Annotated in this window: 51 protein-coding genes, 1 tRNA gene and 1 pseudogene (1 of these 53 only partly in view); 28 read left to right on the plus strand and 25 right to left on the minus strand. The window is 64.8% G+C overall.

Going from position 1 to position 56,138, the window contains the following annotated elements:
- On the plus strand, positions 1–354 hold the 3' portion of the coding sequence (locus FHW92_RS22890; RefSeq protein WP_168605613.1) for a S8 family peptidase. It extends 2,010 nt beyond the left edge of the window; the window shows 354 of its 2,364 coding nt (coding positions 2,011–2,364); its start codon lies off the left edge, out of view; its stop codon occupies positions 352–354.
- Between the two features lie 238 nt (positions 355–592).
- On the opposite strand, the gene FHW92_RS22895 is transcribed toward FHW92_RS22890, so the two are convergent.
- The 6 genes from FHW92_RS22895 to FHW92_RS22920 form a co-directional block, all read right to left on the minus strand.
- Positions 593–1,879 (minus strand): dipeptidase, encoded by a 1,287-nt coding sequence (locus tag FHW92_RS22895; RefSeq protein WP_168605614.1) that lies wholly within the window; start codon positions 1,877–1,879, stop codon positions 593–595.
- A gap of 100 nt (positions 1,880–1,979) precedes the next feature.
- A complete protein-coding gene (locus tag FHW92_RS22900; RefSeq protein ID WP_168605615.1) occupies positions 1,980–3,173 on the minus strand; it encodes a glycosyltransferase in 1,194 nt (397 codons plus the stop codon).
- 143 nt (positions 3,174–3,316) lie between these two features.
- The gene (locus FHW92_RS22905; protein ID WP_168605616.1) at positions 3,317–3,841 is read right to left on the minus strand and encodes a DUF2141 domain-containing protein; all 525 of its coding nucleotides are present in this window, start codon (positions 3,839–3,841) and stop codon (positions 3,317–3,319) included.
- 3 nt (positions 3,842–3,844) lie between these two features.
- Entirely contained in the window at positions 3,845–4,867 is a 1,023-nt protein-coding gene (locus tag FHW92_RS22910) for a hypothetical protein (protein ID WP_168605617.1), read from the minus strand.
- Between the two features lie 109 nt (positions 4,868–4,976).
- A complete protein-coding gene (locus FHW92_RS22915) occupies positions 4,977–5,720 on the minus strand; it encodes a polysaccharide deacetylase family protein (RefSeq protein WP_168605618.1) in 744 nt (247 codons plus the stop codon).
- Positions 5,717–8,329, minus strand: coding sequence for an MMPL family transporter (locus FHW92_RS22920; RefSeq protein ID WP_168605619.1), 2,613 nt, complete (start codon positions 8,327–8,329; stop codon positions 5,717–5,719). Before FHW92_RS22920 ends, FHW92_RS22915 begins: the two co-directional genes overlap by 4 nt.
- An 83-nt stretch (positions 8,330–8,412) precedes the next feature.
- Between FHW92_RS22920 and FHW92_RS22925 the strand changes: the two genes are divergently transcribed.
- Positions 8,413–9,405, plus strand: a complete 993-nt coding sequence (locus FHW92_RS22925) for a lysylphosphatidylglycerol synthase domain-containing protein (protein WP_168605620.1) — start codon at positions 8,413–8,415, stop codon at positions 9,403–9,405.
- Positions 9,406–9,671: 266 nt separating this feature from the next.
- Here FHW92_RS22925 and FHW92_RS22930 read toward each other — a convergent pair whose 3' ends face one another.
- The 4 genes from FHW92_RS22930 to hpnI are packed head-to-tail and all read right to left on the minus strand — an operon-like array spanning position 9,672 to position 14,107.
- A complete protein-coding gene (locus FHW92_RS22930) occupies positions 9,672–10,685 on the minus strand; it encodes a VacJ family lipoprotein (RefSeq protein WP_168605621.1) in 1,014 nt (337 codons plus the stop codon).
- Positions 10,685–11,500, minus strand: a complete 816-nt coding sequence (gene hpnK / locus FHW92_RS22935) for a hopanoid biosynthesis-associated protein HpnK (protein WP_168605622.1) — start codon at positions 11,498–11,500, stop codon at positions 10,685–10,687. The genes FHW92_RS22930 and hpnK overlap by 1 nt, the downstream gene beginning before the upstream one ends.
- A 4-nt stretch (positions 11,501–11,504) precedes the next feature.
- The gene (gene hpnJ, locus FHW92_RS22940; protein ID WP_168605623.1) at positions 11,505–12,950 is read right to left on the minus strand and encodes a hopanoid biosynthesis associated radical SAM protein HpnJ; all 1,446 of its coding nucleotides are present in this window, start codon (positions 12,948–12,950) and stop codon (positions 11,505–11,507) included.
- Positions 12,947–14,107, minus strand: a complete 1,161-nt coding sequence (gene hpnI, locus FHW92_RS22945) for a bacteriohopanetetrol glucosamine biosynthesis glycosyltransferase HpnI (RefSeq protein ID WP_168605624.1) — start codon at positions 14,105–14,107, stop codon at positions 12,947–12,949. The genes hpnJ and hpnI overlap by 4 nt, the downstream gene beginning before the upstream one ends.
- A gap of 56 nt (positions 14,108–14,163) precedes the next feature.
- On the opposite strand from hpnI, the gene hpnA reads away from it, so the two are divergent.
- From hpnA to FHW92_RS22980, 7 genes are read left to right on the plus strand one after another with little or no spacing between them, the layout of a single operon-like run.
- Positions 14,164–15,159, plus strand: coding sequence for a hopanoid-associated sugar epimerase (gene hpnA, locus FHW92_RS22950; protein ID WP_168605625.1), 996 nt, complete (start codon positions 14,164–14,166; stop codon positions 15,157–15,159).
- Positions 15,156–16,292, plus strand: coding sequence for a glycosyltransferase (locus FHW92_RS22955; RefSeq protein WP_168605626.1), 1,137 nt, complete (start codon positions 15,156–15,158; stop codon positions 16,290–16,292). The genes hpnA and FHW92_RS22955 overlap by 4 nt, the downstream gene beginning before the upstream one ends.
- A complete protein-coding gene (hpnC, locus tag FHW92_RS22960; RefSeq protein WP_168605627.1) occupies positions 16,289–17,164 on the plus strand; it encodes a squalene synthase HpnC in 876 nt (291 codons plus the stop codon). The genes FHW92_RS22955 and hpnC overlap by 4 nt, the downstream gene beginning before the upstream one ends.
- Positions 17,161–18,021: a presqualene diphosphate synthase HpnD gene (hpnD, locus tag FHW92_RS22965; RefSeq protein WP_168605628.1), complete on the plus strand. Its 861-nt coding sequence runs from the start codon at positions 17,161–17,163 to the stop codon at positions 18,019–18,021. Before hpnC ends, hpnD begins: the two co-directional genes overlap by 4 nt.
- Positions 18,022–19,293: a hydroxysqualene dehydroxylase HpnE gene (gene hpnE, locus FHW92_RS22970; protein WP_168605629.1), complete on the plus strand. Its 1,272-nt coding sequence runs from the start codon at positions 18,022–18,024 to the stop codon at positions 19,291–19,293.
- Entirely contained in the window at positions 19,290–21,227 is a 1,938-nt protein-coding gene (gene shc, locus FHW92_RS22975) for a squalene--hopene cyclase (RefSeq protein WP_168605630.1), read from the plus strand. The genes hpnE and shc overlap by 4 nt, the downstream gene beginning before the upstream one ends.
- A complete protein-coding gene (locus FHW92_RS22980) occupies positions 21,215–21,892 on the plus strand; it encodes a phosphorylase (protein ID WP_168605631.1) in 678 nt (225 codons plus the stop codon). The genes shc and FHW92_RS22980 overlap by 13 nt, the downstream gene beginning before the upstream one ends.
- Positions 21,893–21,944: 52 nt before the next feature.
- On the opposite strand, the gene hpnH is transcribed toward FHW92_RS22980, so the two are convergent.
- Positions 21,945–23,117: an adenosyl-hopene transferase HpnH gene (gene hpnH / locus FHW92_RS22985; RefSeq protein WP_168605632.1), complete on the minus strand. Its 1,173-nt coding sequence runs from the start codon at positions 23,115–23,117 to the stop codon at positions 21,945–21,947.
- Positions 23,118–23,140: 23 nt separating this feature from the next.
- The gene (ispH, locus tag FHW92_RS22990; RefSeq protein ID WP_210428666.1) at positions 23,141–24,103 is read right to left on the minus strand and encodes a 4-hydroxy-3-methylbut-2-enyl diphosphate reductase; all 963 of its coding nucleotides are present in this window, start codon (positions 24,101–24,103) and stop codon (positions 23,141–23,143) included.
- A gap of 282 nt (positions 24,104–24,385) precedes the next feature.
- Here ispH and FHW92_RS22995 point away from each other — a divergent pair, with 282 nt between their 5' ends.
- Positions 24,386–25,012, plus strand: a complete 627-nt coding sequence (locus tag FHW92_RS22995) for an ABC transporter substrate-binding protein (RefSeq protein ID WP_168605633.1) — start codon at positions 24,386–24,388, stop codon at positions 25,010–25,012.
- Between the two features lie 89 nt (positions 25,013–25,101).
- Here the strand turns inward: FHW92_RS22995 and FHW92_RS23000 are convergent, their stop codons facing one another.
- Both FHW92_RS23000 and dxs read right to left on the minus strand, forming a co-directional pair.
- A complete protein-coding gene (locus tag FHW92_RS23000; RefSeq protein WP_168605634.1) occupies positions 25,102–25,539 on the minus strand; it encodes a DUF2141 domain-containing protein in 438 nt (145 codons plus the stop codon).
- Positions 25,536–27,479, minus strand: coding sequence for a 1-deoxy-D-xylulose-5-phosphate synthase (gene dxs, locus FHW92_RS23005; RefSeq protein WP_168605635.1), 1,944 nt, complete (start codon positions 27,477–27,479; stop codon positions 25,536–25,538). Before dxs ends, FHW92_RS23000 begins: the two co-directional genes overlap by 4 nt.
- A 271-nt stretch (positions 27,480–27,750) precedes the next feature.
- On the opposite strand from dxs, the gene FHW92_RS23010 reads away from it, so the two are divergent.
- The 4 genes from FHW92_RS23010 (at position 27,751) to FHW92_RS23025 (ending at position 31,498) form a co-directional block, all read left to right on the plus strand.
- Positions 27,751–29,799, plus strand: coding sequence for a TonB-dependent receptor (locus FHW92_RS23010; RefSeq protein ID WP_168605636.1), 2,049 nt, complete (start codon positions 27,751–27,753; stop codon positions 29,797–29,799).
- A 27-nt stretch (positions 29,800–29,826) separates the two neighbouring features.
- Complete coding sequence (locus FHW92_RS23015; RefSeq protein WP_168605637.1) at positions 29,827–30,384, plus strand: (2Fe-2S)-binding protein; 558 nt, start codon at positions 29,827–29,829, stop codon at positions 30,382–30,384.
- Positions 30,381–30,725, plus strand: a complete 345-nt coding sequence (locus tag FHW92_RS23020) for an arsenate reductase family protein (RefSeq protein ID WP_168605638.1) — start codon at positions 30,381–30,383, stop codon at positions 30,723–30,725. Before FHW92_RS23015 ends, FHW92_RS23020 begins: the two co-directional genes overlap by 4 nt.
- 143 nt (positions 30,726–30,868) lie before the next feature.
- Entirely contained in the window at positions 30,869–31,498 is a 630-nt protein-coding gene (locus FHW92_RS23025) for a methyltransferase domain-containing protein (protein WP_168605639.1), read from the plus strand.
- A gap of 263 nt (positions 31,499–31,761) precedes the next feature.
- Here the strand turns inward: FHW92_RS23025 and FHW92_RS23030 are convergent, their stop codons facing one another.
- Positions 31,762–32,577, minus strand: coding sequence for a hypothetical protein (locus tag FHW92_RS23030; protein ID WP_168605640.1), 816 nt, complete (start codon positions 32,575–32,577; stop codon positions 31,762–31,764).
- 91 nt (positions 32,578–32,668) lie between these two features.
- On the opposite strand from FHW92_RS23030, the gene lipB reads away from it, so the two are divergent.
- Positions 32,669–33,385, plus strand: coding sequence for a lipoyl(octanoyl) transferase LipB (gene lipB, locus FHW92_RS23035; RefSeq protein ID WP_246870374.1), 717 nt, complete (start codon positions 32,669–32,671; stop codon positions 33,383–33,385).
- A complete protein-coding gene (locus FHW92_RS23040; protein WP_168605641.1) occupies positions 33,382–33,633 on the plus strand; it encodes a hypothetical protein in 252 nt (83 codons plus the stop codon). The genes lipB and FHW92_RS23040 overlap by 4 nt, the downstream gene beginning before the upstream one ends.
- Before the next feature lie 140 nt (positions 33,634–33,773).
- On the opposite strand, the gene FHW92_RS23045 is transcribed toward FHW92_RS23040, so the two are convergent.
- Together FHW92_RS23045 and FHW92_RS23050 are read right to left on the minus strand one after the other, a co-directional pair.
- Positions 33,774–34,856, minus strand: a complete 1,083-nt coding sequence (locus FHW92_RS23045) for an alkene reductase (RefSeq protein ID WP_168605642.1) — start codon at positions 34,854–34,856, stop codon at positions 33,774–33,776.
- A gap of 142 nt (positions 34,857–34,998) precedes the next feature.
- Positions 34,999–36,774 carry a fatty acyl-AMP ligase gene (locus tag FHW92_RS23050; RefSeq protein ID WP_168605643.1) on the minus strand — a complete coding sequence of 592 codons (1,776 nt, stop codon included), beginning with the start codon at positions 36,772–36,774 and terminating at the stop codon, positions 34,999–35,001.
- Between the two features lie 167 nt (positions 36,775–36,941).
- Here FHW92_RS23050 and FHW92_RS23055 point away from each other — a divergent pair, with 167 nt between their 5' ends.
- The 3 genes and pseudogenes from FHW92_RS23055 to FHW92_RS23065 all read left to right on the plus strand — a co-directional run.
- Entirely contained in the window at positions 36,942–37,493 is a 552-nt protein-coding gene (locus tag FHW92_RS23055; RefSeq protein WP_246870375.1) for a RecX family transcriptional regulator, read from the plus strand.
- A 123-nt stretch (positions 37,494–37,616) separates the two neighbouring features.
- On the plus strand, positions 37,617–38,015 hold the full coding sequence (locus FHW92_RS23060) for an NADH:ubiquinone oxidoreductase subunit NDUFA12 (RefSeq protein WP_168605644.1): 399 nt from the start codon (positions 37,617–37,619) through the stop codon (positions 38,013–38,015).
- A gap of 8 nt (positions 38,016–38,023) precedes the next feature.
- Positions 38,024–38,422, plus strand: a pseudogene (locus tag FHW92_RS23065) (DUF2155 domain-containing protein); the annotation flags it as partial.
- 35 nt (positions 38,423–38,457) lie between these two features.
- Here the strand turns inward: FHW92_RS23065 and aat are convergent.
- Positions 38,458–39,252, minus strand: coding sequence for a leucyl/phenylalanyl-tRNA--protein transferase (aat, locus tag FHW92_RS23070; RefSeq protein WP_172249382.1), 795 nt, complete (start codon positions 39,250–39,252; stop codon positions 38,458–38,460).
- A 154-nt stretch (positions 39,253–39,406) separates the two neighbouring features.
- Here aat and FHW92_RS23075 point away from each other — a divergent pair.
- From FHW92_RS23075 to nusG, 4 genes are all read left to right on the plus strand, one after another.
- A tRNA-Trp gene (locus FHW92_RS23075) sits at positions 39,407–39,482 on the plus strand.
- A gap of 148 nt (positions 39,483–39,630) precedes the next feature.
- Entirely contained in the window at positions 39,631–41,109 is a 1,479-nt protein-coding gene (locus FHW92_RS23080; RefSeq protein WP_168605645.1) for a hypothetical protein, read from the plus strand.
- 145 nt (positions 41,110–41,254) lie between these two features.
- Positions 41,255–41,461 (plus strand): preprotein translocase subunit SecE, encoded by a 207-nt coding sequence (secE, locus tag FHW92_RS23085; protein WP_168605646.1) that lies wholly within the window; start codon positions 41,255–41,257, stop codon positions 41,459–41,461.
- 23 nt (positions 41,462–41,484) lie between these two features.
- Positions 41,485–42,021, plus strand: a complete 537-nt coding sequence (gene nusG / locus FHW92_RS23090) for a transcription termination/antitermination protein NusG (protein WP_168605647.1) — start codon at positions 41,485–41,487, stop codon at positions 42,019–42,021.
- A gap of 323 nt (positions 42,022–42,344) precedes the next feature.
- On the opposite strand, the gene nadA is transcribed toward nusG, so the two are convergent.
- From nadA to FHW92_RS23115, 5 genes are all read right to left on the minus strand, one after another.
- Positions 42,345–43,331, minus strand: coding sequence for a quinolinate synthase NadA (nadA, locus tag FHW92_RS23095; protein WP_168605648.1), 987 nt, complete (start codon positions 43,329–43,331; stop codon positions 42,345–42,347).
- 78 nt (positions 43,332–43,409) lie between these two features.
- Entirely contained in the window at positions 43,410–44,141 is a 732-nt protein-coding gene (locus FHW92_RS23100) for a hypothetical protein (RefSeq protein WP_168605649.1), read from the minus strand.
- A gap of 68 nt (positions 44,142–44,209) precedes the next feature.
- Positions 44,210–45,085 carry an MBL fold metallo-hydrolase gene (locus FHW92_RS23105; RefSeq protein ID WP_168605650.1) on the minus strand — a complete coding sequence of 292 codons (876 nt, stop codon included), beginning with the start codon at positions 45,083–45,085 and terminating at the stop codon, positions 44,210–44,212.
- A 49-nt stretch (positions 45,086–45,134) separates the two neighbouring features.
- Positions 45,135–45,596, minus strand: a complete 462-nt coding sequence (locus FHW92_RS23110; RefSeq protein ID WP_168605651.1) for a DUF1465 family protein — start codon at positions 45,594–45,596, stop codon at positions 45,135–45,137.
- Between the two features lie 190 nt (positions 45,597–45,786).
- Positions 45,787–45,984 (minus strand): DUF465 domain-containing protein, encoded by a 198-nt coding sequence (locus FHW92_RS23115; RefSeq protein WP_168605652.1) that lies wholly within the window; start codon positions 45,982–45,984, stop codon positions 45,787–45,789.
- A gap of 438 nt (positions 45,985–46,422) precedes the next feature.
- Between FHW92_RS23115 and FHW92_RS23120 the strand changes: the two genes are divergently transcribed.
- The 5 genes from FHW92_RS23120 to tilS all read left to right on the plus strand — a co-directional run bounded on the left by FHW92_RS23120 (position 46,423) and on the right by tilS (position 52,283).
- Positions 46,423–46,578, plus strand: a complete 156-nt coding sequence (locus FHW92_RS23120; RefSeq protein WP_168605653.1) for a DUF465 domain-containing protein — start codon at positions 46,423–46,425, stop codon at positions 46,576–46,578.
- A gap of 245 nt (positions 46,579–46,823) precedes the next feature.
- On the plus strand, positions 46,824–49,127 hold the full coding sequence (ptsP, locus tag FHW92_RS23125) for a phosphoenolpyruvate--protein phosphotransferase (protein ID WP_168605654.1): 2,304 nt from the start codon (positions 46,824–46,826) through the stop codon (positions 49,125–49,127).
- Positions 49,128–49,287: 160 nt separating this feature from the next.
- Positions 49,288–50,262, plus strand: coding sequence for a helix-turn-helix domain-containing protein (locus FHW92_RS23130; protein WP_168605655.1), 975 nt, complete (start codon positions 49,288–49,290; stop codon positions 50,260–50,262).
- Positions 50,263–50,370: 108 nt separating this feature from the next.
- The gene (locus tag FHW92_RS23135; protein WP_246870376.1) at positions 50,371–51,339 is read left to right on the plus strand and encodes a hypothetical protein; all 969 of its coding nucleotides are present in this window, start codon (positions 50,371–50,373) and stop codon (positions 51,337–51,339) included.
- Complete coding sequence (tilS, locus tag FHW92_RS23140; protein ID WP_349237743.1) at positions 51,330–52,283, plus strand: tRNA lysidine(34) synthetase TilS; 954 nt, start codon at positions 51,330–51,332, stop codon at positions 52,281–52,283. Before FHW92_RS23135 ends, tilS begins: the two co-directional genes overlap by 10 nt.
- Here the strand turns inward: tilS and FHW92_RS23145 are convergent.
- Complete coding sequence (locus FHW92_RS23145) at positions 52,280–53,065, minus strand: L,D-transpeptidase family protein (protein ID WP_246870377.1); 786 nt, start codon at positions 53,063–53,065, stop codon at positions 52,280–52,282. The two genes, tilS and FHW92_RS23145, sit on opposite strands and share 4 nt — an antisense overlap.
- A gap of 130 nt (positions 53,066–53,195) precedes the next feature.
- Positions 53,196–55,964, minus strand: coding sequence for a phosphoenolpyruvate carboxylase (locus FHW92_RS23150; RefSeq protein ID WP_168605656.1), 2,769 nt, complete (start codon positions 55,962–55,964; stop codon positions 53,196–53,198).
- Between the last annotated feature and the right edge of the window lie 174 nt (positions 55,965–56,138).

Raw genomic sequence — 56,138 nt, forward strand, 5'->3', positions numbered from 1 at the left:
GGCGCGGGGTCAGGGCTGGTGTCCAACGGCTGGGTGGTTGACGGCTCGATCGCCAATTTCTTCAAATTCGGCGATGTGCTGGCGCTGCGCCTCTCGCAACCCCTGCGCGTCGAGCGTGGGGGTATGAATTTCCACCTGCCCGTGGCCTATGACTATGACACGGGCGCGGTCTGGGGGCTGCGGCGGCTCTCACTGGCCCCGATCGGGCGCGAGGTGGATGCCGAGCTGGCGTGGCAGTTTCCGTTAAAGGGTGGCTCGGCGGGGCTGAACCTGTTTTGGCGGGGGAATCCGGGGCATTATGCGGCGCTGCCCGATGATCGGGGGGTGAGTTTGGGGTGGAAGAAGGGGTTTTAGGGTTTGGGGTTTTAAGTGCCTCCGGCGGGTTAAGGGCGGGGGCCCTTAACAACCCCGATTGGTTGGCAAGGTTGTGCGCGTGTCATGGTTTTGAAAGCCCGCGGCGCTTTTAGCGATGAGCTTCCCGCGCCGCAGGCTTTCCCATCATCCGCCAAACCTGACTCTGCCAACCTTACACCACCCCATTAACGGGATTGCAAAGGGACCGAGTCCCTTTGCCCGCCGGAGGCAAAAAACCTCAAAACACCGTCGGATTCTCAATCGCCGGATCCCCCTTATGCGCCGCCGCATAGGCTTCCGCCGCCTTCAACACGCGCAGGAAATTCCCGCTGGCGATCTTTTTCAGATCCTCCTTGGTGTAGCCCTTGCGCGCCAGTTCGACGAAGAGCGCAGGGTAGGCCGAGGTGTCGGGCAGGCCTTGCAGCCCCACCGATCCGCCATCGAAGTCCGAGCCGAGCGCGATATGGTCGATGCCGATGCGCTGCTTGATATGGTCGATATGGGCGACGACATCGGCCAGCGTGGCGACGGGCTTGGGATTGGCCTTTTCCCAATCGGCCAGAGCGGCTGCCGCGATGTCGGGCCGGTCGGGGTGCAGCGCCTTTTGCTGCGCCATCACGCCTGCACGCTGGGCGTTCCATGTGTACTGGCCGGGGCTGATATAGCCGGGGAAGAAATTGACCGCGACCACGCCGCCATTGGCCTTCACCTTGTCCAGCACCTCATCCGACACATTGCGCGGATGGCCGGAAATCGCCTGCGCGTTGGAGTGCGAGAAGATCACCGGCGCGCCCGAAACCTCCAGCGCGTCCAGCATGGTCTTCTGGCTGACATGCGAGAGGTCGACCAGAATCCCCAGCCGGTTCATCTCGCGCACCACATCCTTGCCAAAGGTCGTCAGGCCATTGTGTTGGGGCGCATCGGTGCCGCTGTCGGCCCATGGGGTCGTTTTGAAATGCGTCAGCGTCATATAGCGCACGCCGATTTCATGCAGGGTCCGCAGCACGGCCAGCGAGCCGCCGATGGAATGCCCACCTTCGGCGCCCAGCAGGCTGGCGACCTTGCCTGCCTTCCATGCCTTTTCGACGCAGGCAGCATCGGCGCAGAACTGCATTTCATTCGGATTGGCCGCGATGATGCGCTTCATCACATCGACCTGTTCAAGGGTCGCCTGCACGGCCTGCTGATCGTTGAGCGCCGCCGAGACATAGACCGACCAGAACACGGCCTGAAGATGGCCCTGCTTCATGCGGGTCAGATCGGTCTGCATCGGCACGATGGCGGGCTTGGCATTGGTGTTCCACTTGTCATCGCCCGGTTCGCGGGTGGTGTCGTGGAAATCAAAGCCTTTGAGCACGTCGTGGCGCCGGTCGCGCAATTGTTCGGGCACGTCGATATGGCCGTCCCACACCGGGGCCTCCTTCAGCGCGGCGGCCGCGATCTGTTCGGGCGTTTGTGCAGGCGCAGCCAGCAAGCTGGAGGTGGAAAGCAGGAAGGCAAGGGCGCCGGTAATCGCGTGTCGCATGAAAGCTCCGCAGCAGGAAGGATTTGGCGCGCACAAGAGGCCATCGCCTGCCCCTGCGCAAGAGGGGCAAAGCGCGTATCAACATCCGTGTCAGGTAAGCTCAGGCGACTTCGGCTTTTTCGGACAGATATTCCTCGGCGCCCTCGGGCCCTTGCCCGCGCCGGGCCTTGGCGTAATCGGCAAACAGAGCCTCGAAATGGCCTTGGGTCGAAACGACCTTCACCTCGGGCGGAGCCTTGGGCAGGTTGCGCAGCAGGCGCAATGTGGCGCGGGCGGCGGCCATGGCGCTGCCCGCGCTATAGGTGACGCCCGCGCCGCCGCGCGCATGGTCGGCCGCGCCGCCGCGATCAGGCACGATCACCGGCACCCCGCTGGCCCGCGCCTCTGCGGCGGCCATGCAGAAGGTTTCGGCCTCGCACCCATGGATCAGCGCATCGGCGCTGGCCAGAATGGTGGCGAATTTGGCGCGATCCTTCTCAGGTTTCAGCAGCTTGATATGCGGATTGCCCGCCACCTGCTTCAAAATCCGCGTCTTCTGATTGCCGGCGCCCAGCAGCACCAGCCCGATTGGCATCGACTGGCTGGCCGCGGCCACCGCGTCCACGATCATCGGCCAGCGCTTTTCCGGGCTGAGCCGTCCCACGCCGATCAGCAATTTGGCGCTTTCAGGCAGACCGCACATTTCCAGCAGCCGCCGCCGCAGCGCCGGGCTGCGCCGTTTCGGGCTGAACAATCCCGCCTCGATCCCCATCGGATGCAGCACCGTATGCGCTACGCCGCCTGCCGCCAGACGGTCGCGCAATTCCGCGCTGGCGCAGACCACGCGCTCAAACTGATGGCCCAGCTCGCGCAGGTGCTTCCAGAAAGGCTCGAAGCTGCGGTCGATGGCCTCGCGGCTCATGATCGGTTCGAACCAGCGATAGGCATAGGCCGAGAGCGGATCGGCATGCATCACCAGCGCGCGCGGCGCATCGCCGGGCCAGCGGGCCACCATGCTGGCGCTGCGCCATGGCGAAGAAACCTCAAGGAAATCGGGCTTGAGCGCGGTGATCGCCGCGTGCAGCGCGTCCTCATCCTTGAAATACCAATATTTGCGATCCAGCGGAAAGCGCGGCGCCGGGATCGTTACGATCCGCGCCATCGGCCCGCGTTCGATCACCTCATGCCGGTCGCCGGGGGCAAGGATGATGATCTCATGGCCCAGTTCCGGGCCAATCCGCATCTTTTGCTCGACATAGGTTTTTACGCCGCCGCCATGGGGCGTGTAAAAGGCGCAAACATCAACGATCCGCAACTGGCCCCTCCTGTCGCCGGACAGGTTTGCATTTCCGATGCCCGATGACATCCGGGGCGCATGTGGCCTCTGGCGGGGCAAAGCGCAAGAGGGAGGGCGCCGGGTGTGACACGGTGTGTCACGCCTGCATCAGTTAACCGGCATCAGTTGATGGGCGACATGCCCAGACCGTTGCGATAATTGAGCGTGATCGAAACGCGCGTGGGGCCGTTGCCCGCCACCGCCTTGGTCGCGGCGGCCTTGGGCTTGTGCCAGCCAAGGCGCGGGTTCGAGGCAAAGCCGATGCCATCGACCCACCAGCCGAACTTGCGGTTGTTGTCCCGGTCGTGCAGCAGCATGATCGAATAGGCCCCCGCCGCCGGAACGCGCACGCAGATCTGGACATTGCCGCTGGCGGGCGTTTCTTCCTCAACCCGGCGAAACGCCTTGCCCTGATAGACGAGCACATTGTCATCCATCAGGAAATCGGCGTCATTGTTGGGATAGACCTCAAGCTTGAGCTTGCCGGTGCGATCCTTGAGCCCCACCACATCGACCAGAAAGGCCGGGCCGCTTTCATTGGCGCGACATTTGCCTTCCGCCTTGCCCAATTCGGGCGTGGAGGCCAGCGGTACCGCCGGCTTGGCCGGCGCTTCGGCGGCAAGGATCAGGGGCAACAACAGAGCCATGCTTTATCCTTCTTTGCGCGAGGTGATAAGATCGACAGTGGCAAACACCGTGCCCACGATAATATGGGCAATCGGGTAAAGGACAGCCATCATCGCCAGCAGGTATGAAATCTGATCATCATGCCCCATCAGGAAGATGGCAAGACCCGAAAAAGCGGCGTCTTTATAAGGCACAAGCGGCAGGCGCGAAATCAGCATCCGCAGCGTGGCCAGCACCAGCCAGATGCCATAGGCCACATCGGGCAGCACCAGATGCCAGAGCAGCGCGGTCAGCCCCACATAGGCGATGATGCGCAGGAAATGGACGCCGGTGATGATCCACAATTCGCGCCGGGGCAGCGAGAACAGCTTTTGCCGGAACAGCAGGATGACAAAGGAGGTAACCAGCACCACGCCCAGCGAGGTGAACACGGTGGTCGTGTCCTTGCCCATCACGCCCGACTGGATGATCTTCCACGCCGCGCCCAGCATCACCAGCGTGGCGATATTGCCCGTCAGCGCCGAGAGGATGGCCATGTCCTTGATCGCGCCGAAGGGGGCCGTCACCATGCCCAGCCGCGCCCGCGCCCAGGCATAGAACTGCACTTCGCCCAGATAGGACATCAGCAGTTCATTCGACACCTGCTTGCGCAGCAGAGCCGGGATGCCCGAGGCCGGGATGCGCCACAACCGGCGATAGATCACCCATTCGGACAGCGGCGGCATCATGTAATTGATGGCAAACACGATCCAGAACGGCGCCGAACGCGGCACCATCTCGATCAGCCCCTTGGGGTTGAGATCGAGCAACCGCACCGCCACCACCACTAGAATCGCCAGCGAGATCAACGAGCTGGCAAAACCGGCGATGCGCGAACGGCGCTGATTGGCCTCTTCCAGGGCGATGTCGCGGACGGGGGCCGGTTCGGCCGCCGGTTCGCCTGCCGGTTTTGAGGCCTCGCCATGGGCGGGGCTTTGGGTCAACATCTGTTGTGCTTCCTGATCCGCCACGGTTGGTGCCGCGCCCGATGGTGTCTTGTCGCTCATAGTGGCGCCGCCTTGGCAGGCTTTGCCCGTGATTGCCAGTAGGCAACTTGCGCCATGCTGATGGGCCTTTTGGGGCTAACGGGGGCTGAACGGGCCATGGGGCTGATGTTCAGCCTGCCGGCAATTCGCCGTAGCGCGCCGGGCGGCGGCGGGCGGCAAAGCTGGTGTAGGTGGCGCGGATCGAGGAAATCAGCGCGGGAACAGTGGTATCGCCCGGATGCACCGCGATGCGCGCCACATCCAGCCCATGGAGCCCCACCCGCGCGAGCCCGGCAAAGAAGCGCGAGGAAAGCTGGCGCCCCTTGGTCCGGCTGGCCCATGTCACCACCGGGCCGCGCGCCAATGTCTCACCCGTTTCGGGCCGCCACACGCGCATATGATCCTCGGCCAGAGGAAAGCCCGATTCGGCCAGCGCCGCCATCGCCCCCGGCCCATAGAGCCACGCGGGCGCGATAAAGCCCGCCGTCTCGCGCCCGATGATATCCTCGATCAGCTTGCGCCCGTCGGCCATCCGCCGCGCCGCCTCGGCCTGCGAAAGGCCGAGGAACTCGCCTTCGCTGGCGGTCATATGCTTGGCCTTGAAGGCCGCCACGCCGCTGTGCTGGGCCAGATCCTTGTGAAACCAGCCGTGGACGAACATTTCCACGCCGATATCCGACCACCGCCGCAACTTGGCCTGATAGGCGGCATTGCCCGCCAGCGGCGCCTCGCTCCAGTGATCGGGCACGACCAGCATCGCGAAATTCATGCCGCCCAGCAGTTCGGACAGCAGATCGGCCAGCTGATCGACCTGCGCCTCGGCGCGCGGGCCGACATCGTGGATCGAGGCCAAAAGGATCTTTTCGCGGCTCATGGCTTATCCTTCTTATGCACCGGACCCAGCAGCGCAGGCTCAAAGATCAGCGCACAGATCAGCGTCCAGACCAGCGAGAGCATCAGGATCAGCCCCATGCTGGCCGTGCCGGGATGGGCGCTGAACCACAGCGCGCCAAAGGCTGAACCTGTGGCCAGCGCGCTGCACAAAACCGCGCGGGCCAGCGAGGTCTGCAACAGATCGCCCACCCCCGAACGCCACGCCATGACGAAATAGATGTGAAACGCCACGCCCACCCCGAACAACAACGGAAAGGCGATGATATTGGCAAAGTTCAGCGGTTGCCCGATCGCCACGCATGTTCCCAGCGTCAGGAAGCCCGACAGCACCACCGGGGCCAGCGTAAAGGCCACCTCTCGCACCGAACGCAGCACCAGCCAGAGCAGGAGCGACACCAGCGCCAGCGCCAGAATGCCCGCTGTGATAAAGGCATGGGCCACGGTCTTGGCGGCCTCCTGTGTCGCCACGGGCAGGCCGGTGGCGCGCGGCGCCTCGGCGCGCACGGCGGCGGTAAAGCGCGCGATGGTGGCATTGTCGGTGCCATTACCCGCAGGCGTCACCTGAACCAGCGCGCGGCCATCCTTGGCCAGCCAGTCGCGGCGGATCTCCTCGGGCAGGTTCTCGCGCGTCACCTCGCTGGCGGTCAGCGAGGCGCGGATCTTGTCCAGCGTCAGATGGAGCGGCGGCACCAGCATGGCGCTCACCGCTTCGCGCTGCGCCGGGCCGGCGGCGGCCAGAGCGGCAAAGCTGGCGGCCAGATGCGCGGCGGGCGCCGCCGTTGCGCCGGGCCGCGCGGCCAGAGCCTTGAGCGATCCGGCGGCCTTGTTCAGCGCGGCCACGGTGGCGGCATCATCGCTGGCGGGCGGAAAGTCGAAAGGATTGATCGTGGCGTCCAGCAGCAGCGAGGCGTCCGAAATCAGCGCCAGCTTCACCCCCTGCGCCTCGGGCACGAAACTGTCGATGGTGACCGCGCGGGCCACTTCCTTGCGCCGGGCCAGACGGGCTTCCAGATCGTCGGCGGCGGCCACATTGGGGGCCAGAATCGTGATCGTGTTGGGCGTGCGGTCGGCATCCTTCATCAGGATCGACAATTCGCGCATCGCCGGGCTATGCGGATCGCGCAGGTGCAGCGGGTTGAAGTCGAATTTCACCCAGACCAGCGTGACCACGGAAAGCAGCATCGCGCCGACAAAGGCGATCAGCACATCGCGCCGATGCCGATGCAAAAAGGCATCGAGCGGCGCGGCTCCGGCCCAGCCCACATCGGCGGCAGGAACCGCAGGGCGCAGCACCATCAACAGCGCGGGGAGCAGCGTGATGTTGAGCAAAAAGGCGACGATCATGCCCATGCCCGCAATCACGCCCAATTCGGCGATGCCGACATAATCGGTGGGCAGGAACGCCCCCAGCGCAAGGAAAATTGCCGCCGCCGCAAGGCTCAGCGGTTCACCGATGGCGGCGGCCATGCGCTCCAGCGCCTCCATCGGCGCAGCCCCGGCGCGGCGCTCATGGTTGAAACGCACCGCCACCTGAATGCCGAAATCGACGCCCAGCCCGACGAACAGCGGAATAAACGCCACCGAAATCAGATTGAGCCGCCCGACCGCCAGCAGCCCCAGCGCCAGCGTGATCGCCAACCCTGCGATGATCGTCACCATGATCGCGCCCACGATCTTGGCCGAGCGCGTGGCCAGCCACAGGCAGGCCAGCATCGCGGCCAGCATGCCCAGCCCGATCATCCCCATGCCCTCGCGGATCGAGGCGAATTCCTCGTCGGCCAGCGGCACTTCGCCGGTGATGCCCACGCGCATCCCATGCGCCGCGTCCAGCCCCAGCGCGGCGGCCTGCGCGCGGATGGCCTCAACAGCGGCCGCGCCCGGCTCCAGATCGCCATAATCCATGCGCGGCATCACGATCAGCAAACGGCGCGTGGGCGGGGCGAGCGAGCCCTTGTCGGTCGAAAACATCCGCTGCCACGAGAAATACTGCACCTTGCCCGAAAGCTTGGCGTCAATTGCGGCCGACAGCTTGCCCAGCGGATCGGCAAGGCGCGAGGCATCCTGCGTGCCGCGCGCGGCGCCATCGGCCACGGTGTCGATGGTGGCCGCAATGCCGTGCAGGCTGGGATCGCCCGCAAGGCCGCCCAGCAAGGGCTGCGCGTCGATCAGCCGCTGCGTCGTCTGCTGCACCTCGGGCAGATCGGCAAAGAGCAGGCCCGAGCGGTCAAAGAACGCGCCCCCATCGGGCCGCCGCACCGCCACCACCGGCCCTTTCGGCCCCAGCTTGCCCAGCGCCTCGCTGAGCCGGATCGCGCCATCCTCGGCCAGTTCGGGAGTTTGCCCGTCGACCACGACCAGGATCGAATCCTTCAATTGCGGAAAGGCCGCCTCGATCGCCGCGCCATCCTGACGCCATGGCGTTTTCGCGCTGATCAACTGGCCGGTGTCGGTGGTCATCGCGAAATGCCCCGCCACATAGGCCAGCGCGCCCGCCACCAGCGCCAGCGCCAGAATCAGCGTGACCGCAGGGCGATGGGATGCCGCGCGGATGGCGCGCAGGATGGCGGGGGTCAATCGGGCGGTGATCATCGCGGCCTGCTCTGACCGAAAACTGGGGCGCAAACAAGGCACAACCTTGCCCAAAGCGACGTATGCTCCTATCGCGCCGCCCCATGACTGAAACCAGATCCAGCCGCCGGTGGAGCGCCATTCTGCCCTCGGTGCTTTTGCTTGCCGGCCTGCTGGGCATGGTGGCGGCCAACAGCGGGCTGCGGCATATGTTTGCTCAGGCCGTGGCGACCATCGACCCGCTGGCGGTGCTGGCGATCCTGCCGGTGCAATTCGTGGCGATTTTGCTTTGCACTGCGGCGCAGCAGGCGCTCAAGGTGGGCATCCCCTTCCGCTCCAGCCTGATTGCGCGGCTGGTGCGCGATGCGGCGCACAGCCTGCTGCTGTTTCCTCCCGGCCTTGGCGATGTGGTGGGCGCGCGGGCGGTGGTGCTGCTGGGCGGGCGCGGGCGCGCGGCGGTGGCCCTGCGCGCGCTCGACATTATCGCCGAGGTGATTGCCGAACTGCCCTATATGGGGCTGGCCGCCTATGTGCTGTATCATTGGGGGCATTGGGGAGAGCAATCTGCGCCCTCGACGCCTTCGTCCGGCGCATCGCCGTGGTGGGGACTGCTGGCGGTGCCGCCGCTGGCCTATGTCGGATGGCGGATCTGGCGGGGCAGCGCCCACCACCGTCGCTTTATCCAGACCCGCACCGGACGCCGCCTGCGCGCCGAAATCCACCTGATGCGCCGCGAACTGGCCCGCCAGCGTACCGGCCTGCCGCTGGCCATTATCCTCCATTTCTTCGCATGGAGCATGTCCGGGGTGCAGGTCTGGATCGCCGCCCATATGTTCGGCATGAACCTCTCGCTCTTTGCCGCCTTTGCCATCGAAAGCGCCGCCACCGCCGCCCGCATGATCCTCTTCTTCGTCCCCGGCGGGCTGGTGATGCAGGAAGCGGGCGCGGTGCTGGCAGGCGCCGCCATGGGCGTGGCCGCGCCTCAGGCGCTGGCGCTGAGTTTGATTTTGCGGTTGCGCGAGTTGGCCTTTGGTCTTTCGCTGTTGATGTGGCCGGTGCTGGAGTATCGGGCGCGGCGCGAGACGTCTGAAGGATGAGATTTGCCTCCGGCGGGCAAAGGGCGGCGGCCCTTTGCAATCCCGGTACTGTCGTCGTTGCGCCCCGGTTCGGCCAAGGTTGATTGGCGCAGCGTCTGAAATTGAAAGCCTGCGGCGCTATTCAGCGCAAGGCCCCCGTGCCGCAGGCTGTCAAACCATTGCCTGAAACGCGACCTCGCAAACCCGACATTACCCATTCACGGGATTGCAAAGGGACAAGTCCCTTTGCCCGCCGGAGGCTCTTCTTCAAACCTCTTCAAATCCCTTTATGGCTTAACCGGTTTCGCCCCCGGATCCTCCAGCGGATCATCGAATTCGGGCACTTCGGGCGCTTGCCCCGGCGGGACTTTGAGCGCGGCGATCTGCCCGGCGCGGTGCTGCAGATAGGTGGAGCGCAGGGCAGCGTAGAAGTCGACCGACTGGGCCTTGAGCGCCTTGAGCTCGGGCTCGGCGCGGGCGCGCGTATCGACGCCGCTGGTGCCCAGCGCGATGGCGCCGGGGGTGGAGACCGAAACCGCCTCGGTCACGAAGGAGCGCGGGCGGCGGTTGGGGGCCACCGAAACCTGCGGGCGCGACACGCGGTCCAGCAGCAGCGGCTGGGTAAAGGCATCGCCGCCCATGCCGATCAGGTCGCGGATCGTTGTCGGCCCAAGGAGGGGCAGATAGAGGTAAACCCCCGGCCCGGCCCCGGCCACGCCCAGCGTATTGGAAAAGCCGTTGCTGTGCGCGGGCGTGTTGAACGGCTTGCGCTTGGCCACATCGACCAGACCGCCAAAGCCCAGCGTCGAATTGAGCACGAAGCGTTTGGCGGTCTGCCACGCGCGTTCGGGTTTCAACTGGATCATATCATTGGCCAGCGACGAGGGCATGAAGATATTGGCCAGCGCATTATGCACCCCGTCGCGCACCGGTTCGGGCAGGACGGTGCGATAGACGATGGCGATGGGGCGCAGGATAAAGCGGTCGATCGGCTGGGTGATGGCAAAGAACACGCGGTTCATGCCTTCGAGCGGGTCGGGATTGGCGAGGTTGGCGATCGTGTCGGGGCCTTCCTCGGGTTCCTCGAAACTCTTGCCGTCGCGCTGGGCGGCCTGCGCCATGCCGATCACGATGATGGGGGCATTGTCGTCGGGATGGGCCGGGTCATCGGGATGTTCGGCGGCGATGGCGGCCACCTGGGCAGCGGCTTCGGTATCCTCGGGCGCGGGGGCCGGATCGGGCGTGCTGGCGGCTGCGGCGAGAGGCGCCAGCGCCAGCGGCAGGACGAGGGGAAGCGCCATCAGTTCGCCCGCCCCGCGAATCGGGCAAAGGGGCCGGTTTCCACCCCGCTGGCGCGCAGGGCCGCGATCACGCCCGGATCGGTCAGCGCGGCAAGTTCCGCGCGATAAAGATAGCCGGGCGCCGAGCCGGGATAGGCGTCCACCGTGGCCGGATGGGTGTAAAGCTCGGTCAGCCCCTCGGGCAGGTCGGCCAGTGCGGCGGCCATGCGCTCGGCGGTAAAGGCCCCGGTCTGGATCAGGCCGGTCACATTGTCATTGGTCGCCACGCCCGCCTTGCGCCATTGCCGCCCCAGCAGCCGCGCCCAATGTTCCATCATACCGGTCCCGGCCTGCGCGGGCATACGGATCGCGGGCAGGCCATGGCGGCGCCCTTCCTCCAAAATCGCCGCCGCGATCATCGGGTGGAGGTGGAAATGCTTGTGCGCGTTGACATGATCGAGCGCGAGGCCCGTTTCGGCAAAAGCGGCAAATTGCGCGGCCACCTCGGCCCGCATCTGTGCGCGGGCCACGGGCGAGAGGGCGATGGCAAAGGCGGTCTTGACCATGGAGGGGTGAAACCAGCCATCGGGCCCCACCAGTGCCGAGACCCGCTCCGGCGGCAGCACGGGGCGGCCATCGGCCAGCACCACATGCAGCCCCACGCCCAGCCCCGGCAGGCGGCGCGCCCTCGCCACCGCATCCTGCGCCGCCTCGCCCGAAACCATCAGGCTGGTGGCGGTCAGGATGCCTTGCGTATGGGCGCGCTCGACCGCTTCGTTCACCGCCAGCGCGGCGCCGAAATCATCGGCCGTCACCACGAGGCGGCGCTTGGTCATCAGTTTACGCGGCTTCCTTGCGCTGACGCAGGAACTGGAAGAATTCCACGCCTTCGCGCAAACGGCGCTTCATCATGTCCCAATCGCGCACCATTTCATTGACGATGGCGCCGATCTTGCGCGGGCGGAAATAGAAGCGCTTGTAGAATTCCTCGACCTTGGCGTGGATCACGCTGGCAGGGAGGTGCGGATAGGAAAGCTGGGCGATCTGGTGGCCGCCATCGTCGGTCATCGGCTTGCCGCCCGCGAACCAGCCGTTTTCCACCGCCTGATTATACAGGAACGTGCCCGGATAGGGCGCGGCCAGCGACACCTGAATGGTGTGCGGGTTGATTTCCTGCGCGTAACGGATGGTTTCCTCGATCGTTTCCAGCGTTTCGCCGGGCAGGCCGAGGATGAAGGTGCCGTGGATAGCGATGCCAAGCTCGTGGCAGTTCTTGGTGAACTCGCGCGCCACTTCGACGCGCAGGCCCTTCTTGATGTTGTGCAGGATTTGCTGATTGCCGCTTTCATAGCCGACGAGCAGCAGGCGGCAGCCGTTGGCCTTCATGATTTCCAGCGTCTTGCGGGGCACATTGGCCTTGGCGTTGCAGCTCCACGTCAGCGGGAAGCCCGGCTTGCCAAAGCCCAGTTCGCCCATCGCGATGGCCAGCTTTTCGACGCGGTCGATGTCATCGGTCAGCGTGTCGTCGTCAAAGAAGATCTCCTTGGTTTCGGGGATTTCCTTGAGGATATACTGGATCTCCTCGATCACCTTGGCGACCGAGCGCGAGCGATAGCGGTGGCCCGAAATGGTCTGGGGCCACAGGCAGAAGGTGCAGCGGCTCTTGCACCCGCGCCCGGTGTAGAAGGACACATAGGGCGCCTTCAGATAGCCGATGAAGTAATTGTCGATCTTCAGGTCGCGCTTGTACATGGGCGAAACCATGGGCAGCGCGTCCATATCCTCGATGATGGCGCGGTTCTTGTTGTGGATGATCTTGCCGTCCGGCCCGCGATAGGAAATGCCGTCGATTTCGGCAAAGGGCTTGCCCTCGGCCAGATCGACGCAGGTGTAGTCATATTCCTCACGCGCGACGAAATCGATGGCGGTGGAGGCTTCGAGGCTCTGCTCGGTCTCGATCATCACCTTGGCGCCCACAAAGCCGACGAGGCAATTGGGATTGCGCGCCTTGATGAGTTCCGCCGTCTTGATGTCCTGCATAAAGCTGGGCGTCGAGGTGTGCAGGATGACCAGTTCGGCTGTGTCGAACTCGTGGGCGATGTCTTCCCAGCTTTGATCGTGGGCAGGCGCGTCGATCAGCTTGGAACCCGGCACCATCGCGGCGGGCTGGGCCAGCCATGTCGGATACCAGAAGCTCTTGATCTCACGCTTGGCCTGATAGCGGGCGCCGGCGCCCCCGTCGAAACCGTGGAAGGAGGGGGCTTGGAGAAAAATGGTGCGCTTCATCGGTCTCTCTTGGTGCGGGCGGCATGGTCGGTGGCAGGGAGGCCCCTGATGCGGCCTTTGGAGGTCATTGTAAGGCTTGCGCCGCGCCAATCAATCGCAGTTGCGAACAGGCTGGCGCAAAAAACGCAAAAGCTGATGAGGTCGGCGATGGGTATCAGCCATAGGGGCAGGGCAATAGGCGCATATTTATGAACCTTTGCTGCAAGCGCAAGTCGGGCAAGGATTATTGCCAGCAGCAAGGCCCCGCCTATACCGGGCGCAAGCGCCGCCGCCAAGACCCCCAGCGGCAATCCATGCGTGACAATCGAGCCGTAATGGCCCGCACCCGCCAGATCGCGCACTGTCACGGCCCAGCGCAGATGCTGGCGCCAGAGCATGCGGAACGAGGATTCGGCCCCGGCATGGACCAGAATCATCGGCGGAATATCCACCCGCAGCCCCTGCGCCCGCACGCCTGCGCCGATCGCATGATCATCGGCCAGCACATCGGCCAGCGCCGCAAACCCGCCCATCGCGTCGAGCGTCTCGCGGCGCAGGGCGATGGTGGATCCCATGCAGGGCTGGGCCATGCCGGTGGCGATGCCGACCACCATATTGGGCAAAGTCTGAGCAGCGATCATCATCGCGCCCACCCGGCTCCACAATCCCGCATCGCCCCGCCCGACATAGAGGCACGAGACCGCCCCGACGCCCGGCTGGCTCAGCGCATCGTTGATCCGCGCCAGATAATCAGGGGCCACCACCATATCGCTGTCCGAGAGGACCAGCACATCATGCGCGGCCAAAGGCATCATCGCGATCAGCGAGCCGACTTTCCCATTGGCCGCAGGCGCGCGCGGGCCGGGGTAATAGGCGATGTTACTATGCGCCGCGACCATGGCGCGGGCCACGGGCGCGGCGGCGTCCTCGGGCGCATTGGTGCCCAGCACGATCTGCACCGCTCCGGGATAATCCTGATGCGTGAATCCGGCCAGATTTCCGGCCAGGCGTGGCTCTGCGCCATGCAGCGGTTTCAGAATTGTAATGGCCTGGGCAGGCGCGTGGGGCGCGGGCGGCGCGGCAAGGAACCGCCCCAGCGCGCCAAGGGCAAAGAGTTGATAGAGCAGGCCAACCCCCGCCAGCGCCAAGGCGCCATATGCGAACAGCACATATACCATGGCGCAAGCCCCTACACCGCTTTGCAGTCGCAGCAAAAGGGTTTAGGGGCATCGCCATGAGCGGACCCATCACGATCGTTACCGGCGTCGCCGGTTTTCTGGGCAGCGCGGTGGCGCGGGTGCTGGCGGCGCAGGGGCGACAGGTGCGCGGTGTGGTGCGCGGGTCGTCCTCGCGGGTCAATCTGGCCGATTTCCCCGGCGAAATCGTCGAGGCCGACCTGCGCGATGAAGGCGCCGTGCGCGAGGCGATGCGTGGGGGCGGAGAATTGTTCCATGTCGCCGCCGACTATCGCCTCTGGGCGCGCGATCCGGGCGAGATCCTGCGCAACAATGAAGCGATGACGCGCGCCGTGATGCGCGCCGCGCTGGCCGAAGGTGTGGGGCGGGTGGTCTACACCTCGTCCGTGGCGACCTTGAAACCGCTGGACCATGGCGCGGCCGATGAAACGCGGCCCGCCACTGTCGAAGAAGCGGTGGGTATTTACAAACAATCCAAAGTCGTGGCCGAAAGGCTGGTCGAGGATATGGTGGCGCGCGAGGGCCTGCCCGCGATCATCGTCCAGCCGTCGACCCCCATCGGCCCGCGCGATGTCAAACCCACGCCCACCGGCCGCATCCTTGTCGAATGCGCGCATGGGCGCATGCCCGCCTATGTCGAGACGGGCCTCAACCTTGTCCATGTCGAGGATGTTGCGCGCGGGCATGTATTGGCGGCGGAACGAGGGCAGATCGGGCGGCGCTATATTCTTGGCGGTCAGGATGTGACGCTGGGCGCGATGCTGGCGGAAATCTGCGCGCAGGTGGGCAGGAAGCCTCCGCGCGTGAAATTGCCGGTCGCGCCTTTGTTTCCGCTGGCGGTGGGCGCGGAATTGTGGGGGCGGATGACGGGGGTTGAACCTTTCGTCACCGTGGACGCGCTGAAAATGGCGCGGCACCACATGTATTTCTCCAGCGCGCGGGCGCAGGCCGAACTGGGCTATACCGCGCGGCCCTGGCAGGAGGCGGTGCGTGATGCGCTGGGCTGGTTTGCGCAGGAAGGCATGATCCCATGACCATCCTTGCCGCGCTGGTGCTGGCGATCTGGCTGGGGCTGGTCGCCACGGGCTTCTGGACCTGCCGTGAGGCCGATGACAATGCCCCTTTCGCCGCCCCCGGTGTCTGGCCCGAGGTGGTCGCCGTGGTGCCTGCGCGCAATGAGGCCGATGTGATCACCCGCTCCATCGGCAGCCTTTTGCGCCAAGATTATGCCGGGCCTTTCCGCGTGGTGCTGGTGGATGACAATTCCGAGGATGGCACCGGCGATCTGGCCCGCACTCTTGGTGATGATCGCCTGAACGTGCTGCGCGGCGCGCCCTTGGCGACGGGCTGGACCGGCAAGCTCTGGGCCGTGCATCAGGGGATCATCGAGGCCGGGGCGCCGCGATACCTGTGGCTGACGGACGCGGACATTGAACATGCGCCCGATACGCTGACGCGCCTTGTCGGCATTGCCCAAGGCGGAGACCGCAGGCTGGTGTCCTTCATGGCGCTGCTGTCTTGCCGGACATGGGCGGAAAAATGGCTGGTGCCCGCCTTCATCTGGTTCTTCATGATGCTTTATCCGTTCAATTGGATCAACCGGCCCAAGGCCCCGATTTCGGGCGCGGCGGGCGGCTGTGTGCTGGTCGAGCGTGAGGCGCTGGAGGCCGCAGGCGGCATTGGCGCGATGCGCGGGGCGCTGATTGACGATTGCACCTTGGGCGCGCTCATCAAGAAACAGGGGCCGATCTGGCTGGGTCTGACGCGGCGCAGCGTGTCGATCCGTCCCTACAGCAACTGGCGCGAGATCGGCATGATGATCGCCCGCAGCGCCTATGCACAATTGCGCTATAATCCGCTGATGCTGGTGGGCACGGTGCTGGGGCTGGGCTTGATGTTTGGCGCGCCGGTGTGGTTGGCGTTGACGGGGCATGGCGCGGTGCAGGTCATGGGCCTGATCGCGCTGGGGCTGATGCTGGGGTCTTATCAGCCGATTCTGGGCTTTTACGGCCGCGCCCCGATGCGCGCTCTGGCTCTGCCTTTGGTCGCGCTGTTCTATGTTTCATGCACAATCTATTCAGCTTGGGCCTATTACCGGGGCAAGGGTGGCATGTGGAAAGGCCGCGCACAGGCATTGGATCTTTCCGGGGACATTTCGGGGGCATGACAGACACCATCCTAACCACTGCGGATCTGCAAAGCGGCAAGGATCACACGGGCGAGAACTTTCCCGTGGCCAGTTTTCTGGTGCGCCCCGATGCGCGCGCGCCGGTGATGGCCTATTATCGCTTTGCCCGCGCGGCCGATGATATTGCCGACCACCCCACCGCCAGCGCGGCGGAAAAGCTGCGCCTGCTGGGCCTGATGCGCGCCGGGCTGGAGGGCACGGATGCGGGTGTCGGCGATCCGCTGGCGCAGGCGCTGGGCACGGTATGCCGCGAGCGGGGCATCAGCCTTGCCCATGCCCATGACCTGTTGACCGCCTTTGAGCGCGACTGCACGGTGGACCGCTATCAGGACTGGGCCGGGCTGATCGACTATTGCCGCTATTCCGCCATGCCGGTGGGTCGCTTCGTCCTTGATTGCCATGGCGAGGATCGCGTCCTCTGGCCGATGAATGATTCGCTCTGCGCCGCTTTGCAGATCATCAACCACCTTCAGGATTGCGCCAAGGATTACCGCGCCATCGACCGGGTCTATATTCCGCTCGATTCGCTGCGCGCGGCGGGAATCGGGGTGGAGGCTCTGGCTGAAAAGCGCGCCAATCCGGCCCTGCGCGGGGTGCTGACCGATCTGACGCTGCGCACGCAGGGCCTGCTGCGGGCCAGCGCGCCCTTTGCCGATGCGATCCGCGACTGGCGGCTGGCCGCCGAAGTGGCCGTGATCCAGCGCCTGGCGCAGGATCTGTGCGAGGTGCTGCTGGCGCGCGATCCGCTCAGCGAAAAGGTCCATCACACCAAGGCGCGCGCGCTCACCCTTGCGCTTCGTGCTGCAATGCGGCAGGCGGGCCGCCGTATCTGGCCGGGCAAAAGATCATGACCGCAACCACCCTATCGCCCACTCCCTCCTCGATGCCGGAAGCCCTGCGCGCCAAGGTCGCGGGCAGCAGCTTTTATGCCGGCATGCGCATCCTGCCGCGTGCCGAGCGCGAGGCGATGTTCGCCATCTATGGCTTTTGCCGCATCGTTGATGACATTGCCGACGATCAGCAGGCCCCGCGCGACCAACGCGGCGCGATGCTGGCCGACTGGCGGCGCTGGATCGGCGCGCTCTATCGCGGAGGGGACACCGGACAGGCCGGTTTCCTCGCGCAGGCCGTGCGTGATTTTGCGCTGGAAGAGGCCGATTTCCTCGCCGTGATCGAGGGGATGCAGATGGATGTCGATGCCGATATTCAATGGCCCAGTTTTGCCTTGCTCGACCATTATTGCGATTGCGTGGCCAGCGCGGTGGGGCGCCTGTCGGTCAATATTTTTGGCATGGACCGGGCCGAGGGCGTCCATCTGGCGCATCACCTTGGTCGGGCGCTGCAATTCACCAATATATTGCGCGATCTGGACGAGGATGCGGAAATCGCGCGCGTCTATCTGCCCATCGAGGCGCTGACCCATGCGGGCATTCATCCCACCACGCCCACGACCTTGATGCAGGACCCCGGCATGGACAGCGCCGCGCGCTGGCTGGCCGCGCGGGCCGAGGCGCATTTCGTGGCCGCCGGGGCTTGCCTTGCCGCGCGTCCCAAGGGTCGTCTGATCGCCCCGCGCCTGATGGAGGAAGCCTATGCGCTGGTGCTGCGCCGGATGCTGGCGCAGGGCTGGCACGCGCCGCGCAGCCGTGTCAGCACGTCCAAGCCGCGCCTGCTCTTCTCGCTGATCCGTCATCTGGTGATGGGATAAATGGCTTTCCTCCGCGCACAGGTGATCGGGGCGGGCATGGCCGGGCTGGCGGCGGCGGTGGAATTGTCTGCGGCCGGGCTGCCGGTGTCCCTGTCCGAGGCCGGGCCGCGGGCGGGCGGGCGCTGCCGCTCTTATTTCGACCCATCGCTGGGGCTGACCATCGACAATGGCAACCATCTGGTGCTGGCGGGCAATCCGGCCGTTTCGCGGTTTCGCGCGATGGTGGGTGCGGATGCGCCTCTGGCCGGGCCGCCCCATGCCGATTTCGCCTTCGCCGATCTGGCCACGGGCGAGCGCTGGACCTTGCGGATCAATGACGGGCCGGTGCCATGGTGGGTGCTGGTGCCATCGCGCCGGGTGCCGGGGTCGCGTCTGGCCGATTATCTGCCTTTGGGGCGCCTGCTTAAAGGGCGGGCGGATCAGACCATCGGCGATCTGGTAAAGCCGCAGGGGCCGGTGTGGGAAAGGATGCTGCATCCGGTCCTGCTGGCGGCCTTGAACACCGATCCGGCGGCCTCCTCTGCCGCGCTTTGCGCCAATGTGCTGGCCGAAACGCTGGCCAAGGGCGGGCGGGCCAGCGCGCCGCGCGTGGCGGTGCCGACGCTGGCGGCGGCGTTTATCGATCCGGCAGTGGACTGGCTGGAGGCGAAGGGCGTCGCTTTGCAGACCGGGCGGCGACTGCGCGGCATCCGGTTTGAGGGCGATTGTGTATCGGCGCTGGAATGGGCCGAGGGGGCGCAGGCGATTGGTGCGGATGAGGCGGTGGTGCTGGCGGTGCCCGCATGGGTCGCGGCTTCGCTGGTGCCGGATCTGACCGTGCCGGACGATCATCGCTCGATCCTCAACGCGCATTTCGCTTGTACGCCCCCGGCGGGCGCGCCCGAGATGCTGGGGCTGACCAATGCCACCAGCGAATGGATCTTTACCCATCCCGACCGGATTTCCGTGACCATTTCGGGCGCGGACCGATTGATGGACGAGGACCGCGAGGCTCTGGCTGCGATGATCTGGGCCGAGGTGGCGCAGGCTCTGGGGATCACCGCGCCCATGCCCCGCTGGCAGATCGTCAAGGAAAAGCGCGCCACTTTCGCCGCTACGCCTGAGCAGGACGCGCGGCGCCCGCATACGAATACCCGCTGGCGCAACCTGTTTCTGGCCGGAGATTGGGTGCAAAACGGACTGCCCGCGACCATCGAGGGGGCGATCCGCTCCGGCGACAGCGCGGCACGGCTGGTTCTGGGCCAGCCCTTGAAATATGGAAAAGGACAATGAGCGAAGCTGCCCCTGATCGCGCCCTTCTGGACGCCACCATCGGCCGCGCCGCCCACGCCCTGCTGGCCGAGCAGCGCGAGGATGGCCATTGGGTTTATGAACTGGAGGCCGATGCCACCATTCCGTCGGAATATGTCCTGCTGCGTCATTTCCTTGGCGAGCCGGTGGATGAGGAGTTGGAAGGCAAGATCGGCCGCTATCTGCGCCGGATTCAGTCGGAGGCCCATGATGGCTGGCCGCTCTATCACGAGGGCGGGTTCGATATTTCGGCCACGGTGAAGGCCTATTATGCGCTGAAGATGATCGGCGATGATGTCGATGCGCCGCATATGGCCCGCGCCCGCGCCGCGATCCTGAAGGCAGGCGGGGCAGAGGCGGTCAATGTCTTTACCCGCATCCAACTGGCGTTGTTCGGCGCCGGGCCGTGGGATGCGGTGCCCACCATCCCGCCCGAGCTGATCCTCGCGCCGCGCTGGTTTCCGGTCCATCTGCTGAAAATGAGCTATTGGGCGCGCACGGTGGTGGTGCCGCTCTTGGTGCTATGTGCTTTGAAGCCCGTGGCGCGCAATCCGAAACAGGTGTTTGTGCCGGAGCTGTACACCGGCGTGCCGCGCAAGCTGACCAGCCAGGCCGACCATGTGCATTCGGTATGGAAGAACGGGTTCGAGGCGCTCGATTGGGGCCTCAAGCGGTTTGAGGGGCGCTGGCCCAAGGCGATGCGCGCGCGCGCGATCCGCCTGTGCGAGGAATGGGTGATCGAGCGCCTCAACGGCGTTGATGGTCTTGGCGCGATCTATCCGGCCATGGCCAACAGTGTGATGATGTTCGACGTGCTGGGCTATGCGCCCGACCATCCGCATCGCGCCATTGCCCGCGAATCGGTCGAGCGGCTGTTGGTGGTCAAAGAGGACGAGGCCTATTGCCAGCCCTGCGTCAGCCCGGTCTGGGATACGGCTCTGGCCGCCCATGCCATGCTGGAGGTGGGCAGCGAGGAGGCGTTGGCCGGAGCCGACCGCGCGCTCGACTGGCTGGGGCCGCGCCAGATCCTTGATACGGCGGGCGATTGGGTCGAGCAGCGCTATGTCCGGCCCGGCGGATGGGCGTTTCAGTATAATAACGATCACTATCCCGATCTGGACGACACCGCCGTGGTGGTGATGGCGATGGACCGCGCCTCGGGCCTGCGCGGCGACAAGGACAAGGAAGCCATCGCGCGCGGGTTTGAATGGACCGTGGGTCTGCAATCGAAGGATGGCGGGTTTGCCGCTTTTGATGCGGATAATGACAAGCTCTATTTGAACAACCTGCCCTTTGCCGATCATGGCGCTCTGCTCGATCCGCCCACGGCCGATGTTTCGGCCCGCGTGGTCTCGATGCTGGCCCAGATGGGCGAGCCCGTCGACAGCCCGCGTATGAAGGCGGCGCTGGGCTGGCTGGAAAAGGAGCAGGAGAAGGAAGGCAGTTGGTTTGGCCGCTGGGGGGTCAACCATGTCTATGGAACCTGGTCGGTGCTGTGCGCCTTGGGCCGGGCAGGGATCGGGCGCGACCATCCGTTGGTGGCGCGCGCGGTCGAATGGTTGAAATCGGTGCAGAATGCGGATGGCGGCTGGGGCGAAAGCTGCGATTCCTATGCGCTGGACCGAAAGGGCCATGAAACTTTCGATTCGAACGCCAGCCAGACCGCATGGGCCACGCTCGGCCTGATGGCGGTGGGCGAGGCAAAAAGCGAGGCAGTCGCGCGCGGGATCGCGTGGCTGATCGCCAATCAGGCCGGGGACGGTCTCTGGGGGCAGGAGCATTATACGGGCGGGGGTTTCCCGCGAGTCTTTTACCTGCGTTATCATGGCTATCCGCGCTATTTCCCGCTTTGGGCTCTGGCGCGGTATCGCAATATGGCGCAGGCCAATGTGGAGCAAGCCCAGTGGGGAATGTGAACGGCAAGCCGGTGATCGTGGTGACAGGCACGCTGCGCGAGGCGGCGGTGCTTGATCAGCATCAGGTCGAGGTGATCGCGGGTGGCAACGACCCCGACCGCCTGCGCGAAGAGTTGATGGAACGCGCCAAGAATGCCGGCGCCCTGCTCAGCTATGGCATGTGCGGGGCGGTTGATCATACGCTCAAACTGGGCACGATGGTGATCGGCAAAAGGCTGACCGGCGCGTTTCATGCTAAATGCGACGAACGCTGGGTGGCCGCGCTTCAGGCCTTGCTGCCTCAGGCACGGGTGGGCACGGTCCATGCCGATGGCCATCTGCTGACCGATTCGCATGACAAGGCCGAGCGCGCATGGGCCAGTGCGGCGATTGCGGCGGATATGGAAAGCCATATCGTGGCCGAGGTGGCGGCGCATATGAACCTGCCCTTTGGCATCCTGCGCTGCATTTCCGATATTGCCGAGGTGGAATTGCCGCCCGCGGTCAATGTGATGATGGGCCCCAATGGCGAGCTGGCGTTGGGCGCGATCTTCAAGTCGATCCGTCAGCAGCCCGATCAGATCGGATCGCTGACCAAGACGATCATGGGTTTTGCCAAGGCCTATCGTTCACTGATCAAGGGATCGAAACAGGCCGGGCCCTATCTGGGCTTTGATTTGCGGTAAGAAAAAAGGCGGGGTGGATGCCCCGCCTTTTTCGTAACCGGCGCTGAAGGGATCAGGCCGCGCGGGTGGCGCGGGCGTATCCTTCGGGATCGGAAATCTTGATCTTTTCCAATTCCTGCTCAACCTGCGTGGCGTGAACGTCCACGGCCTTGCGGGCGTTGGACAGGTCGATGTCGGGTGCCATCGGGCCTTCGGTGCGGATGCCCTGCATGCCCACCTTGATGAATTCCCACGGGCGGGTCAGGCCTTCCTTGGCCGCCGTGCCTTCAAAGCCGCAATGGACCATGCAGTTCGAGCATTTCTCGTACTTGCCGACGCCATACTGGTCCCAGTCGGTGCCTTCCATCAGCTCGGCAAAGGTTTCAACATAGCCTTCGCCCACCAGATAGCAGGGCTTTTGCCAGCCAAACACCGTGCGCAGCGGCATCGACCAGGGCGTGCATTCATACGAACGGTTGCCCGCGAGGAAGTCGAGGAACAGCGGCGAATTGGTGAATTTCCACGCCTTGCCGCCGCCTTCGCCCGGCTTGGCATTCTTGGCCGCGCCGCGCTTGAGCAGGTCGCGGAACAGGTTCTTGGTCTTTTCGCGGTTCAGGAAATGCTCCTGATCGGCGGCGCGTTCATAGGCATAGCCGGGGCTGATGGTCACCTCGACATCGAGGCTGGTCATCAGGTCGAGGAACTTGGCCATGCTCTCGGGCTTGGCATCGTTGAACACGGTGCAGTTGACCTGAACGCGGAAGCCCTTCGACTTGGCCAGATGGATCGCTTCGAGAGCGACGTCATAGGTGCCTTCCTGATCCACGGCCTTGTCATGCATGGCCTTGTCGCCATCGAGATGGATCGACCAGGTGAAATAGGACGAGGGCTTGTAGTCGTTGATCTTCTTTTTCAGCAGCAGCGCGTTGGTGCACAGGATCACGAATTTCTTGCGCGCGATATAGCCTTCGACAATCTTGGGCATATCCCGGTGCAGCAGCGGTTCGCCGCCCGCGATCGACACGGCGGGCGCGCCCGATTCCTCGATTGCGGCCATACATTCCTCCACCGACAGGCGGCGGTTGAGGATCGCGTCGGGATAATCGATCTTGCCGCAGCCCGGGCAGGCAAGATTGCAGCGCAGCAGCGGCTCAAGCATCAGCACGAGCGGGTATTTGCCGCCCTTGATCTGGCTGGAAATGGCATGACCGGCAATGCGAAGGGCGGGGCCAAGGGGAAGGGACAAGGGGGCTTACTCCAACTAAGGCGTTATACGCGGGCGCGGGCTGGTTCGCCCGCCCGGCGCAAGGCCGCAGGCAGGCTGAACGACACGTTTTCGCGGATGCCGTCAAGCTCTGAGACGGTTATTTTTCGCGAAAGGGCGATTGCGGCAATCACATCCTCGACCAGTTCCTCGGGCGCGCTGGCCCCGGCGGTGACGCCAAGGCGTTCGACCCCGTCCAGCCATTGCGGATCCAGGTCGCCCGCATCGCCCACCAGCCATGCCGGTTTGCCCAGCGAAAGCGCCACATCGCGCAGCCGGTTCGAATTGCTGGAATTGGCCGCGCCCACCACGATCAGCGCATCGCATTCCTCCACCAGCGCGCGCACCGCGTTCTGGCGGTTCTGCGTGGCATAGCAGATGTCGGATACATCCGGCCCGGCCACATCGTCAAAGCGATCATGCAGCGCGGCAATGACGCCGCGCGTATCGTCAACCGACAGCGTGGTCTGCGTCACATAGGCAATCGAGCTGTCCGTGCCCAGCGGCAGCGCAGCCACATCCTCGGGCGTGGCCACCAGATGGACGGGCGCCGGGATCTGCCCCAGCGTGCCCACCACCTCGGGGTGCCCGGCATGGCCGATCAGCACGACCTCGCGCCCTTCGCGGGCAAAGCGGCCGCCGTGCAGATGCACCTTGGTCACCAGCGGGCAGGTGGCGTCATAGACGGGCAAGCCGCGCTGCTCGGCTTCCTGCTCGACGGTTTGCGGCACGCCGTGCGCGGAAAACACCGTGACCGCGCCGGGAGGCACTTCGTCGAGCTCTTCGACAAAAATTGCGCCCATGGCGCGCAACCTGTTCACGACATGCGCGTTATGAACAATCTCATGGCGGACATAAACCGGTGCGCCATGGATCTCGAGCGCGCGTTCGACGATGCGTATCGCGCGCACCACGCCTGCGCAAAATCCGCGCGGCGAGGCGAGTTTGATGGATAAGGGGGCGGCCAGCAGCCGAGCGGGGGAACTCTCTGTCGGTGTCAAACGGTATATCCCTTTTGAACCTGTGCCCTTGGGGGGAAATAGGGCAGGGCGCGCTAAAGCGCGGTAGGCATTGTAACCGCTTCTGTTGGCAGAGAAAAGATTGCGCCAGCCTGAACCGCGGCTTCATTGCGCGCTCATGCCACTTGTTTTACGTATTGCCTTGGCTCAAGGACGCGCGACAGCCCGCTGCGGCATGGCGCGCGCCACAGGGCGAGCCCATATGGTCCGGTGTTCTGGTTTGGAGTGAGCATGACAAGTCAATCGGGATTCGCATCGCTGCGGGGCGCTGTGGCGCTGGCCTTGCTGGCGCCAGTGTCGGTGGTGGCCGTGCCGGGCGCGGCCATGGCGCAGGCGGGCGATCCGGCGGCCCAGACGGTCGAAGCGCTCAACGCAGGCCTGATCGCCACGATGAAGGCGCAGGGCGGACAGGCCGCGCGCGCGCGCGTGATCGGCCCGGTGGTTGATCGCGCCTTTGATATTCCCGCGATGGCCCGCCTGTCGGTCGGCCCGCCATGGACCACCTTTTCCCCGCTGGAGCAGGCCAATGTCATTGCCGCCTTCCGCGCGATGACGGTGGCGCAATATGCCGCCAATTTCGACAGCTATTCGGGTGAGAAGCTGAGCCTTGTGGGCGGGGTGGAAACGCGCGGCACGGACAAGCTGGTGCGCACGCAGCTGACGGGGCCGGGCACCAACGAATCGCTCAACTATCGCCTGCGCGAAAATGGCGGGCAATGGCGGATCATCGACGTCTTCTATCGCAACGCAATCAGCCAGATCGCCACGCGCCGCTCCGATTTTGCAGGCGTGATCGCCAAGGGCGGGCCGGGCGCGCTGGTGGCGCATCTCAACCGGTTGGCCGCCAATCCGAAATAATTGCGGGCAGGTACGAAAAAGCCCCGGTGCGCGCATCGCCGCACCGGGGCTTTTTCGTACCTGCCCCGCTGGGGTCAGAAATAACGCTTTTAGAAATAGCGCAGGGCCAAATGGATCACCTGCGGTTTTGCCTCATGGCTGAAAACCGCATCGCGCCATTTGGGCGGGCTGAAGACGATCTTGGCATCGCGGGAAAAGCCTACGCCTTCCTTGGGAATACCCAGAAAGTTGCGATCAACCTTCTTGTTGCCGTTCTCGTCCTGAAACACCTGCGCCGCCCATTCGCCGGGGGGCACATTGGCAAAGGTTACGCTGGTCGTGCCCTTTTGCGCGGGGGCGGACGCCTCCAGCGCGCAATCGTCCTTCAAAAAGCTCTTTTGCGGGCAAAGCGCGACATGCACCCGGCCCGCATTCGAGCGCACATTCCCGACCACCACCGTCAGCGGTGCGCCAGAATCACCGCCGCCGCCGGCAGCGGCATCGGCCCCGGCATTGGCAAGCGTCAAAGCGATCAGGGCAAGGCTCAAGCGCGGACCTCGCCCACGATATCGGCGCTCACGATTTCCGCATCGTTCCAGCGCAGCGCCTTGAGCACCGTTTCCACGATATGCGGCGCGTTGAGGCCCGCCGTGTCATATTGCTTGTCGGGCGCATCATGGTCCTGAAACACATCGGGCAGACGCATCGTGCGGATCTTCAATCCGCCATCGGTCAGCCCTTCGTCGCTGGCCAGCGTCAGCACATGCGAGCCAAGGCCGCCGATCGCGCCTTCCTCGATGGTGACGACCACCTCATGCGTGGTGGCCAGACGGCGGATCAGATCCTCGTCCAGCGGCTTGGCAAAGCGCAGGTCGGCCACGGTGGTGGGCAGGCCCTTGGCCTCCAGCACCTCGGCGGCCTTGACCGCCTCGGCCAGACGCGTGCCCAGCGAGAGGATGGCGATCTTGCCGGCCCCGCCGCGCACGATACGCCCCTTGCCGATCTCCAGCTTCTGCGGAACTGCGGGCATCTCCACGCCCGTGCCATTGCCGCGCGGATAGCGGAAGGCAATCGGCCCGCTGTCATGACAGGCCGCCGTATAGGTCATATGGACCAGCTCGGCCTCGTCAGCCGCCGCCATCACCACGAAATTGGGCAGCGAGGCCAGATAGGTGATGTCAAACGTGCCCGCATGGGTCGCGCCATCGGCGCCGACCAGCCCGGCGCGGTCAATCGCAAAGCGCACCGGCAGGTTCTGGATCGCCACGTCATGGACCACTTGGTCATAGGCGCGTTGCAGGAAGGTCGAATAAATGGCGCAGAACGGACGCATCCCCTGCGCGGCAAGGCCTGCGGCAAAGGTCACGGCATGTTGTTCGGCAATACCCACGTCAAAGCTGCGATCCGGGTGCGCCTTGGCGAATTTGTCGACGCCGGTGCCGCTGGGCATGGCGGCGGTGATCGCCACGATGCGCGGATCACTATCGGCAATCTTGGCCAGCGTTTCGCCAAACACGTTCTGATAGGCGGGCGCCTTGGCCGGGGCCTTGACCTGCTCGCCGGTGATGACGTTGAATTTCTGGACGCCGTGATACTTGTCCGCCGCCGCCTCGGCCGGGGCATAGCCCTTGCCCTTTTGTGTGACGACATGGATCAGGCAGGGACCGGCCGCCGCATCGCGCACGTTCTCCAGCACCGGGATCAACTGTTCCAGATTGTGCCCGTCGATCGGGCCGACATAGTAAAAGCCCAGCTCCTCAAACAGGGTTCCGCCCATCACCATGCCGCGTGCAAACTCGTCGGTCTTGCTGGCCGCGCGATGCAGCGGGGCGGGCAGATGGCGCGAGAGCTTCTTGGCCATTTCGCGCAGTTCGAGGAAGGGCCGCGAGGATACCAGCCGCGCAAGGTAAGCCGAAAGCCCGCCCACCGGCGGCGCAATCGACATATCATTGTCATTGAGAATCACGACCAGCCGGTTGCCCGCACCTTGCGCATTGTTCATCGCCTCATAGGCCATGCCTGCGCTCATCGAGCCATCGCCGATGACGGCAATCGCCTTGCCGGGCTGATCGCTCATCTTGTTGGCCATGGCAAAGCCGATAGCGGCCGAAATCGAGGTGCTGGAATGGGCAGCGCCAAAGGGGTCGTATTCTGATTCGCTGCGCTTGGTGAAACCCGACAGGCCGCCCGGCTGGCGCAGGGTGCGGATGCGGTCGCGCCGCCCGGTGACGATCTTGTGCGGATAGGCCTGATGGCCCACGTCCCAGATCACCTTGTCGCGCGGCGTGTCGAACACGTAATGCAGCGCCACGGTCAATTCCACCACGCCAAGGCCGGAACCCAGATGGCCTCCGGTCTGTCCAACGGTGTGAATCATTTCCTGACGCACGTCATCGGCCAACTGGCGCAATTCGCCCATCGACAGGCCGCGCATGTCGGCAGGCACCTTCACTCGATCCAGGATCGGCGTCTTCAGTTCAGCTTCCATGGCCCAGCCTTACACGGGTTAATCGGCGCTGTCGATTGATCGCATGGTGTTCATAATGCATTTGCGCTGTGCGGTTGTTGCAAGTGGGACACGCGAACCACAGGGCGGCAGGAAAAATGCGTCTGTTCGCTCCTGGCTCTTGTTTTTCCTGTATGCCTCAAGGACATGCTGTTCCTGATCGGCCCGAGGCGCCTCGTTCTATCGGCCAGCTTGGCAGGATGGGGGCGGGCCAATAGGGTCGCTGTAAAAGTATATTCATAGGGGACTGAGGATGAAACTGGGCACGCAAGGGCTGCGGGCAATCATGCTGGCCGGGGCGGCGTTGTTGCCGATGGCGGCGCAGGCGGCCGATGAAGACGCCGGTTCGCCGATTATCGTGACCGGCGCGGGGCTGAATGCGGCGCCCGCTGTGCCCGCCTATTCCTCGCGCGAAATCGACCGCGAGGCGCTGACCTCTTCGGCCTCGGGCCGGATCGAGGATGTGCTGGCCAATGTTGCAGGTTTTCAACAGTTTCGTCGTTCGGACAGCCGTTACACCAACCCTTCGGCCCAGGGCGCGACCCTGCGTGCGCTGGGCGGCAATGCGGCGGCCCGCACGCAGGTGCTGCTTGATGGCGTGCCGATGGCCGATCCGATGTTCGGCTCGGTGCCGTGGAATGCGATCACGCCCGAACGGCTCGGCTCGGTGCGGGTGACGCGGGGCGGCGGTTCGGGGGCGTTCGGTTCGGGCGCGGTGGCCGGGACGATTGAACTGAACAGCGCCGGGCGCGACACGCTGGGCCTGATTTCCGCCGAGGCGCTGGCCAATGATCGCGGCGAAACCTCGCTTTCGGGCGCGGTGGCGCCGAAACTGGGCGCGGGCTTTGCCGAAGTGTCGGGCCGCTGGGACCGGGGCGACGGCTTCTGGACCACACCCGAAAGCCAGCGCGGGAGCGCCAGCGTCAAATCGCGCTATGACAGTTGGTCGGTGAGCGCGCGCGGCGTGGCGCCGATTGCCAACAATGTCGAATTGCAGGCGCGCGCGATGGTCTTTGACGATCACCGCGTGCTGCGCTTTGCCGGGGCGACCAGCCATTCGAGCGGCGAGGATTTCTCGCTGCGCCTGGTCGGGCGCGGGCCGTGGCAGTTTGACGCGCTGGCCTATATTCAGGATCGCGGCTTCTCCAATATCACCGTATCGGCCAGCACGTTCCGCCTCAGCCTCGACCAGCGCCAGACGCCCGCCACGGGCCTTGGCGGCAAGATCGAGATCCGTCCGCCGGTCGGGCCGGATCATCTGCTGCGTGTGGGCGGGGACTGGCGCCGTGCGCGGGGCGATCTCAACGAAGTAGCTTATAATGCCGCCACCGGGGCGGTCACGGCCTATCGCTGGGCGGGCGGGCGCAATGATGATCTGGGCTTTTATGCCGAGGACGACTGGAAACTGGGCCCGCTGACGCTGACGGGCGGGGTGCGCGCGGATCGCTGGAGCGTGAATGCGGGCTATAACCGGGCCGCCAATGCAGCGGGCGTCGTCACCGCCAACACCGCCTATGATCCGCGCAGCGACTGGGCGGTGACGGGGCGCGGCGGGGCTTTGCTCAAGGTCGCGCCGGGGCTGGAACTGCGCGGTTCAGCCTATAGCGGCTTGCGCCAGCCTACGATCAATGAATTGTATCGCAGCTTTACGCTGGTGGCTTCGGGCATTTCGACCGTGACCAATGCCAATCCGGCGCTGGGCAATGAAATGATGCAGGGCTATGAGGCGGGCGTCGATTTCACGCCGATCCCGGCTTTGAAATTCTCGGCCACGGCGTTTTATAACCGCGTGGCCCATGCCATTGCCAATGTCACCACGGCGCAAACCGCCACGGTGATCACCCGCGTGCGCCAGAATGTCGATGCGATCCGCGCGCGCGGCCTCGAATTCGCCGCCGCCCTCGATCTGGGCAAGGTGAGCCTGGATGGCAGCCTCGCCCTGACCGATGCGGTGGTGCGGGCCAGCGGGACGCAAATCGCGCTGAACGGTATGCGTCCGGCCCAGACGCCCAAGATAGCCGCCAGCGCCACCGTCACGTGGAAGCCGCGCGATGGCTGGCAGGGGGCCGTGGTGCTGCGCCATTTCGGATCGCAATATGAGGACGATCTGCAAGCCTACCTGATGCCTTCGGCCACCACGATCGGCGCCTTTGTTCAGGCCCCGCTGGGCCACGGCGTCAGCTTTATCCTGCGCGGCGAAAATCTGGCCGATGTGACCGTCATCACCCGCAATCAGGCGGGCAGCATGGACATTGGCGCGCCGCGCACGGTCTGGGCGGGGTTCCGCTTTGGCTTGAAGTAAGGGCATCATGCGGGCATGGGAGGAGCCATGCCCGCCTTCACCCTTAATGGCCATCCCGTCGATCTGCGCATGGATGCGCAGACGCCCCTGCTGTGGGGCTTGCGCTGCGGCGCGAACCTGACGGGCGCGAAATATGGCTGCGGCACGGGCGAATGCGGCGCATGCATGGTGATGGTCGACGGGCAGGCGCTGCCCTCATGCCAGATGACTTTGGCGCAGGCGCAAGGCCGCGCGATCACCACCATCGAGGGGCTGAGCCGCGACCGGTCACACCCGCTACAACAGGCGCTGGTGGCCGAGGGCGCGATCCAATGCGGTTTCTGCACGCCGGGCATTGTGATGGCCGGGGCGGCGCTGCTGGCCGCCAATGCCGACCCCAGCGCCGAGGATATCGGCAAGGCCGTTACCAATCTTTGCCGCTGCGGCATCTATCCCCGGCTGGTCCGCGCGATCCAGCGCGCCGGGCGGGTGATGCGGGGCCTGGAAACCATTGCCGCGGCCCCCGCGCCCGGCGGCAGTGCCCGACAAGGACCGGGCAGCGCGCCGCAAGCGCGCGGCGATAACGATCAAAGGAGCATCTCATGAAGGCAACCATCTGGCACAATCCGGCCTGCGGCACATCGCGCAAGACCTTGGCAATTCTGGAGGAAACGCCCGGCATTGAGCTGACCGTGGTGGAATATCTCAAGACCCCGCCTTCTGCTGAAAAGCTGGCCCAGCTTTATCGCGATGCGGGCATGACGCCGCAGGCGGGGCTGCGCCTGCGCGGGACGGATGCGGTTGAGCGGGGTCTGCCCGATGCCGATGACGCCACCGTGCTGGCCGCCATGGCCGCCGAGCCCAAGCTGATCGAGCGACCTCTGGTGGAAACCGAGAAAGGTGTGGCGCTGTGCCGCCCGCAGGAACTGGTGGCCCAGATCCTTTAGAACCATATCCGTTATCGTGGATTACTGTTCCGATGGCGTGCGGTTTGCGGCAAATGATACGCATGGCCGCTTGCCAACGGGCTTGCAGTTTTGCAAACCTTTGGGCAGAGCACGCAATCCTAGGGTAGGGATTTGACAAGAGCATGACAACCGAACTGGCCGGACAGGCGCCGCTTGCCAAAGTGAAAAGTCGGCTGAAACGGGCGCTGGGGCCGTGGGGGGTCTTTTTTGAAGGCTTCCTGAAAAACCCTGTTATGGTCGGCTCGATCGTGCCCTCCTCGCGCTTTACCATCAACCGCGTGCTGTCCGCTGTCGATTGGGACAATACCAAGCTCTTCGTCGAATATGGGCCGGGCGTGGGCACCTTCTGCCAGCCTGTCCTTGACCGCCTGCGCCGCGACGGCACGCTGCTGGTCATCGACCTCAACCCCGATTTCATCGAATATCTCTCGCACACGATCACCGACAGCCGCTTTGTCGCTGTCCATGGTTCGGCGGCGGATGTTGAAGAGATCATTCGCGCCCACGGCCATGAAAAGGCCGACTACATCATCTCGGGCCTGCCCTTCTCGACCCTGCCGCCCGGCGTCGGCCCGGCCATCGCGGCGGCCACCTACCGCGTGCTGCGCAAGGGCGGGGCTTTCCTCGTGTACCAATTCACCCCCCGCGCGGGCGATTTTATGGCCCAGTTCTTCAAGCGCATCGACAAGGGGTTGGAGTGGATCAACGTGCCGCCTTGCTTCCTGTTTTGGGGGTGGAAGGACGAGGATTGATTTCGGGGGCGGGGGTTATATGCCTCCGGCGGGCAAAGGGTCTCGACCCTTTGCAATCCCTTTAATGGGGAGCGCTTCGTTCGCAGCGGGGCGCTTTTTCGTTTTTGAAGCCTGCGGCGCGGCGAACTTGCGCTAAAGGTGCCGCAGGCTTTAATTCTCAAACGCCGCGTCCGACACTCAACGCCGCACCTATCGCGCAATGCAGACAGTAACGGGAGCGCGAGGGTCGAGACCCTCGCATTCATCCCTTCCTAAAACCTAATTCACTCAAACGTCGCCATAATATCATCCACGCTCGGCCCTGCCAGTTGCCGATGGATCGCGGCCATCAGCCCGGCGATATAGAGTGTGACGATGGCGGCCAGCACAGAGGATACCACCGCCGAGACGATCCGCCCCACGTCCGGTCCCCCGGCCAGCGTGCCGATCGACCCGCCGATGGAAATGACCGCCAACATCGCCACCATCACCACAATGCCCACCAGCACGGCGAAGCCAAAGAGCCGCCAGCCATTGCCGCGTGTGATCGCCCAGGACCGCATCAGCGCGCGCGCGGGATTATAGACCCGCTCTACCGCCACCACCGGCCCGACCAGCGACATGCGGACATAGGCAGCCGCCGCCACGATCATCACCACGATCATCCCGGCCACCGCCAGCGTCGGTTGCTTGGTCAGGGTCAGTACGCCGATCAGTCCGCCGCCGACCAGCGCCACCGCCGCCGCCAGCAGGATCTGCGCCAGCACATAGGGAAACACGCCCTTGGCCCCCAGCGTCAACGCCTGCCCCACGGTAGGACGGCTGCGGTCGGTGAACAGCGTCAGGATGGCCAGCACGCCCACGGCCTGAAACAGGATCATCGGAATCACAAAGGGCAGGGCATTGGCATAGAATTGCTCGATCGCCTGCATCGATTGCGCGGGCGAAGGCCCCTGCGCGGCGGGCGGATCGGGCATCAGCAGCGCAAAGGCCAGACGCGGCAGCAGGAAGAACACCCCGGCCAGAGCCAGCAGGACATCCCGATTGGCCAGAATCGCCGAATGGGCCGTCCGCCAGGCCAGATTGCTGTCAAAACGCATCGGGGTACTCCTTTCGCGCCAAGCCCGGCCCATATGCCTGCGGCGCATCTGACCCCTTGATAAGCGGAGCGGATTGCCCCACGCAAGAATCATGGTCATGCAAGATGCAATCAAGGCTGAGATTCTGCTCGAAAACGGCGTTGCCGTGCGCCGGGATTATGAGCCTGTGTCGTATCGCGAGGCTCTGGATTTTCAGACCGCGCGCAATAATGCGATTTATGAAGGGCTTGCCCCCGATCTGATCTGGCTGCTCGAACATCCCCCGGTCTATACGGCGGGCACCAGCGCCAAGGCGGATGACATGCTCGATCCGCGCTTTGAAGTCGTGGAGGCCGGGCGCGGCGGCAAATATACCTATCACGGGCCGGGGCAGCGGATCGGCTATGTGCTGATCGACCTGAAGCAGCGCGCGCGCGATGTGCGCGGCTTTGTCCATGCTCTGGAAGGCTGGGTGATCGACACTTTGGCCGATTTCGGGGTGGAAAGCTGGCGCAGCGAGGCGGGCGTTGGCATCTGGACCCGCGATATTGGCGGCAGCGAGGCCAAGATCGGCGCGATCGGCGTGCGCATCCGCCGCTGGGTGACGATGCATGGGTTTTCGGTCAATCTGAACCCGGACCTGTCGCATTTCACCGGCATCGTGCCTTGCGGCATTGCCGAAAAGGGCGTCACCTCGCTGGCGCGCCTTGGCATCAGCGTTTCGGCGCAGCAATGGGACGAAGCGCTGCTGGCCCGTGCGGATCAGTTTCTGGCCAAGCTGGAGCAGGCCTGCCCGCCCGTAGCAACATCGGAAGGAAACCAGGCATGAAGCGCGCCGTCACCATTCTGGCTCTAACGCTCGCGCTGGGCGGATGCTGGGGCAAGAAGGCCAGCAAGGCCGATGACCAGCGCACCGCCTCGGGCCAGATCCTGCCCGGTTCGACCAGCGATGCCATGATTGCCTATGATGCGCTGACCTCGCGGGCGCCTTTGGCCCCGCGCGCTGTGGCCGCCGCACCCAGCGCCGCGCCAACCGAAGCGGCCGCGCTCGAAGAAGCCGACAGCGCCGCCGAATAAGTGCGAACCCGGCCCGCCGAAAACCTTGCGGCGGGCCGGGCAGCATTGGGCGAGAGGCTGACCATGGGGACGGAGTGTGATCCTGCTGGTCAGCATCGCTCGTACTGGCCCGGCCGAGAGGGGGGAGCCGGGGCCAGCGATCAGGCCGAATAGGGCGGAAAGCTGGTATAGCCTTCTGCGCTGTTGCCGTACCATGCCGAAGGATCGCCTCCTTCGGTCCACGGATGCCCGTGGGCGATACGGTCGACCAGATCGGGATTGGTAATAAAGGGCCGTCCATAGGAGATGGCGTCGGCCTCGCCCTTTTCAAGAGCCGCCGCGCCCGATTCCGCCGTGTAATCGGCATTATCGACCACCGGGCCTTTAAAGATGGTTTTAAGATGCGCAGACCGGCGCGGCCCAAGGCCCGAACCGAACGTGCCGCTGGGCAGCGGATCGCGGATTTCGAGGAAGCCGATGTTCAGGTCATCGAGCACCTTTGCCGCATGGTCGAACAGGGCATAGGTATCGCTGTCCTCGACGCCCTGAATGCCGTCATTGGGTGAGAGGCGGACCGACACGCGCCCGGCGCCCCAGACACGGATCAGCGCCTCGGTGACTTCCTTGAGCAGATGGGTGCGGTTCTCGATGGAGCCGCCGTAAGCGTCGGTGCGGTGATTGGTGCCATCACGCAGGAACTGGTCGATCAGGTAGCCATTGGCGCCGTGAAGCTGGACGCCGTCGAACCCGGCCTCTTTGGCAAGGCGGACGGCATTTTCATAATCGGCGATCAGGCGGGGGATCTCGTGAGTCTCCAGCGCGCGGGCTTCGACATAGGGCTGTTTGCCCTGATAGGTATGGGCCTCGCCCGGCGCGGTGGTGGCGCTGGCCGAAACGGGCTGGATGCCGTGAAGTTCGGGGTGCGATACGCGGCCCATGTGCCACAATTGCAGGACGATCCGACCGCCCGCATCATGCACGGCCTGCGTCACCTGTTTCCAGCTTTCGGCCTGTTCGCGGTTCCAGATGCCCGGCGCATTGGGCCAACCGCGCCCCTCGGCGCTGATCGCGGTGGCTTCGGAAATGATCAGGCCCGCCCCGGCGCGCTGGGCGTAATATTGCGCCATCAGCGGGTTGGCGAGACCTTCGCGGTTGGATCGCGCGCGGGTCAGCGGTGCCATCAGGATGCGGTTGGGGGCGGCAATATCGCCAAGGGCGATTGGCGTGAGGAGCGGGTTTGTCATCCACCCGATGTTGTGCTGCGCCGCCGCAATTTCCAGTGCAAGCAGTTCTTTTTCGTCCGCAAGAAACACTTGCCCGATGGACGCGAAACGGGGCGCAAGGCATCCGCCCTACGCCCCGCCGACAGATTTCGCCAATCAGGCCTTAGGCGGCCAGTTCAAACGGCGCGATTTCGCCCGAGAGATAGAGCTTCTTGGCCTTGGCGCGCGAAAGCTTGCCCGAAGAGGTGCGCGGCAGGGTGCGCGGCGGCACCAGTTCGACGATGGCCGGATGGCCCAGAATCGCGCGAACCTTTTCGGCCACGGCATTCTTCAGCTTCAACCGCTCGGCCGGGTCGGAAACGCGGCAATGGACCAGCACGGCGGCGGTTTCCTCGCCGGTTTCGGTTTCCAGGCTGAAGGCGGCAATGTCGCCCTGATGGAAACCGGGGAGCTGTTCCACCGCCCATTCGATGTCCTGGGGCCAGTGGTTCTTGCCGTTGATGATGATCATGTCCTTGGCGCGGCCGACGATGAACAGATAGCCCTCGGCGTTCTGATAACCCATGTCGCCGGTGTCCAGCCAGCCATCAACCAGACAGGCCGCGGTCGCCTCGGGATCGCGGAAATAGGAGTGCATGACCGAAGGCCCCTTGCACCACACCTTGCCGATCTGGTGATGGGCCAGAGCCTTGCCCGCCCCGTCGCGGACCTCGATTTCCATGTCCAGCACCGGCTTGCCGCAATTGACGATGGCGCGATAGCGGGCCGGGCGCGACAGATCGCGCGGCTGGCCCGACAGGCGCTCTTCCTCGACCAGTTCCACGCGGATGCCTTCGCCCGGCGGCATGATGGTGACCGAGAGCGTGGCTTCGGCAAGGCCGTAGGAGGGCAGGAAGGCGCTGGCCTTGAACCCGGCGGGGGCAAAGGCGTTGACAAAGCTCTGCATCACATCGGGGCGGATCATGTCCGCGCCATTGCCCGCAAGGCGCCAGCGCGACAGGTCAAAGCGTTCGTCCACATGGCTCTGGCTGGAAATGCGGCGCGCGCAGATGTCATAGCCGAAGGTGGGCGAATAGGAGATCGAATTGCCCGGATTGCGGGTGATCATGTCCAGCCAGGCCAGCGGGCGGCGGGCAAAATCCTCGGTCTTGAGGTAATCGGTCGACACCTGATTGGCGATGATCGATAGGAAGCAGCCGACCAGACCCATGTCGTGATACCACGGCAGCCACGAGATGCAGCGGTCCTCGTTGCGCATTTGCATGGCTAGCCCGTGGCCGCGCAGATTGTTGAGCAGCGAGGTGTGGGTGACGGCCACGCCATGGGGAAAACGGGTCGAGCCCGAGGAATATTGCAGATAGCAGATGTCATCGCCCGATGCCTGCGGCAATTCGACCGGCACCACCGGATCGGCGGCCAGCACATCCCAGCCCAGCCCTTCGCACGCGCCGCCCTTGGCGTTGTGCGCCTGTGCGGCGGCAAGGCCCAGATGGCCGATTTCGGGCGGGTAGAAGAACCACGAGGGATCGCTGCTGCCCAATTGCACGGCGAGCTGGTCGATATAATTATCCTTGCCGCCAAAGCTGGTGGGCAAGGGCAGCGGCACCGGCCATGCGCCGGCATAGATCACGCCGCAGAACAGCGCGGCAAAATCAGCGCCCGTTTCGGCAACCATGGCGATTCGGTCGCCCTTTTTCACGCCGCGCGCGATCAGGCGATGCGCCATGGCGATCGCATCCTGGCGCAATTCGCGGAACGGATAGGGCCGGATCAGATTGCCGCGCGGATCGTGAAAGTTCAGCCCGCGTGTGCCTTTGGCCGCATAATCCAGCGCCTCGCCAAAGGTGGCGAAATCGCCAAAGCGGCGCGGCAGGTCGCAGGCGTTGGGCGTGGGGATCAGGGCGGCGTTGGTCGCTTCGATCACGGCGGCGTCGGTCATGGTCTTATCCGTCTTGGGTTATGCCCGCTGCCCTTGCGTGCGAAGGCAAAGGCGGCAGGCATCGAAAACTGGCCCGCAAATCGGGTGACGCGGGGGGTCCCCTTTGGCGCGCGACTGTGGCACGAATATGGCCGATGGATGACGAGACGCGCCCCAATCGCCGCAAAATGGCCCCAAAGCCCCTCGATTCGACCCGGATTGAGGAAATGGCGCTGGCCTATGTCGCGCGTTTCGCCACCAGCGCGGGGCGGCTGGAAGACTATCTGCTGCGCAAATTGCGCGAGCGGGGATGGGACGGGGAAGGGCCGCCGGAGGCCAAAGTGGCCGCGATTGTCGAGCGGCATGTCGAGCTGGGCTATATTGACGATGAGAGCTATGCCCGGATGAAGACGGGCAGCCTGCTGCGCCGGGGCCTTGGGCAGCGGCGGATCGCGCAGGCGCTGGGGCAGGCGGGGATCGATGAGGATATCCGCGCCGAGGTGATGCCGGGCGAAGCGGCCGCGCGCGAGGCGGCGCTGGCCTATGCGCGGCGGCGGGGGCTGGGGCCGTTTGCGCGCCGCGCCATGCCCGATGATCCGATGGAGCGCCGCGCCCGCCGCGAAAAGGAGATCGCCGCCATGCTGCGCGCAGGCCATGCGATGGACGCGGCGCGCGCCATACTGGAGGCCGCTGACCCGCAGGCCGCGCAGGATTGGGTTGAGGAAGCACGCGAGGAATAGGGACCCTTTGCCCTTGCCCCTTTGCCCTTGCTTTGCCCCCCCGGCTTGGGCTAGGCGCTGAACGTCACTGGCTTTCGCGGATTCTGTCTGCGGGCAGACCTGAAATTTAGGGAAACTTGCGCAATGCTCTTCACCTGGTGGAACGGCTCCACTTTCGGCACCTGGCTCAACACCAAGTTTGGCGGCGAACAGGTTGGCACCGATTTTCAGGGTAACAAGTATTACCGCTCGAAGAAGGTCGTTCCGGCCGGCACCAACAGCCCCTTTGCGGGCATGGAGCGCCGCTGGGTGATCTATAACGGCGCCAATGATTCGAGCCGCGTTCCGGCCGAATGGCATGGCTGGCTGCACCATTCCTATGACGCTGTGCCGCAGAGCCATCTGCCGCCGCCGCGCATCTGGGAAACCGAATATACCCCCAATGCCACCGGTACCGCCAAGGCTCACCAGCCCCACCCCGAACTGCGCGGCGCGGGCAAGGCCAAGGCCGCCGGCTATGAAGCCTGGACGCCCGAAGGCTGATTGATACCATGCGCCGGACTCTGGTGGTGGCTGGCGCATATCTGGCGCTCTCGGCTTGCGGCGGTTCGTCCGAGCCCGAGACGCAGGCCACCGACGTGCCCAAGGCGGTGGCGGGCAATGCCGCCGCCCAGGCGGTCGAGAATCAGTTCGGCACCCCCGTCAAGGATCGGGTGGCCACGCTCGGCCTGCTCAACAAGCGCAACAATGAGCAGCAGGATATCGTCCTGAAAGTGGGCGAGGCGCGGCGCATCGGCAATGTCGTGGTCAAGCTGTCGAGCTGTGAAAAGACCCAGCCTTGGGAACGCCCGCAGGAAACGGGCGCCTTCGTTCAGGTCTTTGTCGAGCAGCGTTCGCAGATCTCCGATCCCCTGCGCTGGCAGAAGGTGTTTTCGGGCTGGCTGTTCCGCAATTCGCCGGGGCTGAACGTGGTTCAGCACCCGGTCTATGACGTCTGGGTCAAGGATTGCGCGATGAACTTCCCCGGCGAGGAAGAGAACCCGGCCGATTTCGCCGTTTCCAAAAGCGCGCCGAAGGCATCGGGCAGTGCGAGCACCACGCCCAGCGCCGAGGCTGCCCCGGCGCCCGCCGCGCCCGCGCCCAGCCCCGAAAATCCGGACTGAACCGGCAGGCCCGGCTCCTTGGGCCGCATCGCTTCGCGCAGCATGGCCAGATAGCGCTTTTGCGGAATCTCCACCGCGCCCAATGAGGCCAGATGGCTGGTGATGAACTGGCAGTCGAGCAGTTCGGCGCCCCCGATGCGCATCGCCGCCACCAGCCATGCCAGCGCCACCTTGGAGGCGTCGGGCACCCGGCTGAACATGCTTTCTCCGCAAAAGACCCGTTCGAAGCCAACGCCATAGAGCCCGCCCACCAAGGCGCCGTCGATCCAGCATTCGATCGAATGGGCATGGCCCAGCCGGTGCAATTCGCGATAGGAGGCTGCGATTCGCTCGCTGATCCAAGTCTCGCCGCCATCTTCAGCCTCGGCCCGGCGCGGCGCGGCGCAGGCGTCGAGCACCAGATCGAAGGCCGTGTTGCAGGTGACGGTAAACTTGCCGCGCCGCAAACTGCGCGCCAGCGAATGCGAAACGCGAAAGCCGTCGAGCGGCAAAATGCCGCGCCGCTTGGGCTCGACCCAGAAGATTTCGGGGTCATCGCGCGAATCCGCCATCGGAAACACCCCGCCGCGATAGGCCAGCAGCAAGAGGGCAGGATCAATCAGGTCTGGGTTTTCCATTTTCACCGTGCCTGTCTAGCATCCTGTTCATCCGGGCGTGAAGAGGGAGAAAGGCCGCAAACCCCGCCTTTGAGTCCCCGCGAAAAAATACGCGCCCATCGCATATTGCCCACTTGCCAAAGCCGCGAGCCTACCCTAGAGGCGCGTCTCCCGCAGGAGTGTAGCTCAGTTGGTAGAGCATCGGTCTCCAAAACCGAGGGCCGTGGGTTCGAGTCCCTCCGCTCCTGCCAGGGTTTTCCCAGACATCCCGATTATCAAGCCCTTCGGGGCGCCGATCGGTGCATTCCGTTCCGGCTGGGTCCGAATGCCGACTTGCCAATCGCGCCGCTGCGGCTAGGGATGCGGTTTCGGGCAATGCTGTGGGGCATCTTCTAAACCATGCGTGTGATTGATCCATCGCCGGCCGCGCGCGCGGGCGAGAGGCGGCTTTATTGGTTCGCGGTGCTGTTGGCGCTGGCTTCTTGCCTGCCCGCCGTGGTCGCGCGCTATCCCCAGATGAGCGATTATCCCGCGCATCTGGCGCGTTATGCGGTGATGCTGGATGGCGGGCGCAGCGCGGATCTGGCGCGCTATTATGCGTTTCATTGGGCCTGGACGGGCAATCTTGGGGTGGACATCCTGATTCGTCCCTTTGCCGCGCTCTTCGGGCTGGAGACGGGCGGGCGGATCATTACCGGGATCATCCCGCCGCTGACCGCCTTGGGCCTGATCGCTGTGGACCGGCAATTGCACGGGCGCGTCACCATTGCCTCGCTGCTGGCCATGCCTTTTGCGTGGTCGCCGATGATGCTGATCGGCCTGCTCAATTATGCGCTGGGTCAGGCGCTGGCGCTCTGGGCCTTTGCGCTCTGGGTCTGGCTGGACCGTAAAGGGCCGGTGTGGTGGCTGCGCGGGGCGATTTTCGTACCGATCGGGTTGGTGGTGTGGCTGTCGCATCTGTCGGCATGGGGCGTGCTGGGCGTGCTGCTGCTGGGCTATGAGCTGGGCATGGGGCGCGGATGGCGGGCGTTCATCGCGCCTTGGCCGCTGCTGGCGCCGCTGGTGGTGATGGTGCTGGTGCCGGGCACGGCGGGCACGTTCTCCTATGGGCCCTATTGGTGGGTCTATAAGCAGGCGATCTGGCTGAAAGCCATGCGCGATACGGTCTATGCGCTGGATTACCTGTCGCTGGTGGTGGTGGCGTTGGCCTTTCTGGCGGCGGCGGCGATGCGGCGGCTCGATGGACGGCTGGGCTGGGCGGCGGTGATGCTGCTGGCCATGACGATTGCGGTGCCGCGTCACATTTCGGGCGGGGATTATGCCGATTACCGGCTGGTGACGACGGGGTTGATGGTCTGCTGCCTGTCGATTCGCTGGCCGCGCGCGCCGGGCTGGGCGATCACGCCGGTGGTGATGCTCTATGTGGCGCGCCTGCTGATTACGACGCAGGATTGGCACGATGATTCGGCGCGGATGGAAAAGATCATGGTCGCTCTCGACCATGTGCCGCAGGGCGCTCGCGTGGCCAGCGCCGTGCTGGTAACGCGCGAGCAATGGCCGCTCAACCATTTCGAACATATCGGCGCCTATGCGGTGGTGCGCCGCCATGCTCTGGTGAATGCCAATTTCGCGGTGCCCCATGTCCATATGCTGCAATTGAAGCAGGGCGGGCGCGATTTCGATGATCCCTCGCAGCGCTTGCTGCTGCACGCCTCGCAACAGGTCGATCTGGCCAATTTCGCCCCGGCGCGTCAGGCCGATTGGCTGTGGTATGTGGGCGAGCGCGCACCCGATACTCTGCCGCTGGGCGCGGTGGTGGTCTGGCGGGGGCAGGGCAGTTTGCTGGCGCGGCTCAAACCGGCCTCCCTTGCAAAATAAGGCCCTCTTGCAAAATCGGGGAACTCGGACTAGATCACCGACATCTCCCGACATCGGAGCCTTGCAAAGCCCCTCCCGGACCTGATCCGGGGCGGCGCGGCGGCAATGGCCAAAACGGTATCGGGCTTATTCGAGGATTGCGTCGATGGAAGATAAGAAGCCCAAGGTCTCTCCCGGAGAGTTCTTCAACCAGGTCAAGGTTGAGGCGCGCAAGGTGGTGTGGCCGAGCCGTCAGGAAACCGTTCAGACCGGCATCTTCGTCGGCATTCTGATGCTGATCCTCGCGATCTTCTTCCTCGGCGTCGATTCGCTCTTCGGCTACATCGTGCGCACGCTGCTGTCGCTCGCCTGAGAAAAGCATAGGAACTGTAAGATATGGCCCGCTGGTATATCATCCACGCCTATTCCGGCTTTGAAAACAAGGTCAAAGAAGCCATTCAGGCCGAAGCCGAGCGCCTTGGCCTCTCGCAGTTGGTCGAGCAGATCGAAGTGCCCTCCGAACAGGTCACCGAGGTCAAGCGCGGCAAGAAGGTTCAGGTCGAACGCAAGACCATGCCCGGCTATGTGCTGGCCAAGCTGACCATGAATGACGATGTGTATCACCTCGTCAAGAACACCGCCAAGGTCACCGGCTTTCTGGGCCATAACGGCAAGCCGCAGGCGATTTCCGAGCGCGACGCGGCCCGCTATTTCGGCCACCGCGAAATCGTCGCAACCACGGTCAAGAAGCACGTTGCCGTCGATTTCGAAATCGGCGATTCGGTCAAGGTGCTCGACGGCCCCTTCAACAGCTTCACCGGCATCGTCGAAGAGCTGGATTTCGACAAGAACCGCGTCAAGGTATCGGTGTCGATCTTTGGCCGCGCGACCCCGGTCGAACTGGACTTCGAGCATGTCGAGCTGGTGAAGTAAGACTTCATCCGGTTTTCGGGATTGAAAAGGGCGGGGGTTTTCCTCCGCCTTTTTTGTTTTGGGTTTGAAGAAGAGAGGCAAATGCGAGGGTCTGGACCCTCGCGCTCCCATTACTGTCTGCGTTTGCGCATCGGGTTTGGCGGATGGGTGTCGGACGCGGCGTCAGAAATGATAAAGCCTGCGGCGCTTTTGGCGTAACCTCGCCGCGCCGCAGGCTTTCAATCCATCACATAAGCCCGGCTTAGCCGACCTGGCGCCACCCCAGTAACGGGATTGCAAAGGGACTGAGTCCCTTTGCCCGCCGGAGGCAAATGCGGCAAACCTTACCTTGCCCCCAAATCCCCCATACCCACAGTCCCCGAAGCCATCCCCAGCATCCGGTCGAGGCTTTCCTTGGCCTTCAGCCGCAGCCCTTCCTCGATCTCGATCTGCGGCGTCAGGTCGCGCAGAGAAATATACAACTTCTCCAGCGTATTCAGGGCCATGTAGGGGCAGATGTTGCAGTTGCAGTTGCCGTCGGCCCCCGGTGCGCCGATGAATGTCTTGTTCGGGATGGCCAGTTGCATCTGGTGGATGATGTGGGGTTCGGTGGCGACGATCAGCGTGTCGGCATCGATGGTCTTGGCATAGTTCAGGATGCCGCTGGTCGAGCCCACATAGTCGGCATGGTCGACGATGGTGGGCGGGCATTCCGGGTGGGCGGCGATGGGCGCGCCGGGGTGCTGGGCTTTCAGCTTCAGCAATTCGGTTTCGGAAAAGGCTTCATGCACGATGCACACGCCGGGCCACAGCAGCATCTCGCGGTCGAACTTGCGCGAGAGATAGCCGCCAAGGTGGCGATCGGGGCCGAAGATGATCTTCTGGTCGCGCGGGATCTGCGAGAGGATCTTTTCCGCCGAGGACGAGGTGACGATGATGTCGGAGAGCGCCTTCACCTCGGTCGAGCAGTTGATATAGGTGATGGCGATATGGTCGGGATGCGCCTCGCGGAAAGCCTTGAACTTTTCGGGCGGGCAGGCATCCTCCAGGCTGCACCCGGCGTTGAGGTCGGGCAGGACCACGGTCTTTTCCGGCGAGAGGATCTTGGCCACTTCGGCCATGAATTTCACGCCGCAAAAGGCGATGACATCGGCGTCCGTTTCGGCGGCCTTGCGCGACAGCTCCAGCGAATCGCCCACGAAATCAGCCAGATCCTGCAGTTCCGGCTTTTGATAATAATGCGCGAGGATAACCGCGTTCTTTTCCTTGCGGAGGCGGTCGATTTCGGCGCGCAGGTCAAGACCGGCGAGGCTGGCGCTCTGGGCAGTCATAATCACATCCCCTTGGGGTTCATTGGCTTTGCCGCCCAGATAGGGAGCATTGCGCAAGACCCCAAGGGAAATCTGCAATTATTGGCCCAGATCGGCGGCCAGCGCGATGATCGGCGCGCTTTGGGCCAGCAGCGCGGTCAGGATGTGGAGCGCCATATTGCTGCCCGCGCCCAGCACGGTGGCCGGGTGGACCTGTCCCATCTGGCGCTGGTCATGGCGGGCCAGCAGGGCAAAGGGCACCATTTCGACCGCCATGGCCAGCCATTCGCCGTTCAGCCCCAGCAGGGGCATCGGTAAAAGCCGCCCCAGTGCCGGGTCGAGCAGCAGGACATTGGCCGCCAGAATCAGCCGTGCATGCCACGCTGTTTCGCGCCGCCGCAGCACCGCCAGCAGGATCAGCGCGGGAAATCCCAGCAGGAAGCAGGCATTGAGCGCCAGAAAATAGGCGGGCGTAAAGAAAGGCGGTATCAGTTGCCCGCCCAGCGCCGAACGCAGCGTCATGCCGCCCACCAGCGGAACGGCCGCGATATAGGCCACCGCCAGCCACCCCATCCGCCGATGCAGCGCCAGCGCGGGCGAGGAAAGGCGCGCGGCCAGTTGCGTCTGGACCACGGCCAGCGTCAGCCAGCTGAGCATCACCGCGCCATGGACATGGAACCAGAGCGGGACATGGCGATAGTCCACCCGCCCCAGCGCGGCGAACTGGCCAAAGCCAAGCACGATGACCAGCGCAAGGCCGATGGTCATGCGGGCAAAGAATTGACGGTCACGATGAAGCAGGACGGCGGGCGAGGTCGATGAATGGGCCATGGATTCTCCCCCTCTCTGTGTATTGCCTAAGTATTACACCAGCCGAAGGGGGCATGCAAGATCGCGGGCTAGGCAGCCAGAAACCAGAGATCCTCGCCCGCCTGCGCCACCTGATCGCGTCTTTGCAGATCGATCAGATGGGCCAGCACCGAACGCCCCGCCGCGCGATGCAGGCGCACGTCCAGCCCGGGATACATCTGCGCCACCATGATCTCGATCGTCACCGGCCCGGTTTCCAGCGCGCGCAGGATTTGCCGCTCGCGCATGCGGCGGTGGCCGATCATGCCGCGCACCATCTGCTGCGGCTTGTCGATCTGCGGCCCATGGGCGGGGTAATAGACCCGGTCGGCGCGCTCATAGAGCTTGTCGAGGCTGATCATATAGTCGCTCATATCACCATCGGGAGGCGAGACGACCGTGGTGGACCAGCCCATCACATGATCGCCGGTAAACAGCGCCCCGCTCTCGATCAGTGCAAAGCACAGATGGTTGCTGGTATGGCCGGGCGTGGCCACCGCCATCAGCGTGGCCGAGGGAAGGCGCACCAGATCGCCATCGGCCAACACCGTGTCGGGCGCATAGGATGTGTCAAAGGCGGCATCGGCGCGCGGCCCGTCATCCTCCAGCGTCAGGGGCGCGCAACCGATGATCGGCGCGCCCGTGGCCGCCGCCAGCGGCGCGGCGCCCGGCGAATGGTCGCGGTGCGTATGGGTGCATAGGATCGCCAGTACCGGCGCGTCGCCAATCGCGCCCAGCAGCGCGTCAATATGCTCGGCATCATCCGGCCCCGGATCGATCACCGCCAGCCCGCGCGCATCGCCCACCAGATAGGTCTGGGTGCCGGTAAAGGTGAACGGGCTGGGATTATTGGCCAGCATGCGCCGGACGAGCGGTTCGAGCTGCTCGGTTTCGCCGGTGGGCCAGGGGCGCGGGGGCATATTCATGGGGCAAGCCTATGCCCCTTTGCCCGCGCCCTGTCGAGAGGCCGGCCGCTCAGGCCACGGCGCTGCCCAGCCGGGCGCGCAACTGGTCGATGGCGCGCGGCGTGCCGGGGGCCACCTCGCGCCAGCCCCGGTCGATGCGCAGCAGGCGGGCGTAAAACTCCTCGGTCGCGGCGATCAGCTTGCGGATCTGCGGGCTGAGCAGGAGCAGCCTTTCAGGATCGGCGGCGGGGAAATCGGGAGCCAGACGGCCATAGCGGCGCAATTGGAATTCGGACAATTCGCCCATGAAATAAGCGCGATGATTCAGCAACCAGGCCACGGCATGCATCATGCGCGTCGTCGTGCGCAAAGCTTCGCAGGACAGGGCAATGCGGGGGGCGTCTTCCTGCGTCCCGGTTTCCTCGATACGGCCCGACAGGTCGAAAGCGGCGCGCACCTCGTCCGAGAGGACCAGGGCCTCGCAATACAGACCCTCGACGATTCGGGGATTGATGTTGCTTGTGTGCTTCATGGTGAAATTGGTTAATCAAATATTAGCACTTGCTGCAATGCCATTAGGGACTGACACTTATCCCGATTTGGGACATTCCCGGTTTTGGGCATTAAGGCGGACCCGTTAGGGCACGCACAAGGGCGGCGCGCCCTTTCAGGCGCGCATCGTTCGGCCAAAATTACCCGAAATCGCCTTGCGCGAGCCCGGTTCAGGCGATGATGTCGGGAATCAGGTAGTCCTCGATCAGCGAGATCTGGTCCTTGAGCTTGAGCTTGCGCTTTTTGAGGCGGGCCAGTTGCAGTTGATCGCCCGCGCCCGAAAGAGTCAGCGCATCGATCGCGGCATCCAGATCGCGATGCTCGACACGGAGCGCTTCCAGCTTTTTGCGCATTTCCTCTTCGGTCACCAAAATATGCTCCCGCCAAGGGTGTGTCGCAAGTTCTCCTCATGCTCTAATCGCGCCGCGACCAACGGGCAAGAGGGGGCGCAACAGGCACGATGAAATGAGTGTCTGGCGCAAGTAAACGAGGCTGAGGGGCGCTTTGTCGCGGCCCTGCACGGCTTACCTAAATTTGTCATATTCGGGGCTTCGCAAGCGGGGCAAAGTGTGTTTCCTTGAGCATCTGATCGACGGGAATGACGCGATTCGGACATGGCCGCAGGAGGCATGTTCTGTCATGCCCCGATCGGACGGGCGTCTGCAGCCGTCCGTTAATAGGGGGGTAGCCTGTGGCCGCCCACCACACGGTTTTCCCGGTCGGACCTTCGCATGGGGCCGGTTGGGGGCCGCGCTGGCGAGGAGGTCACTTTCAATGGCTTTATGGCCTATGGAGGAGAGTCCAAAATGGAAGCATCCCACATCAACGCCCTGCACAACAAGCACGCCGGTCTTGAACGCCGGATTGCCGAAGAACTCAAGAGTCCCCATCCCGACCCAGCCATGCTTCAGGCGCTCAAGCGCCACAAGCTGCGGATCCGCGACCAGATCGCGCATCATTGATGCAGCATTGCGTGCAGCATGGAATGGCAAGGTCCCAAGCGGTAAAGCGGGGCCTGCTGGCTGAACGCTGACAACCCGACCGTTGCGAGATCACCCCGGCCCGATCCGGCGCATGACGCCGGATCGGGCCTTTGCGTTGTATATTTCGGCCTTTTTGCATGGAACAGGGCCCAAAAAGGCAGGGTTAGCGCAAAAATAGGGGTAGGCGCATTTGCAAAGGCGGATGTTTGGTCTAACCCCCTTTCATGACCACTGCACCTCTCGGCCCGACCTCGAATTCCAGCGCGGTGGCGGCCGCGCGCACGATCCTGACGCGCCTGCATGAGGTCATGGCCTCGCGCAGCCATGCGCAGGCCAAACTGAACACTGTGGTCGAGGTCATCGGCGCCAGTCTGGATAGCGAGGTCTGCTCGATCTATCTGCTGCGCGAAGGGATGCTCGAACTTTTCGCCACGCGGGGCCTTGCGCAGGAGGCGGTCCACGTCACCCGCATGGCCATTGGCGAGGGGCTTGTCGGCACCATTGCCTCTCGCGCCGAAACGCTCAATCTGGCCGAGGCGACCGCGCACCCCGATTTCTCGTATCGCCCCGAAACGGGCGAGGACAAGTTCCACTCTTTTGCGGGCGTGCCCATCGTGCGGCGCGAACGCTGCGTGGGGGTGGTCTGTGTGCAGCATGTCGATCCGCGCCGCTATGAAGAGGTCGAGATCGAGGCGCTGCAGACCGTGGCCATGGTCCTGTCCGAACTGATCGCCAACGCCGATCTGGTGGATGAGGAAGAAGCCGCAGGCCTGGCCGCCGCCCACACCGGGCCGGAACAATTGCGCGGCCTCACGCTGGTCAAGGGTCTGGCCAGCGGCGTGGCGGTCTATCACCAGCCGCGCATCACCATCGAGCATATCGTGGCCGAGGACACCGAGGCCGAGCGCCAGCGCGTGTACCTCGCCTTTGACAAGATGCGCGAACAGATCGACCGCATGGCGTCTCAGGCCGAATTCGGCAGCGGGGGCGAGCATGAGGAGGTTTTGGAAACCTATCGCATGTTCGCCTATGACGAAGGCTGGAGCCGCCGCATCAACGAGGCGATCGACAGCGGGTTGACCGCCGAGGCCGCCATCGAGCGCGTCCAGCAGCGCACCCGTATGCGGATGCGCCAGATCGACGATCCCTTGCTGGCCGACCGGATGCACGATCTGGAGGATCTGGCCAACCGCCTGCTGCGCATCGTCTCGGGCCAATTGGGCACCGCGGCCAGCGCGGGCCTGCGTCAGGATGCGATCCTGATCGCGCGCAATCTTGGCCCGGCCGAACTGCTTGAATATGACAAGCGCAGGCTCAAGGGCGTGATCCTTGAGGAAGGCTCGCTGACCGCGCATGTCGTGATCGTGGCGCGGGCGATGGGCATTCCGGTGCTGGGCCGCGTCAAGAGCTTGCGCGGCAAGGTGCGTGAGGGCGATCCGATCCTGCTCGATGCCGATTCGGCGCTGGCCTTTGCCCGGCCCACGCGCGACATGATGATCGGCTTTGACGAGCGCTATGCCAAAAATCGCGAAAAGCAGGCCAAATATGCCGCGCTGCGCGATGTGGTGCCGATCACGCTGGATGGCGAGCGCATTGCGGTCAACATCAACGCGGGCCTGCGCGAGGATATGCCCAATCTGCAGCTGACGGGCGCGGATGGCGTGGGCCTCTATCGCACCGAGTTCCAGTTCCTCGTCTCGGCCACTTTGCCCAACCGCGAGCGCCAGACGCGGCTTTATCGCGAAGTGCTGGAATCGGCGGGCAACAAGCCGGTTGTGTTCCGCACGGTCGATATCGGCGGCGACAAGAGCCTGCCTTATCTGCGCCATGACGAGGATGGCGAGGAAGAGAACCCGGCGATGGGCTGGCGCGCGCTGCGCCTTGCCCTCGAACGCGATACCCTGCTCAAGGTCCAGGCCCGCGCGCTGCTCGAAGCTTCGGCGGGGCGGGTGCTTCAGGTGATGTTCCCGATGATTTCCGAACCGTGGGAATTTGACGCGGCCAAGGCGGTGTTCGAGGGACAGCTTGCCCATCTGCGCAAGCTGGGCAAGACCCCGCCCGAGGCGGTCAAATATGGCGCGATGCTCGAAGTGCCCGCGCTGGCCGAGGTGCTGGATCTGTTGCTGCCGCGCCTGTCGTTCCTCTCGATCGGCACGAATGACCTGACGCAGTTCCTCTTTGCCGCTGACCGGTCCAATCCAAAACTGGCCGAGCGCTATGACTGGCTTTCCCCCGCGATCCTGCGCTTTGTCCGCCGCATCGCGGCGGCGGGCCATGCGCATAATGTGCCGATGACGGTCTGCGGCGAAATGGGCGGGCGCCAGTTGGAGGCGCTGGCCTTGCTGGGCATAGGCATCCGGCGGCTGTCGATCACGCCGGCGGGCGTGGCGCCGATCAAGGATATGGTCCGCCGGGTCAATCTGGCCGAAATCAGCGCGGCGATGGAGGGCTGGCTGGCCAACCCGCCCGCCAGCCTGCGCGAGGAAATGACCGCATGGGCGGCCCAGCGGGGCCTGATCGGAGACTGAAGGGCGAATTAACAGGTTGTTACGGACCGGCGCATCGATATCTTTGCGTAATCGAGCGCAATATGCCCGTTAACCGGCGCAAGGACCTGTCAAGCCTGTTGACTTTCCAGAGCTTCCAGCGTTGTGTCCGGCGCGGGCCGCAAAGGATTTCGGTATCGCCATGAGCGCAGATGAGTCAGAATTCGCTTCTCCAACCAGCGGCCAGCCCGCCACCGCGGGCCAGCGGCTGGCCGCCGCGCGTGAGGCGGCGGGGCTGACACTGGCGGAACTGTCGGCCCGGACCAAGATTTCCGAACGTCATCTGGGCGCGCTGGAAACCGGCGATTTTGCCGCTCTGCCTGGCCGCACCTATGTTTTCGGCTTTACCCGCACCTTTGCCAAGAGCGTCGGGCTGGACCCGGCCGCGATGGTCGATGCGATGGGCCGCGATTATTCGCGCGCCGCCCCCGAACCCGAAGCGCCTGCCTCGCCCGCCTTTGCGCCGGGCGATCCGGCGCGCGTGCCTTCCTCGCGCTTTGCCTGGATGGCCGGTTTCGTGCTGCTGGTGGTGGCCATCGGCGGCTTCATCTGGTGGCAGAACAATTCCAGCGCGACCGACAGCCTGCCCTCGCTGATCCCCGATGAAGTGCCCAGCCAGGCCGCATCGGCCGCGCCCAGCGAGGCGCCCAGCGAAGAAGCCTCCGCCGCGCCCACCGGTCCTGTCGTGCTGACCGCGCAGATGGACAAGCTGTGGATCAAGGTCTCGGACGCGGGCGGCAAGCAATTGGTGCAAAAGGTGCTGGTCATGGGCGAAACCTATACGGTGCCCGAGGATGCCCAAGGGCCGACCGTATGGACCGGCCGCCCCGACAAGCTGGCGATCACCGTGGGTGGTCAGGACGTGCCGCCGATCAGCAAGGTCCCCGAGATTGTCCGGAATGTGCCGATCTCGGCCAAGGCTTTGCTGGAGCGCGGAAAGCCTGCGCCAGCGGCAACGCCGCCGGCCGAGCCGATCCCCGGCGCGGCCAATGCGCCCGTTGCGGTTCCGTCGCCCGTTGCGGCCCCGCGCCCGTTGCGCCATTTCCCGCGCCCCCGGCCCGCACCAACGGCTGATGCGCCTGCCGCACCCGCCACCCCATCCACCGTTACGCCTTAACCCCCACTCGACAGCAGGGGGTTGCTTGCGGCACTGTGCGTTTGGGGCATGGAACAACCGATGATCTGGGCCGCCCGTGATCGGGCGCGCCGTGGGAGTTGAAGAAAGATGATGTATAAGCAGCGGATCAGGCTGGCTGGCGTGGCGCTGGCAGCGCTGCTCTGGACAGGCAGCGCCATCCCGGCGCAGGCACAGGAAGGCACGGCAGGCGAAATCCGCATGCGCAAGCTGGAGGCCGAGGTCCGCGCCTTGCAACGGCAGGTGTTCCCCGGCGGGGATGCCAAGCTGTTCGGCCAGCAGGCGGCCAATCCGGCCCCCGGCGCGGCCCCGGCCGCAGCAGCCGAGATGCCTGCCGCGCCGCCCGCCAATACGGCGCTGACCGATATTCTTGCGCGGCTGAGCGCGGTGGAGGCGCAGAACGCCCGCCTGACCGCGCAGGTCGAGGAATTGTCGAACCATGTGCGCCAGCTCGACACAGCGCGCGCGGCGGCCAATGCGCCGGTGGAACAGGGTGTGACCGCGCCTGAACCGGCCCCGCCCGCCGTGGGCGATGCGGCCCCTGCGCCGCGCCCGGTGGTCAAGCCCGCGCCCGTCCCGGCGCCGGTTGCAGCGCCGGTGGTCAAGCCCGCACCTGCGCCCGCCAGCCGCGTCACGGCGGTCAAGGCGATTGCCAAGCCCGCCACCGGCGACCCGGCGGAGGATGATTATACCTATGGCTATAAGCTGTGGGAGGCCAAGTTCTTCCCCGAAGCGCAGCAGCAGTTGAAGCTCTATCTGGACCAGTATCCCAAGCACAAGCGCGTGAGCTATGCGCGCAACCTGCTGGGTCGCGCCTATCTGGATGATGGCAAGCCGCGCGATGCGGCCCCGTGGTTCCTCCAGAACTATCAGAGCGACAAGAAGGGCGCCCGCGCGTCCGACAGCCTGCTCTATCTGTCCGAGGCGATGATCGAGCTCAAGGACATCAACCGTGCCTGTATCGCTCTGGGCGAATTTGCCGATGGCTATCCGGCCGATGCCGCCGGGCGGTTGAAGTCGGCCTATGACGGCATTCGCGCCAAGGTGAAGTGCAACTGACCGCCGACCGTTTCGCACAAAGTCTGGCGCAGGTCTGGCCCGAGGGCGCGCGCGATCCGAGCTTGAAGCTGGGGATTGCGGTGTCCGGGGGGCCGGATTCGCTTGGACTGCTGCTCCTAGCCGCGGCGGCGCGGCCCGGCGGGGTCTGCGCGGCCACGGTCGACCATGGGCTGCGCGCGGAAAGCGCGACGGAGGCGGCGCAGGTGGCGGCGGTGTGCCGCGATCTGGGCGTGCCGCATGAAACGCTTCGGGTGTTGGTCGAACCGGGCAATGTGCAATCCGAGGCCCGCACGGCGCGCTATGCCGCTCTGGCCGACTGGATGGCGCGTGAGGGCGTGGCGGCGCTGGCCACGGCCCATCATGCCGACGATCAGGCCGAGACGCTGGTGATGCGCCTGAACCGCGCCAGCGGGGTCGCGGGCCTTGCCGGGGTGCGCGAGCGGGGCTGGGTGCCCGAGAGCGAGCATCTGCTGATCCGTCCGGTGTTGGGCTGGCGGCGGGCCGAATTGGCCGCTGTGGTGGGTGATGCAGGGTTGGTGGCCGCCGATGATCCTTCGAACCGCAATACCGCCTTTGACCGCGTGCGCGTGCGTCAGGCGCTGGCCGGGGCGGATTGGCTGGATGTGGGCGCGTGGGCGCGCTGCGCGGAGAATCTGGCCGATGCCGATGCCGCGCTCGATTGGGCGGCGGATCGGGAATATGGTGCGCGGGTGTTGCGCGAAGGACCGGGGGTGAATTATCGCCCCGCCGCGCCGCGCGCGATTGCCATGCGCGTTATCGCCCGGATCGTCGAGGAGATCGACGGCCATGCCCCGCGCGGCAATGCGGTGGCCCGCGCCTTTGACAGCCTGCTGGCGCGGCAGCCGGTGTCAATCGGCGATGTGGTGGCCCGGCCCGGCCCCGGCGTGTGGAGCTTTACGAAGGCCCCGAAACGCCGCGCTTAATCGACGAGAGAATCCCCAAGCCCCACCTGCTTGCCCCGCGTGATGTAAACCTTGTCGCCGATATGCGCCTCGCCAAATACCTTGCGCGCGAAATCCAGCGGGATGCCGATGCAGCCATGGCTGGCAAAACCGTTGCGCACATTGGTGGCATGGATCGTAATGCCATCATCGGTCAGCCGCATCATATAGGGCATGGGCGCGTCATACAGGTTTGAGACGTGATCCCTGTCCTTCTGGCTGATCGGAAAGGTGCCGGTGGGGGTGGGCTTTTCCTGCGTGCCCAGCAGGACGGCGGTGGCCCCGATTTCAAACCCGTTGCGGAAGACCGAGAGCACCCGCGCCTCCAGATCGACGGTGATAACCAGCGGGCCGGGCGGCACGCCGTCCTCGTCCCATGCCCATTGGCCATATTTGATCGGCCCGGAAATCGGCAGGATGCGCCGGATGACAAAGCGGCGGTCGGTAGGGGACGGGGTCGAGGTGGGCATCACGCCGCCGCCCTTGCCGGGGCTGCGCATACCGATAGTGGTGGCAGGCGTGTCGAAACTGACGCCCTGCGCCCCTGCATAGGGATCGACCCCAAGCGCGATCTGATGCGCCAGTTGCGGGCGCGCGGCGATCACAACGTCGCGGGGCAGATGGGCGGTGCCGCCCCGTTCATCCGCCTCGATCAGCGCAAGGCCCGCCAGCACCGTCAGCCCCAGCCCGCCCATGATGATCAGCGCGCGCGCCGCCATAAACGGATCGCCGGTCGCAGGGGTAGGATGGGTGCCGATAGGCATGGTCTGGCAGACTCGCAGGCAAGGTTAAACGCTATGGTTAAAGATGCGTTACCTTGTGCCTGCGCGCCAGAGGTCTGTGAAGCCTGTATCGAAATGGGACGGATTTACGCCTGCCCCATTCGATCACATTTTACCCGTGCGCGCCAAATTCATTGGCAATCGCCGTGCCGATGCGCAGGGCAAGGCCATAAGCGCGCTCGATCGGCTCGATATAATCGCGGCGGATGACGCCATAGCCATGGGCGGCATCGTCGGGATAATCGGCTGGTTCCTCGACCCGGAAATCGTCCAGGCTGGGGAAGCTGGTGGGGAAGGCGCGGCGAAGCTGGGCCAGCGCATCGTCGATACGCAGGGTGAAGACCATCTCCAGCACATCTTCGCGCGCGATGTCATTGGCGCGGCTGAATTGCGGCACCATGACCGCGCGCAGGAACATATGCTGGAACAACGCCAGGCGCAGCGCCTGAAGCACACCGATCATGCGGCGCGTATGTTCGCGGTCAGGCAGGGGCGCCTCGTCCGGGATCAGCGCCAGCAGGCGGTGGAGCTTGAGCGCATCGACCCGCAGGCGTGTCGAGAGGCGCCGGAACACGCCCGCCCGGTCATCGCCCGTCAGATATTCGGCCAGCGCAAGGCAGCCATCCGCAATATGCTCTTCATGCCCGCGATAGGGGCGGCTGGCCCAATAGGCGCTGTTGAACAGCTCGCCAAAGGCCGTCAGCGTCTTGATGCTGGCCAGCGCATTGGCGGCGCGCACCAGACGCACGATCTGGCGCCCGCGCTCCGATGAGCGCAGCAGATTGGCCAGTTCCTCGTAATTGCCCTCAGCCGCGCTGCCCGCACCGGCGATGATGTTCACCGGATAGCCAAGCTGTTGCAGCACCGCATTATGCGGGATCGCGCGGATCTGGCGCAGCGACATCGTGCGGTCGGAGGAAACGTCGCTCTGGCGGCGGCTCTTGCGGCTACCGGTGTCGTTCAGCAGACCAAGCCCAAAGGCGGTCAGCGCGCGGCTGTAGGTCGCGCTGGCCAGATGGCCCTGCTGAACCCGGCGGATCGCGCGATAGAAGTCGAGCGACAGGTCCGTGCGGCGATAGAACGGGTCGGTCGGCGCATAGGGATCGGTTTCGGCAGGCGCCAGTTCGATAAAGCGCGTGAGCGTGGCCAACGCCAGTTCGTCGCTGCCGAAGAAGAGATAGCCGTCGCCGCCCTGAAACGAGACTTCCGGTTCAAGCCGGATGCCAGCGCGCACGAAACGGCGCCGCGCCCATGGTGACAAGGGCCATGCCAGACGATCGGCCAGCGAGGCGGGATGCGCGCCGCGCCCCATGCTCTCGCCATGGGTGTTGAAGATCAGCGCGGAGATGTCCGAAAGCTGGTTGGCGGTCATCGCCTCGGCCAGGCGGCCCTGAAGGCGCTCGATGGCCAGCGCGGCGGGGATCTGGCCCACGAAGCGCCCGGCGTCGGAAAAGCCCGTCTGGATCGACACGCGCCCGCGACCGCGCGCATAGGCGCGATACGCCGGTTCGGCCAGCAGCGCATCGAGGAAGCGTCCGCCATGCTCCAGCGCCGTCTCCGTCTCGAACAGGGGCGAAACGTCGACCTTGTCCTCGATCCCGAACAGCTTGGCGAAATAGAGCGCGGCCAGCATCGTGGTGGGCTGTTCGCATTCGGCCACCAGCATGCGGATCGGCGTGTCGGCATCCACATGGTGCAGGATCTGCGCCATGGTCAGGAACAGGCGTATTGCGGTGCTGTTTTCAATGGCCAGCGCGGCGAAATTGGTGCGCAGGACCTTGGCCGTGGCCAGCAGTTCGCGCATCTTGACCAGGGCTGCTTGACTGGCCAGATCGAGGCGACCATCGGGATCGATGCGGCGGCGGATCGCGTTCTGAAGCTGGCTGCTGTTCACGCGGAAATGCACCCAGCCCATGCCTAGGCCATCGGCCTGCATCGCGGCAACCGTGGTCAGCAGGACCTCTGCCACATCATCACTTGCCGTGGCGGCCAGCGCCTCCAGCTCGGCAATGATGCCTGACAGGCTGGTCAACTTGGCCGGATGATCCCCGGTCAGCGTATTGGCGGCCTCCGACAGGGTGGCCGGGTCCTTCATGTCGCGGGCAAAGAGCGCAGCCATTTCCTCGGCGCGCTCGGCACCGGCCAGCAGGCGCGTGGCGATATCGGGCGCGGCCTCGGCCAGATCGGCGGCATAGGCCGACAGGCGCTGGGCCTTTTCCATCAGGCGATAGCGGATGCAGGTGTTCCAGCCGATATCGGTGCGCCCGTCCATGTCATAGCCCACCCAACTGGCAAAGCGGATCGGCATCGGGCGCAGCGCGCGCCATTGCTGGGGCCAGCGGGCGCGGGCGGTGTTGAACAGCGTCCGGGTGATCTTGGCGCGAGCCGAATGCCCGCGCGCGATCGCGGCCAGCGCGGCGTCATGCTCGGTGTCCAGCGTGATCGTGTCGCGCGCCGCTGTTGCCGCGCAGGTAGCGGGGCCGAAATCGCCCTGGCTGGCGGCATGGGCCACGGTGGCGGTCTGCGCCTTGTTCAGCAGGAAGGTGGGATGGGCGGTGAACACGATATGCGCGGCGGGGCGGCCCCAGCGCGTGGCAAAGCTGGCAAAATCGCCCGTTTCGGCATGGCCCTTCACGCGGGCCAGATTGGCCTCCGGCTCGACCGGCTCCAAAAGGCGATGCAGCCGCCGCGCGCGCGCCTGAAGCCCTTCGCATTCCAGCTCGGCCACCATGGCCTCAACCTTGTCGAGTCCAAGTTCGCCGTTTTCAATCTGGCGCGAGAGTTCGAGGGAGAGCTGAAACACCGGGTTGAACAGCGGGGTTTCTTCGGTCGTCGCGTGCAAATCCTGCAAACGCTGCGAAAGGGCGGCAATCTGGCTCATCTTTATGGACACTCCCGTCGGGCGCTCTGGCCCATGTGCTGGCGGCCTGCTTTGCCTCTCCTGCCCTTATGGTCTTGCCCCTGACTATGGCCATGATCGCCGGACAGGGGAAGGGGGACTGCAAAGCCGCAGACGAATTTGGTAAGGCAAATGGAAGAAGGGAAATGTCTGCCC

The sequence above is a fragment of the Novosphingobium sp. SG707 genome (assembly GCF_012275515.1).
Taxonomy (GTDB): Bacteria; Pseudomonadota; Alphaproteobacteria; order Sphingomonadales; family Sphingomonadaceae; genus Novosphingobium.

What these genes read in the sequence shown, in the direction of transcription:
- FHW92_RS22895 (WP_168605614.1), bottom strand. Translation starts at nt 1,879, where the DNA reads ATGCGACACGCGATTACCGGCGCCCTTGCCTTCCTGCTTTCCACCTCC.
- FHW92_RS22905 (WP_168605616.1), bottom strand. Translation starts at nt 3,841, where the DNA reads ATGGCTCTGTTGTTGCCCCTGATCCTTGCCGCCGAAGCGCCGGCCAAG.
- FHW92_RS22910 (WP_168605617.1), bottom strand. Translation starts at nt 4,867, where the DNA reads ATGAGCGACAAGACACCATCGGGCGCGGCACCAACCGTGGCGGATCAG.
- FHW92_RS22915 (WP_168605618.1), bottom strand. Translation starts at nt 5,720, where the DNA reads ATGAGCCGCGAAAAGATCCTTTTGGCCTCGATCCACGATGTCGGCCCG.
- FHW92_RS22920 (WP_168605619.1), bottom strand. Translation starts at nt 8,329, where the DNA reads ATGATCACCGCCCGATTGACCCCCGCCATCCTGCGCGCCATCCGCGCG.
- FHW92_RS22925 (WP_168605620.1), top strand. Translation starts at nt 8,413, where the DNA reads ATGACTGAAACCAGATCCAGCCGCCGGTGGAGCGCCATTCTGCCCTCG.
- FHW92_RS22930 (WP_168605621.1), bottom strand. Translation starts at nt 10,685, where the DNA reads ATGGCGCTTCCCCTCGTCCTGCCGCTGGCGCTGGCGCCTCTCGCCGCA.
- hpnK (WP_168605622.1), bottom strand. Translation starts at nt 11,500, where the DNA reads ATGACCAAGCGCCGCCTCGTGGTGACGGCCGATGATTTCGGCGCCGCG.
- hpnJ (WP_168605623.1), bottom strand. Translation starts at nt 12,950, where the DNA reads ATGAAGCGCACCATTTTTCTCCAAGCCCCCTCCTTCCACGGTTTCGAC.
- hpnI (WP_168605624.1), bottom strand. Translation starts at nt 14,107, where the DNA reads ATGGTATATGTGCTGTTCGCATATGGCGCCTTGGCGCTGGCGGGGGTT.
- hpnA (WP_168605625.1), top strand. Translation starts at nt 14,164, where the DNA reads ATGAGCGGACCCATCACGATCGTTACCGGCGTCGCCGGTTTTCTGGGC.
- FHW92_RS22955 (WP_168605626.1), top strand. Translation starts at nt 15,156, where the DNA reads ATGACCATCCTTGCCGCGCTGGTGCTGGCGATCTGGCTGGGGCTGGTC.
- hpnC (WP_168605627.1), top strand. Translation starts at nt 16,289, where the DNA reads ATGACAGACACCATCCTAACCACTGCGGATCTGCAAAGCGGCAAGGAT.
- hpnD (WP_168605628.1), top strand. Translation starts at nt 17,161, where the DNA reads ATGACCGCAACCACCCTATCGCCCACTCCCTCCTCGATGCCGGAAGCC.
- hpnE (WP_168605629.1), top strand. Translation starts at nt 18,022, where the DNA reads ATGGCTTTCCTCCGCGCACAGGTGATCGGGGCGGGCATGGCCGGGCTG.
- shc (WP_168605630.1), top strand. Translation starts at nt 19,290, where the DNA reads ATGAGCGAAGCTGCCCCTGATCGCGCCCTTCTGGACGCCACCATCGGC.
- FHW92_RS22995 (WP_168605633.1), top strand. Translation starts at nt 24,386, where the DNA reads ATGACAAGTCAATCGGGATTCGCATCGCTGCGGGGCGCTGTGGCGCTG.
- dxs (WP_168605635.1), bottom strand. Translation starts at nt 27,479, where the DNA reads ATGGAAGCTGAACTGAAGACGCCGATCCTGGATCGAGTGAAGGTGCCT.
- FHW92_RS23010 (WP_168605636.1), top strand. Translation starts at nt 27,751, where the DNA reads ATGAAACTGGGCACGCAAGGGCTGCGGGCAATCATGCTGGCCGGGGCG.
- FHW92_RS23015 (WP_168605637.1), top strand. Translation starts at nt 29,827, where the DNA reads ATGCCCGCCTTCACCCTTAATGGCCATCCCGTCGATCTGCGCATGGAT.
- FHW92_RS23020 (WP_168605638.1), top strand. Translation starts at nt 30,381, where the DNA reads ATGAAGGCAACCATCTGGCACAATCCGGCCTGCGGCACATCGCGCAAG.
- FHW92_RS23025 (WP_168605639.1), top strand. Translation starts at nt 30,869, where the DNA reads ATGACAACCGAACTGGCCGGACAGGCGCCGCTTGCCAAAGTGAAAAGT.
- FHW92_RS23030 (WP_168605640.1), bottom strand. Translation starts at nt 32,577, where the DNA reads ATGCGTTTTGACAGCAATCTGGCCTGGCGGACGGCCCATTCGGCGATT.
- lipB (WP_246870374.1), top strand. Translation starts at nt 32,669, where the DNA reads ATGGTCATGCAAGATGCAATCAAGGCTGAGATTCTGCTCGAAAACGGC.
- FHW92_RS23040 (WP_168605641.1), top strand. Translation starts at nt 33,382, where the DNA reads ATGAAGCGCGCCGTCACCATTCTGGCTCTAACGCTCGCGCTGGGCGGA.
- FHW92_RS23045 (WP_168605642.1), bottom strand. Translation starts at nt 34,856, where the DNA reads ATGACAAACCCGCTCCTCACGCCAATCGCCCTTGGCGATATTGCCGCC.
- FHW92_RS23050 (WP_168605643.1), bottom strand. Translation starts at nt 36,774, where the DNA reads ATGACCGACGCCGCCGTGATCGAAGCGACCAACGCCGCCCTGATCCCC.
- FHW92_RS23055 (WP_246870375.1), top strand. Translation starts at nt 36,942, where the DNA reads ATGGCCCCAAAGCCCCTCGATTCGACCCGGATTGAGGAAATGGCGCTG.
- FHW92_RS23060 (WP_168605644.1), top strand. Translation starts at nt 37,617, where the DNA reads ATGCTCTTCACCTGGTGGAACGGCTCCACTTTCGGCACCTGGCTCAAC.
- aat (WP_172249382.1), bottom strand. Translation starts at nt 39,252, where the DNA reads ATGGAAAACCCAGACCTGATTGATCCTGCCCTCTTGCTGCTGGCCTAT.
- FHW92_RS23080 (WP_168605645.1), top strand. Translation starts at nt 39,631, where the DNA reads ATGCGTGTGATTGATCCATCGCCGGCCGCGCGCGCGGGCGAGAGGCGG.
- secE (WP_168605646.1), top strand. Translation starts at nt 41,255, where the DNA reads ATGGAAGATAAGAAGCCCAAGGTCTCTCCCGGAGAGTTCTTCAACCAG.
- nusG (WP_168605647.1), top strand. Translation starts at nt 41,485, where the DNA reads ATGGCCCGCTGGTATATCATCCACGCCTATTCCGGCTTTGAAAACAAG.
- nadA (WP_168605648.1), bottom strand. Translation starts at nt 43,331, where the DNA reads ATGACTGCCCAGAGCGCCAGCCTCGCCGGTCTTGACCTGCGCGCCGAA.
- FHW92_RS23100 (WP_168605649.1), bottom strand. Translation starts at nt 44,141, where the DNA reads ATGGCCCATTCATCGACCTCGCCCGCCGTCCTGCTTCATCGTGACCGT.
- FHW92_RS23105 (WP_168605650.1), bottom strand. Translation starts at nt 45,085, where the DNA reads ATGAATATGCCCCCGCGCCCCTGGCCCACCGGCGAAACCGAGCAGCTC.
- FHW92_RS23110 (WP_168605651.1), bottom strand. Translation starts at nt 45,596, where the DNA reads ATGAAGCACACAAGCAACATCAATCCCCGAATCGTCGAGGGTCTGTAT.
- FHW92_RS23120 (WP_168605653.1), top strand. Translation starts at nt 46,423, where the DNA reads ATGGAAGCATCCCACATCAACGCCCTGCACAACAAGCACGCCGGTCTT.
- ptsP (WP_168605654.1), top strand. Translation starts at nt 46,824, where the DNA reads ATGACCACTGCACCTCTCGGCCCGACCTCGAATTCCAGCGCGGTGGCG.
- FHW92_RS23130 (WP_168605655.1), top strand. Translation starts at nt 49,288, where the DNA reads ATGAGCGCAGATGAGTCAGAATTCGCTTCTCCAACCAGCGGCCAGCCC.
- FHW92_RS23135 (WP_246870376.1), top strand. Translation starts at nt 50,371, where the DNA reads ATGATGTATAAGCAGCGGATCAGGCTGGCTGGCGTGGCGCTGGCAGCG.
- FHW92_RS23145 (WP_246870377.1), bottom strand. Translation starts at nt 53,065, where the DNA reads ATGCCTATCGGCACCCATCCTACCCCTGCGACCGGCGATCCGTTTATG.
- FHW92_RS23150 (WP_168605656.1), bottom strand. Translation starts at nt 55,964, where the DNA reads ATGAGCCAGATTGCCGCCCTTTCGCAGCGTTTGCAGGATTTGCACGCG.